The organism is Clostridium sp. 7_2_43FAA (assembly GCF_000158375.2).
Classification (GTDB): domain Bacteria; phylum Bacillota; class Clostridia; order Clostridiales; family Clostridiaceae; genus Clostridium; species Clostridium tertium.
The window spans coordinates 978498-1036168 of sequence record NZ_JH815222.1 but is presented as its reverse complement, the minus strand read 5'-3'; the positions used below and the strand labels follow the sequence as shown (position 1 = coordinate 1036168).

Below are 57671 nucleotides of genomic sequence, written 5' to 3'. Positions count from 1 at the left end.
ATTAGCTATTTTCCCCATTTCAGTATTCATTCCAATACCATCAACAAGCAAAATACCCCTCCCTTTTAATACTGTAGTTCCCATAAATCCTTGGTTTTTTCCTCTTTTTGAATCTTTAGATACTCCAACTGATTCTCCAGTTAGAAGTGATTCATCAATCATTATTCCTGATGCCTCAACAAATGTACCATCTGCTGGAATTCTATCACCAGCTTCTAAAATTACTAAATCACCTATAGTAACCTCTATTGAATTTAATACTTTCAATACTCCATCTCTAATAACTTTACAAGTTGGTGCTGCTAATTCTTTTAATGCTTCTAAGGATTTTTCTGTTCTATATTCTTGAACAAACCCCATTACTGCATTTACAACAACTATAATAAGTATTGTTATAGCATCTGCAGTATCACCCATTAATCCAGATATTATAGTTGCAGCTATTAATACCCAAACAATGAAATCATTAAATTGAGATAAAAATATTATTACAGGCGATGTTTTCTTCTTGTGTGATAATTCATTTAACCCATACGTGCTTTGTCTCTTTTCTGCCTCCTTTGTAGATAGCCCCCTAGACATTTCTCGTTCTTGTATCACCGGTTGTCCTCCTTAAATTAGTTTCTATATATTATATTTAGTAAAATCAAAGATATGATTTTTTTTAATAATTGCTATGTTAATCCAATTATTTTTTAATTTTTTATTTTTATAAGCTTGAATTATCAAGTTTAAATGTACAAATTTCTACGCATACTTTAAATAGATAGCTTTACAAATTTAAAATATAAATATAGAATATGTATATAAGTTACAATAAAGATTTAACATTTTAATAAAAACATTTAAGTTATTGATAGTATGATAATAAGATTTATTATTTCAGTAACTTATAAAAAATTTAATACTATATATGAGTTCAATTTTGCTATTTATTCTAATATGTATATTAATTTATATATACTGATACTTTTTATTATGTAGATTATAATTGAAACATATATATGTAAATTAACTAAGGAGGGTAATAATTTGAAAGATGTAATTTATGTAACTGGACATAAGAATCCAGATTCTGATTCAATATGTGCAGCTTTTTCATATGCTGAATTTAAAAATAAGACAGGCAAACTACCTGCAATACCAGTAAGACTAGGAAATGTTAGTCAAGAAACTCAATATATTCTTGATTATTTTGGAGTTGAGGCTCCTCAGTTATTAAAAACTGTAAAATTAAAAGTAGAAGATTTAGAGTTTGATAAAATAACTCCTGTGTCACCTGAAATTTCATTAAAAACTGCATGGACTATAATGAGAGATAAAAATATAAAAACTCTTCCTGTAGCTGATGAAAATGATCATTTACTTGGGGTTTTAGCTGTATCTAACTTAACTTCATGTTATATGGATATATGGGATAATAGAATTTTAGCTAAAAGTAATACCTCTTTTGAAAATATAGTAGATACACTATCTGCAAAAGAAATTTATGTTAATACTGAAAGAAAAACTTTCCCTGGAAAAATAGTTGTTTCAGCAATGAAGCCAGAAAGCATGAAAGATCATATAGAAGCTGGAGATATAGCTATAGTTGGAGATAGAGAAGAAGTTCAAGATGCTTTACTTGATCTTAATATATCTCTATTAATAATAACTGGATCTCATACTCCAACTAATAAAGTAATTGAAAAAGCTACAAAATCTAATATAAGTGTTATAACTACACCACATGATTCATTTACAGCTTCAAGACTTATAGTTCAAAGTATTCCTGTTGGATATGTTATGATTAAAGATAAATTAGTAACATTCTCAACTGATGAATTAGTTGAAGATGTAAAGAAGGTTATGATAGATACTAGATATAGAAGTTACCCTGTTATTTCTGAAAATGGTAAAGTTCTTGGTACAGTATCAAGATATCATTTAATTTCTAATTATAAAAAGAAAATTATTCAAGTTGACCATAATGAAAGAAGTCAATCTGTTGATGGACTTGAAGAAGCAGAAATTCTAGAAATAATAGATCACCACAGAGTAGCAGATATTCAAACTAGTGGTCCATTATACTTTAGAAGTGAACCTATAGGAAGTACTTCTACTATTGTTGGTAAATGCTTCTTTGAAAACGGAATAAGACCTTCAAAACAAGCTGCTGGACTTTTATGTGGGGCAATAATTTCAGATACATTACTATTTAGAAGCCCAACTTGTACTCCTCAAGACAAGAGTATTTGCTTAAAGCTTGCAGAAATAGCTGGAATAAATGTAGAAGAATTTGCTAAAGAAATGTTTAAAGCTGGTACTTCATTAAAAGGAAAAACAGTAGAACAAATCTTTAACCAAGACTTCAAACCATTTGGAATTGAAGATACAAGGGTTGGTATAGCTCAAGTAAATACAATGGATATCGAAGGATTTATGCCACTTAAAGATGAAATGTTAGCCTATATGAATACTAAAGCAAAAGAAGCTAACTTAGATATGGTATTGTTATTACTTACAGACATACTCAACGAAGGATCACAAATACTAGTTGCTGGAGATAGACCAGAAATAGTAGAAAAAGCATTCAACGTTAAATTAGAAGATAGCACTGCATTCTTAGATGGAGTACTATCAAGAAAGAAACAAGTAGTTCCACCAATAACTGCTGCAGTATCATCCCTATAATTTAGCTAGCTAAATTATTAATGAAAGAATGAAAAAGTTATGGATGAAATTTCGCTGAAATTTCTAAATATAATTAAAAAGGCTGAGAAAATCTCAGCCTTTATTTTATTCAATAATTCACTTTATCTGAATTATAACCATAATTATTTCATTTTTTCATTCTTTATTTATTTAATTAATTATGTATTATCCACTAATTACCTATTACTACTTTTCAATTGTAATTCAACTTTGCTGAATTACTTTCTTAACTCTTTCACTATTTCCCATTCTTTAATTCTTCATTAATTATTTACCTAATTCTTTCATTTTTTCACTTTTTCATTCTTCTCATTTCTATCTAGCTCTCATATTATTAATCATTCCCCACATCTCATCTGCGGTTTTTACTCCTCTTGAGCTAAGTTCGAAAGCTCTTTGTGTTAATATCATTTCTGAGAATTCAGTTGCAATATCAACATTTGATCCCTCTAATGAGCCTTGATATATATCAAAATCTGTTGTTCTTTGAACTTCTACTCCTGGTGATGGAGTAAATAAATTATCTCCTATTGATAAGAAAGCTCTATCTCCTACTGCTGTATATACTGGAATTTCAGCTACTTGTATAAAGTTTCCTTTATCTTTTATGTATACTTGTCCTTTTTTATCTACTAAAAAGTTATCTTTATTAAACACTACATTACCTTCTGAATATCCATTTAAATAATTTAATTCTAATTTATTCCCTCTGTTATCTACAAGCCTACCTCTAGAATCAATAGCTAAAGCTCCATCTCTCGTGTATGCTTCTTGTCCATTATCTGAAATAATTTTAAAATATCCTAATCCATCTATTGATAAATCAGTACTTCTTAAAGTTTCTTGAAGCATACCTTGTGAGTTATCTCTAAACCACTCTGAAGTTCTTGTACCAGTACCAATTACCGAGTCTTTATCATTAAGTGGAATTCCATTTCTATCTAAAGACTCTGTAAGTAAATCTTTAAAACCAACATCTATCTTCTTATAACCCATAGTAGTTGAGTTTGCTATATTATTTGATATTGCATCTAACTTGTCTTGATTTGCATTCATTCCTGTTTTACCAGTCCATAATGTTCTTAACATAAATTCTCCTCCTACTATTTAACTGCTCCTATTTCATTTGCAGCCTTTCCTAAAGTTTCATCAATAGTTTGTACTATTTTCTGATTAGTTTCAAAATTTCTCATTGTAGTTATCATATTAACCATTTCATTTGAAATATTTACATTAGATCCTTCTAATGCTCCTTGTGTAACCCATACTTGTGCATTATATATAGGATTTTCTCCTTTAAAATAGTTATCTCCTATCTTTTCTAAACTTCCATAATCATTAAAATCTGCAGTTGCCAAAGTATGAGTAGCTCTATTTCCTATGTAAAGATTATTATTTTGATCTAAAATAAACTTATCTCCACCAACAAATATAGGCTCAAGTGCACCTGTATTTTTATTCATTCCAAGTACCCTATCACTATTAGTATTTATTAAATATCCATCGTTTCCAACTTTAAAATTACCATCTCTTGTATATATTACTTCATTACCATTATTAGTTTGTCTTTGTATCGCAAAAAAGCCTCTTCCTTCTATTGCAAAATCAGTTTGCTTATCTGTATTTTTTATAAGACCTTGAGTAAATGCAGTATCAACGCTATCTATTTCTGCCCCTAAGCTTATGCTTCCTAATTTTTGTACTACATTATTGCCATTAACTACTTTATCTCTATTCTGTATCATAACTTCATCAAAACTTTTTATTGATAAATTATCTCCTTTAAAACCCGTTGTATTGGCATTACTCATGTTATTTGTAATATTATTTTGCCTATTTTCTAGTGATATTAATCCTGATACAGCTGTATATAGACTTCTAATCATTGCTCTCATCCCCTTTAAATAGTACTTTACATTCATCATCATAGTGCATTCCAAGACCTCTAGCCTTTTCTTCTATCTTGACACTAGAAATCTCTTTATTATAGCTATATCCAAACATAAGAATCGAAGTTAATACCATACCTATTCCTATTCCCATAAGTATTTTTCTATCTGTTAAGAAATCAAATATTATAGTTAATTTTTTAATAAACTTTTTACTAATAGTACTTCCCCCTTTCCTATGGATAGCTCTTCACATATTTTATCATCAGTTAATCCATTTTCTAAAAGTAATTTTACTTTCTCTAACTTATTGCTTTTTAAATTATCATTTGAAATACTTAAATTATTCGAAAAATTTATTTCAGATATTACATCTTCATTAAAATTATTAATAGGATAATCCTTTTGGAAACTATTATCTGAATCTTCTTTTTTTAAACTTTTTATATTTATTTTATTATCGTCTGATATCTTAGAACTCTTAATATTATTTATTGAAATTTTTAATTCCTCAATTTCTTTCTGTAAGTCTAAAACTGTTTCCGCTAAATCCTTTCGTATAGCTATTATCTCCAAATCATAATCTTTATCATTATTGGATTCTTCTCGCTCCAATATTTTATCGAATGATTTGTTTTCTTTTTTTATTGCCTTAATATTTAAAATTATAAGTATAATTCCTATTAGAATTATTAATATAGGAAGCATAACCTTTTCCCTCCTATTATGTTCAAAATAATTTACTTTTTATATATAATTAATTTTTTGCATTACTGCTCTCAAATTTCTTATTGCTCTACTATGTAACTGACAAACCCTCGATTCTGAAACCTCTAATATTTGTCCAATTTCTTTTAGTGTTAACTTCTCATAATAATATAAATTTAAAATAAGCTTGTCTTTATCTTTTAATTTTTCAATTGCTTCTGCAAGAATCTCTAATTTTTCTTTATCTTCTAAAGATTCTTCAGGAGAAATAGAATTTTTATCTTCTAAAGTTTCCATTATAGTTACATCATCATCATCTGAATAAATTATAGATTCCAAAGATATTATAGACATGTAATTAATATAGTTTTCAACTTGAGAAACCTCTTCCTCCGATATATTTAATTCCAGTGCAATTTCTTGTAAACTTGGCTCTCTCATATATCTATTTTGAAGCTTTTCAACACACTCATTATATTTAGCTAATTTATCCATAGCTCCTTTTGAAATTGGCCTACATTTTCTTATTTCATCAATCATGGCTCCTTTTATTCTTAAAGTTGCATAAGATGAAAACTTCATTCCCTTAGTTGAATCATATCTATTAATTGCATCTAAAAGCCCAACAATTCCGTAGCTCACTAAATCCTCATATTCTATATACTTAGTTTTACCGAGCATAACTCTAGAAGCCAAATATTTAACTAATGGTATATACTTTTCGACTATTTGTTCTTTATGAATTATAGGGCTTTGACATTCCATATTAATGACCTCCTCTTAAATAAGCTCTCTTTGTTTTCTCATTATTGTAAATACCGTTTTAATAATTTTTTCTCTTGTTCCATTATCTATATCATCAAAATTTATACCGCATATATATTTCTTATCTTCTGATTTATCAACTCTTATTACTTTTCCTCTTACAGATATTTTTTCATTATCATATGTTAAATTTGAAATTATAATATCTGAAACTTTAATTTCTTCTTTTATCTTAATTCGCATACCACCACCACTTAAATCAAGAAGCAATGCATGCTCATATTTTTCTTCTCCGCTAATATTTGATTTTAACTCTTCTTCCTTTATATAATTAATAACTTGTATAACATTAACCCTTACATAATCTCTTCTTTGAATCCTTGTTATATCATAAGGCTTACTTATTCTATAAAACGGTATATCTTTTTCTGTTATTCTACCTAAAACCTTATTCTTATATCCAAATACATTTCCTTTATCATCATAAAAAATTTGCTCTATTTCACTTCCATCTTTTAATGTTAAATAAATTCCATCACATACCGGAATACTTATTAGTATTTCATCATCCTTTATATCCTGAATTGAAGATTTATACATATTCTCTTCCCATAAAACATCTACTCTACAATTTATACCAAGTTCTAATTTTGCCATGACTAACCCCCTAAGAAAAAATATTAAATAATCTTTTAAATAACCCTTGAGCTCCTACCCCCATAGTTTCCTTTTTTTCGCCTATAATTTTTTCTGATATAGTTTTTATACATTTAGCTGCATCACAACTTGGATATCCTATTACAAATGGAAGCTGCTCCCTTACAGACATTATAAGCTTTCGATCTTCATATACTACTCCTAAAAAGTTTACATCTAACTTTAAAAACCTATTAACTGCCATTTTAAATTTTGAAAAAGTTTGATCTCCCTCTTTTTTTTCTAAAATCTTATTAACCACTATGCTTGCTTTATCTTTTATTTTGAAATGATCTACTGCTTTTAATAGACTATATCCATCAGTTAATGATGTTGGCTCAGGAGTAGTCACTAATATTACTTCATCAGAACATGCTATAAAAGCCAAAACACTCCTACTTATTCCTGCTCCTGTATCTATAAAAATGTAATCAAACCCCTCTAACATTTCTATCTTTTTTAAAAACAAATCCCTTTGATTTTGCTGAAGATCTTCTATATTATTAAGTCCACTTCCACCTGGCAATAGCTTAACCCCTTCTGGTCCATTAACAATAATATCTTCTATTGCTAATTTACCATTAATTAAATCTAAAACACTATTTTTAGTATATATTCCCATTAATACATCATCGTTTCCCATTCCTATATCTGCATCAAAGATTAAAACCTTTTTTCCCTTTTGTACTAATGTAATTGCTAGATTTACTACAAAGTTACTTTTTCCAACCCCACCCTTGCCAGAGGTTACTGTAATAATTCTAGCCTTTCTTTTTTGTTCATCTTGGACTTCGCCTCTTGCTAGTCTTCTTAAGCTTTCAGCTTGATCTAACATACAGTTTCCTCCCCAAGAATAAGTTTTGAAATCTCACTTTTCAGTGGGATCCTAATATCATCTGGAACATTTTGACCAGTAGTAATATATGCTATAGGCTTTTGCGCTTTCTTTATAATATTGTATATACATCCATATGAGCTAGTTTCATCAAGCTTTGTTATTATAATTTTTTCATAGCCAATTTCACTATATCCATTTATTATAGTTTGTATATCTCTATTTTTAGTTGTTCCACTTATCACCAATGCTATATGATCTGCATTTACTTTTTGCGTAAAGGCTCTAAGTTCTGATATTTGCATAGTATTTTTACTGCTTCTTCCAGTTGTATCAATTAATATTACATCACAATCTTCTAACTCACTAACTGCATTTTCCATTTCTTTTAAAGTTATAACTACTTTAAATGGAATATTCATAATTTCTGCATAAGTTTTTAATTGTTCTACAGCACCAATCCTATATGTATCTATTGTAATTAAACCAACCTTCTTTTTTTCTATTAATGCTAACCTTCCTGCAAGCTTAGCTATAGTTGTAGTTTTTCCAACTCCAGTTGGTCCTACTAAAACTACTTTACCACTTAAGCTTTCAGTACAAACTTGAATTTCATTTTCTAATAATTCCTTAAAGTATGTTTTAAATTCATCTATATTATCATATTTATCAGTTAATACTTCTTTTATTAATTCATCATCAATATCAATATCTTTTAAATATTCTAATACTATATCTTTTTCTTCTTCTTTGTTAGTATTTTTAATAACTCTATTTAACAAATCTTTTATTTCTTTTACTTCTTCTTTTATATTATCTGTATTTGTTAAGTTAATTTCTTTATTAAGCTGTTGAGATTTATCAAACTTGCTGTCCTTCCTATCATCTATTATCTTTTTAATACTATCTAGTGAATCCTTAAAGTCTATTTCATTTTTATTTTCTACATTAAATTTATTCTTTTTCTCTATCTTGTTATTTTCCAAGGCTGCTGTTACTTCAATTAATTTAGGTTTAAAATACCCCTTAATACCAGACTCTCTCACTTTTCTTTGGCTAATTATAATAGCATCTTTACCTAACTCATATCTTATTCTAGTAAGAGCTTCATTCATATTTTTAACTAAGTATTTTTTTATTAACATTACAATGATACAACTCCTTCAGTTCTTATTTCTACATCATTTGGAATTTCATTTAATGATATAACCATCACATGCGGAAATACCATTTCTATAAGCCTTCTAAATACAGGCCTTATATTAGGTGATACTAATATAACAGGTTGATTATTGTAAAAATATATTCTATCGAGAGTGTCTCTTACACAATCAAGTATTCTAGTAGTTGTATCTGGATCAACGGCTGGGAATGATCCTTGCATAGACTTTTGGGTATTGGCAGCTATTATTTCCTCTATTTGCGGGGATAAAGTAACTACTGTTATACTCCTATCCTCATCTATTACTTGGTTACAAATAGTTCTTGCTAAAGCAAATCTAACATACTCTGTTAAAAGTTCTAAATCCTTTGTAAGTCTTGAATTATCTGCTAAAGATTCCATTATTGTTACCATATCTTTTATTGGAACCTTTTCTCTTAATAAGTTTTGCAATACTTTTTGAAGTTCCCCTATTGTCATTAAATCTGGAATAAGCTCTTCTACTACCGTACTATATTTTTCTCTAGTATTGTCTACTATTAATTGAACTTCTTGTCTACCAAGTAATTCATAAGAATGTGCCTTTATAGTTTCAGTTAAATGTGTAACCATAACTGTAGTTGGATCTACAACTGTTAAACCTTTTATTTCAGCTTCTTCTCTTTGATCTTTATTTATCCATACTGCTGGCAAATTAAATGTAGGCTCAATAGTTCTTATTCCTGCTATTTGAGAATTATCTCCAGATGGATCCATACAAAGTAACATATTTGCCATAAGCTCTGATGATGCTATAACAGTGCCTCTTATTTTTATTACATATTCATTTGTTTTTAATTGAAGATTATCTCTTATTCTAATAGGTTGTACAACAACTCCCATTTCAATTGCACACTGCCTTCTAACTGAAGCAATTCTTTGAAGTAAATCTCCTCCTGTTGACTCATCAGCTAAAGGAATTAATCCATAACCTATTTCTACTTCCATAGGTTCTACAGAAATTAAACTCATTACATTTTCTGGTTCTTTTCTTTCCATTTCTGTATACTCTTCCTCTACTTTTGCAAGCTCAGCTTCTTGATTTTTCTGATCTTCTTTTATTAAAAGGTATGTAGCAACACTTCCTGTGACAGCAGCTAATAAAAATGGAAGCTTTGGCATGCCTGGTATTAAAGCTAAAAAGAACATTACTGCAGAAACTATTCCAAGTGCAACAGGGAATGCAGTAAGTTGTTTACTAAAGGTTTTACCAAAGTTATCAGAAGATCCTGATCTAGTTACCAATATACCTGATGCTGTAGATATTAATAATGCTGGTATTTGGCTAACTAGCCCATCTCCAATCGTAAGTCTTGTATATAATTCTCCAGCTTGTGCAAAACTCATGCCATTCATTACTCCAATAACAATGCCTGCTACTATATTAATTATAGTTATTATTATTCCTGCTATAGCATCTCCTTTTACAAACTTAGACGCACCATCCATAGCTCCATAAAAGTCTGCTTCTGATTGCAAATCTTGTCTTCTTTTCCTTGCCGTTACTTCATCGATTATTCCAGCATTTAAATCAGCATCTATACTCATTTGCTTACCTGGCATAGCATCTAGAGTAAATCTTGCTGATACTTCTGAAACTCTTCCTGCACCGTTAGTTATTACTACGAATTGTATAATTACTATAATTAAGAATATTATTATACCAACAACATAATTTCCACCTATAACAAACTCTCCAAAGGCTTCAATTATGCTTCCTGCATCACCTTCACTTAGTATAAGTCTTGTAGATGAAATATTAAGACCTAATCTGAAAAGTGTTGTTACAAGTAATAGTGTTGGAAACACTGATAATTGTAATACATTTGTAGTAAACATAGTTATCATTATAATTACAGCTGACAGTGTAATATTAAATGCTAATAAAATATCTAACATTAGCGGTGGTAGAGGTATTATTATCATAAGGACAATACCTAATACACCAAAGGCTACTAATACGTCTGTATTTTTCTTTAAATTAATTTTATTATTTATAAGCAACCTTATCCCATCCTTTATTATCTAGTACGTCTTTTTTCCTTATCTAATTTATATACCATAGCTAAAACTTCTGCTACAGCTTGATACATATCTTGTGGAATTTCTTTATCAATTTCTACTGATTCAAATATCATTCTTGCTAAAGGCTTGTTTTCTATTATTGGAACTTTAGACTCAATAGCTTTTTCTTTAATCTTTATTGCTATAGTATCTGCTCCCTTAGCCACAACCTTAGGAGCTTCAGTCTTCCCTTCTTCATATTTAATTGCAACAGCTAAATGAGTAGGATTCGTAATCACAACTGTTGCATCTCCAACTGATTGCATCATTCTTCTTTGTGACATTTCCCTCTGCCTTTGCTTTATTTTAGATTTAATTTGAGGATCTCCCTCCATTTGTTTGTATTCTTCCTTAATTTCTTGCTTAGTCATCCTAATATCCTTTTGAAAAAGCATATATTGAACAACATAATCTATAATTGCAATTACAACTAATAATATACATATCTTCACAAATATACCTACTATTAAAGATTTAACTTCAATTCCTAAAGTAGGTAAATATAAATTTCCAATTTGCATTATTTTATCAAAGTTATCTCTTATATATGAATACGCTATAAAAATTACTATTGCAATAAGAATTAAATTTTTTATTAGCTCAACTAGTGATTTTTTAGAAAACATATTTTTAAATCCATTAATCGGATTTAACTTCCCAAATGAAGGCTTTATAGCATCTTTCACAACTAAAAATCCAGATTGAACTAAACTTGCAGCAACTCCAGCTATCATTATAGGCAAAATAACAGGCATTATTACCATTGCTGCCTTGCTTATAATAAGAGTGTTTATTCCCTTTATACTATTTTCAGTCACTTCCATCGAACCCATATCTCCTAGAAAATAAACTACATTATCCTTCAGTGAAGACACTATAAACCCACTTAATGCAACAACAACTAATACAGTAGCTATCATTGTAATTGCAAGTCCAACATCCTTACTTCTAGCTATTTGTCCTTTTTTTCTAGAATCACTTTTTTTCTTTGGAGTAGCTTCTTCTGTTTTTTCATCTGCTCCAATTAAGAAAACTAGAGGAACAGTTGTCATTATTTTTCTAAATATATCTGGTAAGTAACTTATACTAATAACAAATAACTTTATTATAATTGGTAGTGATACTGATATTGCTAATATTCCAACCAACATTTTAACTGGCATACCAAGTATCATTACATTTATTTGTGGGACAGCCCTTGAAATAAGTCCCATACAAAGATCAGTTAATATAATTATCAATACTATTGGTATTGCAATTTTCAATCCTATTACAAAATACTTTGCTATAACTTCTATAAGTACCATCATTGTATCTGTATACATTAAACTTTTACCCATCGGTAGTATTATAAAGCTTTCTATAAGCGATTTAATAAGCATATGATGTCCATCTACTACAAAGAAAATCATTAATGCTACATAATGAAGTAAATTACCACTTATAGTCGTACTTGTTTTACTGTTTGGATCTATTGTATTAACCATACTCAATCCTATATGTACATCTATTAAACTCCCTGCCATAAGTACTACTTCAAAAGCAATATTAGAAATTAATCCAAGAACCAATCCAGTGGTAACTTCTGAAATCATATAAATAATTAAATAATAATTGCTAGTTATTGAATTTATATTTGAATAATCTATTCCTCCAAGTAATGCGAAGGAAAATATTAATGAAAACATAGCTTTTAATGTTTTCGGTGTTCCATTTGGAAAAAATATATTTGTTATAGCAAAAAAAGCTGTAACTCTTAAAAATATAAAAAACAAGGCTAAAAAGTAGGCTGTATCTATCATACTTTACCTACCCCCTAAGTAGATATTTTAATAATAAGTTCAAATATTCTTTCTGTAAAAGATACTAGTGTATGTAACATAAAGCTTGATAACATTAGTCCTACAGCTGCAATTCCTATAAGTTTTGGAACAAAGGTTAATGTTTGTTCTTGTATTTGAGTGGTTGCTTGAAAAATACTTATTATTAATCCAATTAAAATTGATACTATTAATATAGGACCTGCTACCTTTAATGACGTGTATAATGCATCTCTAACAATTCCTATTATTAAATTTTCACTCATACATATCACCTACCCTCCAAAGCTCATTATCAATGATTTAACCATTAAATACCAACCATCTACCATTACAAATAACAATAATTTAAATGGTAATGCTACCATAACAGGTGGAACCATAAACATCCCCATAGACATAAGAACACTTGCTACAACCATATCTATTATTAAGAAAGGTAAGAATAGTAAGAATCCTATTTGAAAGGCTGTTTTTAATTCACTTATTGCAAAAGCTGGTATAACAACAGTTAATGGAATATTATCTCTTGTTATTTCTTCTTTATCTAATTTTGATGTTTCAATAAATAATTCTAAATCTTTTTGTCTTGTTTGCTTTAACATAAACTCCCTTAAAGGCTTGCTTCCAGCCTCCATAGCTTCATCTTGCGTTATTGTATTTTCCATAAAAGGCTTAAATGCATTATTATTTATCTCACTATATACTGGTTGCATTATGAATATAGTTAAAAATAATGCTAGTCCAATAAGTATTTGATTTGGTATAGATTGTTGTGCTCCTAATGCACTTTTTAAAAATGAAAATACAACTATTATTCTTGTAAAAGATGTCATCATTATTATTATTGAAGGCAATAATGTTAAAATAGTTAATATTATTAATAATTTAATATTATCAACATAGTTTTGAGGAGAAGTTGATTCACCACCTACCGAAATATTAACGTTTGGTATATTTATAGGTTCAGCACTTACACTTTTATCAAAGGTGAATATTAAAGCTAATGCTATTAGCATTATAAATAAATATTTATTTTTTTTACTCATACAAATCTTCCTTTTAGTTATATTTATTCCTAAGTTTATTTACTTTGGATTTTAAACCCTTAATAGCTACTTCATATTGCTGATTAATTTTTTCTTTTTCTATTCTTTTCTCCTCTTCCAAAAGCAATATCTCCTCTTCAGATATTTCATCTATTTTTTCAGTATTATTATTAGATGAACTCATTATGTATCCCTTTTTCCCAATCTTTACTACTACTATTGAGGTATCTTTAGATATTTGAACTTTTTCTAATACTTTTATATATTTTCCTTCATTAATTTTATTAAGTCTATTTCCGCTTATTTTAAATACTAAATACATAAGTCCTAGTACTACTACAAGAGCAAATATTAACTTAATTATCATAAATATTAAATCCATCTTTTAATTCTACTTCCTTCTATTGTACTATAATATCGCTTATATATACATCTTTTATCAATCCTGATTTCAATTTTTGATTCATCCTAGTAATCATATCACCTTTTAATACAGCTTCATTTGCTGGTTCAAAACTACTAGCTTTACAAGACTTTACATAAAATATAGCCACATCTCTAAGTACAACTTTTTTATCTTCTATTTCTTTAGCTAAATCTTTATTGTTTTTATCATAACTTATTGAAAGGTTAAGCTTTACATATCTCTTTGATCCTTCATCACTTAAATTAACAAATATTTCTCCAACTTCAAAAAAAGCTTCTTCTATAACAACTGGCTGTGAGGCATTATTTTTATTCATAAAGTAATATACTCCCCCAAATGTTCCACCACCCAAAATTGCTAGAATAGCAATAATTATAATTAATTTACTACCCTTTTTCTTTTCTTGCTTACTTTCAGCCATCTTATTCTTCCTCCTTTTCAGTTGTCACAATTAAAATATCAACTCTTCTATTTTTAGCCATATTTTCATAAGTATCATTAGGTGCTACCGGATGGTACTCTCCATATCCTGCTGCACTAAATCTTGAAGGATCTTGTCCCATTACTTCTATAAAATATTTAACTACATTGACTGCTCTATCAGCAGACAATTCCCAGTTTGATGGAAATCTACTTGTATTTATGGGTCTATTATCTGTATGACCTTCAACTAATATTTGATTATCTATAGATGCTATAAGTGAATTGATTTTGTTAAGTACTTCCTTACTTTCTTCCCTTAAATCAGAACTTGAAGTTTCAAACAATACATTATCTCTTAGTTGTATTATTACTCCTCTTTTATTATCAATAATATCTACAACAGATCCTAAATTATTTTCATTAACAAATTCTTTAACATTCTTATACATTTTTTCTTGTTCTGTTAATGATTCTCCACCTTCTATATTATCTTCAGTTTCTCCTCCAATTAAAGGTACTTCCCCATTATACATGTTATATTCCATTATGCTATCACCATTTTGTCCACTCATCATTGAAGTAAAAGCATTAGATATACTTTTAGTTTTTTCCGCATCTACAGTTGCCATTGAATATAACAAAACAAAAAAAGTAAGCAATAAAGTTACAGTATCAGCATAAGTTGCCATCCATTCATCGCCTCTTAAGCCTTCAGCTTTATTCTTTTTCTTTCTAGCCATTAAATAACAACTCCTTCTCCATTTTCAATGCTGTTATTTAAATATTCTAATTTTTCCTTAGGAGGTAAGTATGTTATTAGCTTTTCCTCTACAATTCTTGGGTTTACACCTGATTGTATTGCAAGTATTCCTTCTAAAATCATTTCTCTTTCTCCAGCTTCCTTTGCACTCTTTTGCCTTAAATTAGAAGCAATAGGATTACATAAAATATTTGCTAAAAGTGAACCATAGAATGTAGTTATTAATGCTTTTCCCATACCAGATGCAATATTTGCTACATCTGTTAAATTTGCAAGCATTTGAATTAATCCAATTAAAGTTCCTAGCATACCAAATGCAGGGGCATAAGCCCCCCATGCAGCATAAATACCTGCGCCTCTTTCATGTCTATTTTCCATTTCTCCAATTTCTAATTCTAATATTTCTCTTATTGTTTCTGGTTCAATACCATCTACAACCATTTGTAATCCTTTCTTCATAAAAGGATCTTCCATTTCAGAAATATCATCTTCTAAAGATAATAGTCCTTCTCTTCTAGCTTTTTTAGAAAGGCTTCCAAACCTTATAATTATATCTTTTCCTGATGATTTATTTTCCTTAAAAGCTTGTATGAAAAGCTTTCCCATATTTTTCACTTCTTCTAATGAATATGTTATTAAAAGAGCTGATAATGATCCTCCTACAGTTATTATTACAGATGCTACGTCCCAGAAAATTTTAAGACTACTTCCAATAAGCATTCCATAAATCATTAATACTATGCTTAATATTAAACCAACTGAGGTTAATATGTCTGACTTTTTCATATAATATTGCCTCCCATTATAATCTATAAGTAACAATCTTATTTTTATATATAATTACTTTTTCTACTATCTCTTCTACGCTTTCAAGCACAATATACTTTTTACCATTAGTTAATGTTATTAAAGTTTCAGGAACCTCTTCTATTTTCTCTATATGATCGGCATTTAAAATAAACTCTTTGTTATTCATAGCTGTTACATTAATCATTTAATTCCCCTCTTCACTATAGTAAATTCACTTTAATAGATATAAAATACTTTTCCATAATTTACTTATATAGTTAGAATGCTTTGCTCAGTTTATTGAAGCAACTGAGCATGAGCAATCTATTTTGTTTTATTATCTCTTTAAGTTAATTATATCTTGAAGAATTTCATCTCCAGTAGTTATCATTTTCCCTGCTGCTTGGAAAGCTCTACTTGAAACTATCATATCTGTAAATTGTTCTGATAAGTCTACATTTGACATTTCAAGCATTCCTTGAAGATTATCTCCATAACCATTTGAATTATCATCATTTAAAGTTCCAACACCACTCTTTATAATTGCATCTCCTGAGTTAACTGATGAACTATAAAGATTTCCTCCAAGCTTAGTTAAACCTTCTGGATTCTTAAAACTTGCCATAGCTAATTGTCCAAGTGCAGCTACCCTACCATCTTCAAGTACTCCATTAATTACACCATTTTTATCTATAGTATAAGTTTTAACTCTAAGCTCTATATCTGTTCCTGGTATTCTCACCTTATCTGGAATCTTAAGAGTTTTTAATTCTCCATCATATGATTTTAAATCTTTTGTTGCATCTACAAAATTAATACTTCCATCTGAGTTCATACTTTCTATTGGAGTTCCTCCATTTGTTTCCTCTGAAACAACTCCGCCAATTTCTATTGGCTTTCCTGTTGCAGCTATTCCTTGAGCTATCCCTTTTCCTTCTAAAGCTCTAGTTAAAGCATCTTGTATATTTTTAGCTGTAATAGCATTCGTAGTTACAAAATCACCATTTATTGTAATTGTCTTTCCTTTTTCATCAATTGTAGCTGATGTCTTAGTCCCAGGGCTTATTACACCTATTTGGAACTTATAACCATTAAGTGCTGCTCCTGCATCAAATGTTAGTTCTATACCACCAACTGCAATTTTCCCTGGTGCCTTATCAACTTCTCCACCTTCAATATTATCTGAAGTTAATCCAGTGTAAGGTTTAGATGTTCCTGATATTTTAACTTTAGGCGAATCAATTTTATGAACTTTAGCTAAAGCTTCATTTATTTTATCTTCTAAATCTCTTGCTGCAACTTTCTTAGTAAAATCTCCTGTTATAACTAATTTAGGTGGATTTCCTCCTGTTGCTTCAGTATATTTTACGTTTAATGCTGGCTCATTAATATCAGTAATTTCAAATTCTAAATTGTTTAATAGTATTCCTGCTGGAAGTTCTACATTTAATCCAGCTATGTTTAATGCTTTTGGAGAGGACGCTGTAACTCCATCTTGGAATTTAATTTTATTTGTTATATCCGCTAACTTTATACTTCCTGCAACATCTAATTGAGTTTTAACTCCATTTGCTTTTAATGCACTATTTAATTTAGTTTTTAATTCTGTATTTGTAAATGAATCTGCCTTAGTAAAATCACCATTAATTATTATATTTCCATTTTCAACTACTACTGTAAGTGGTGTTCCCGCTGAACTTTCTCCTATAGAAATTGTGTAATCATTAAGTTCTCCATCAGTTTGATTAGAAAATGTAAATCCACCAACTGACAAGTTGGTTTTTGTTCCATCTTTTGCATTAACTAACTCAGCTGCTTTGTCCACTTTACCAGAAGCATCTGAAGCGCCACTTATATTTCCTAAAGTAGCCGGTGCTCCTGTAACTTTTGCTTCTTGTTTAATTCCTGCTTCTTTAAGCTTATTATTTAACTCCTCTTGTAAATCTGCTGAGTTAAATCCTTTATTTAAGAAATCAGCATTTATAACAATTTTTTTTCTACCTTTTTCAACATTAACCTCTAAAGTTTTAGGCGATATTTCACCAATTTCAAAGCTATAACCATTTAAATCACTACCTTCGCTAAGTTGTATAGTAAATCCTCCAACTGTAATAGCTTTAGGCGCTAATGCATCTGTACCACCTACAATAGCTGATGAGCCTAACCCTTCAAAAGTAATAGGTTTTCCACTAACAAACATTTGTTGTGATATTCCTGCTGATGATAATCCTTTATTTATTGCTGATTCTACTTGAGCTGGTGTTAATGCTCCTGTTGAAGAAAAATCTCCATTTACTATTATAAGTTTTTCTGCTTTATTAACATTTGCTGATGTAACAGTTCCTGGTCCAACAGATCCTAGAACTACTTTGAATCCATTTAATTGTGATCCAGGTCCAAATCTAAAATCTAATCCTGCAGTACTTACTGCATTCGGAACTTGTCCTGTTGCCTCTTGCGAACTATCATCATTTGTTAAAGAATAACCCATAACTCTAAATCCATCACCTGTTAATAAATTTCCTTGTTCATCTAATATAAATGATCCATCTCTACTATACATTATTTCGCTTCCAGAATTGCTTAATGACTGTGATGTTATATTATGTGCGCCCGCTCTATGATTTACTTCTAAAGTTCCATCATAAATTGCTGGTCCTTTACTTACCATAAAGAATCCATCACCATCAATTGCAACATCCAATTGTCTTCCTGTAGGTTGCATCATCCCTTGTGTCATAACAGAATCTATGCTTGCAAGTTGAACTCCAAGTCCAACTTGGCTAGCATTTACTCCACCTTGGTTATTAGATGGTGCCATAGCATCTGATACATTTTGACTTAGCATATCGCTAAATCTTGCTCTTGATGATTTAAATGATGTAGTACCAACATTTGATATATTATTTCCTATAACATCTAACTTAGTTTGATTAACCTTCATACCGCTTATACCGGAATACATTGATCTTAACATAAATTGACCTCCAACCATTTATTTTTTCTTGCATCTGTCATTCAACAAGAATTAAGCCTCCTAAAATAGGTCCAGCTTATAAAATTACAACACTATCTACATTTGTAAATACATTTGCCTTAGCTCTTTCTTTTTCTATTGCTGTTATTATAGTTTTATTTTCTATACTAGCTATTAAAGCTACATCTTTATATATCATTACAGAATTTTTAGAACCTTTATCTTGTGCCATTTTAAAGCCCTTTGCAATTTGGTTCATATCTACATCTGTAAAATTGATTTCTTTCAATCTCTCTGCTGCATGCTTTGATAGTGTATATTCATTGCTATCTTTATTTATAGCTTCATTTAAAATATCATTAAACTTACTTTTGTAGTTATTATTTTTCTCATTTACCCTTTCATTTTGCAACTGAAAATTACCTACAGGATAAGCTTTTCCATTTATAACTCTAAAGCTCAAAAAAAACACCTACTTTAATAATTTACTTACCTTACTCTTGATTTTCTTCTGATTTTATCTCTTCTTTACTATTTGAAGCCTTAATTATCTTATCATAAGTAAATTCTTGTATTTCATCTGAATCATGTAATTTAACTCTTACTTTAACTATACCTTGATCTTTTAATACTCCTAAAACTTCTCCAGTAATATTATTTTCGTTTGAAGCTTTCTCACTTAATTCAACATGCTTTCCTATAAACGAAGAAGCAACTAAAAATGACATATTACCATTTATATTATTAATTGATGGTAGTGAATAGTCAGGAACATCTAAAACAGTAAGTACATCTGTTATATCAAAGTCCTTATAAATATTATTTCCATTTTCATTAACTTCTACAGAAATTGTAGTTTTAGCTGATGTTGATGTTACAGATTTTACAATCCCAGTGTAAGGCTTGCCTTCACTATCAACACTTTTTAAAGTTACACCTTTGCCAACCATTGAGTTATGTGCATAACTAGACATTGTAGTATTTAAATTTGTCATTTGCTCCATTGAAGCAAACTGTGCCATTTGAGTAACATATTGAGTAGAATCGTTATTTCCCATTGGATCCATATTTGATAATTCTGCAGATAATATTGTTAAAAATGCATTTTTATCCATATCTTGTCCAGGTTTAACTATTTGTGTTCCTCTATCTGTCGCTCTCGCTCCTGTATAACTATTTATAACATTAGACACTTATTTATCCCCCTATGCCAATAAATTTACATTGCTTTCATTAAGTAAATCCTCTTTAACTTCTTCATCCTCAATAAATATAGAATTATTACTGTTTTCATTACTTTTTTGATTTCTAAAATTATCTGATGAATTTTCTTTTCCACTAAAGAAAGTAGTGTCTTCATTATATATTCCTATATTTACTTCTTGAATTTTTATATTTTGATCTACTAAGTTCTTCTTTATATCATTTAAATTAGAATTTAATAAATTATATGTTTCTTTAGAAGTTGCCTTAATTTCTGCTCTCATTATTCCTTCTTCTGAAAGAATTTTTATAGTCATTTCACCTAATTCCTTAGGATAAACTTTTACTTTTAATTCTTGCACAGAATTTTTCATCATAAACTTAACATTTTTTATTATGTCTAAATCTAATGTTTGTCTATTTACAGTAACTGGTTCTTTTATTGTTTCCACACTATTTTTATTAAACTTATCATAATAAGTTAATACTTTTGAAAATGAACCTTTATTATCACTATCTATTATCTTCGAAAGTATTATATCTTCGTCATTATTTTCATCTAAAGAATTTTGTTTTAATGAATTATTATCATTAAAATTTTTTTCTTTCGTTATATCTTTATATAATGAAGTAAAGTTATTATCTACAAAGTCATCATTTACAGCTATCCTTGAATCACTAGTACTTTTTTCTATACTATTATCTTCATTACTCACTTTTTGTAATAATAAAGTACTTAATATTTTAAGCTTGTTCTTATCTTTAATATTAGAATATATACTTTTTATAGATTCATTTGGTAATGATTCTAATAAAGAAATGATTTTATTTGATAATTCATTTTTATAATCATCTATAGTATTAGTATCAGAAAGATTTAAGTTTATATCTTCTAAAATATTATCAGTTAATTTTTTTACGTCTTTTAACAATCCCTTAATATCTATATCATCTGAGCTATTAGTTCTTAGTAACTCTAATTTTGATAAATTATTTTCTGTTTTTGTATCATCTTTTGAATTAAATAATGTTAAAAATAAATTTTGTATATTATTCAAATCAGAATCATTTAAACTAATAAAGTTATTATAACTATCATTTAAGACTTCGTTACTCAAATCTTCATTACCTAGATTCTTATTTAAAAAGCTAGATAATAATATTAATATTTCACTTAAAGCATCAATATCAGATTCATTTCCTAGGAAATACTCGTTATCAATTAGTTCTTCTAAATTATTAGATACTTCTGATAGAATATCTTCTATTTCATTTTGACTTTGAGAAATTTCTTCATTACTAATAAAAGCTTTATCATCTTTTTGTACGTATGTACTATTTATTGAATCTCTTGAAGTATCACTCTTAACTTCCTTGCTAAGATAATCTTTAAAATCTGTTTTTACTTCAGTATCATTTTTTGATACTTCTTTTTTAAATACTTCTTTCTTTGAGCTAATCTTTATATTATTCAACTTCTTGTCTAAATCAATTACAATTTTTGTATTTAGCACTCTTTACTCACCTCCTTTCAATGCTTTCTCATATATGCATATAAAGCAAGCTCATCATTAAATATTTGATCTTTTCTCTCTTCTTCCTTATAAAATTCTAATGACTTTCTTTCTTTTAATATATCAACAGTTTTTCTTTCTATTTGCTTATTTAGTAAATCTTCTCTTCTTATATCAAGTTCCTTTAACTTTATAGTTAAATCTTTTTCAGTTTCTGTAATTCCTTTATCTAAAGCAAATAAATAATTTCTTTTAATTTTTTGATAGACAATACTTTCACCTTTATTTATTCCATTATATTTTTCATAATTAAATTTAAGATTGTTTAATTTTTCTTCGGTCTTTTGTTTTTCTATTTCAGTCTTATTAAATAATCTTTTACTCTCTTCTTCTTTTTCTGTTCTTATTTCAAGAAGCTTTTCTAACCTAAATTTAAAATTTCCTGACATTTTGAGCCTTCCTTTTAATTTCTAAATATAGAAATTAGCTTATCTAAAGAAGTGTTAAAATCAGATTTTTCTTCAATTCCTTGTTTTAAATAGCTGTTTAATCTATCATTATATTGAATTGATAAGTCTATCTTCTTATTACTTCCCTTTACATAAGCACCTAAATTTATTAAATCCTCAGCATCTTTATAAGTTGCAAGTAAATCTCTTCCCATAGATGAAGCTTCCTTATGAATATCTGTAGCAATACTAGGCATAAGTCTACTAATACTATTCAAAATATCTATTGCAGGATAATGATTTTTATGTGCTAAATCTCTTGACAAAACTATATGTCCATCTAATATACCTCTTACAGCATCTGCAATTGGCTCATTAAAATCATCTCCGTCAACTAAAACTGTATAAAAAGCTGTTATAGATCCTTTGTCAGATGTACCTGGCCTTTCCATAAGTTTAGGTAATTTAGCAAATACAGATGGTGTATATCCCTTTTGAGCTGGTGGCTCTCCTATGGCTAACCCTACTTCTCTTTGTGCCATTGCAAATCTAGTTACTGAATCCATCATCAATATAACTTTCTTACCTTTATCTCTAAAGTATTCTGCTATTGCCGTTGCCGTTAATGCCCCTTTAATTCTTATTAAAGCTGGCTTATCTGATGTGGCACATACAACAATAGATTTTTTCATACCTTCCGGACCTAGATCCTTTTCTATAAACTCTAAAACTTCTCTTCCTCTTTCTCCAATTAAAGAAATCACATTAATATCTGCTTCTGCTTCCCTTGCTATCATTCCAAGTGTAGTACTTTTTCCAACACCTGATCCAGCAAAGATACCAATTCTCTGTCCTTCACCAACAGTTAAAAATCCATCTATTGCCCTTACTCCAGTTGGAAGGATTTCTGTTATTCTCCTTCTTGTTAATGGATCTGGAGGTTGATTTTCAAGAGGATATCCTTCCCCTTGAATAATTTCATCTCCTTGAAGTGGATTACCCAATCCATCAAGTATTTTACCTAACAAATCATCTGAACACCTTACCTCTAAAGGTCTTCTTTCTGGAACTACTCTACATCCTGGTGATATTCCTATAAGTTCTCCTAGTGGCATTAAAAGTACTGCATCTTCTCTAAACCCAACTACTTCACATTTAATTGGTTGGTTTTCTTGATTATATATGGTACAAAGTTCTCCAACAAAAGCCTTAACTCCTTGAACTTCTATTGTTAACCCTATTACTTGTTTAACTGTTCCTTCTAAATAATAAGTATTTACTTTTTTAATTCTTTTATTTAATAAATCAAAATCTACATTTATCATATTTTCACCTACTTATTACTTAAATAAAGCTTCTTGAAGCTTTTCTAAGCCAATATCTAATCCAATAATAGCTTTGCCTGTACTTTTCTCAACTATAGCATTTCCACTCTCCATTAAAGGATCTTCAATTATAAATATTTCTCCTTTTATGGCATATGCTTTTTTATAGTAATCTACTTTATCTTCAATTGCTTTTACATGTGCTGTATTGCATTTTATTATTATATTCTCTTCAGCCTTGGCTTCATTTAAAATATCTTCTAATAAAGGTAATATGCCTTCAGATTTCTGCAATTCTTTTCTAGCTATTATAGCTGCCATTTCGAAAGCTATATTTATAATATCTTTTTCTTTAAGCTTCAAATATTCTTTTAATTTACTATTTGCAGATTCTAATATTTTTTCTGACTTTTTTATATATCTCTTTACTTCTTCTTCTGTTTCTAACTTAGCCTTTTGCAGTCCCTCTTGGTATCCATCTTCAAAGCCATTTTCTTTTCCTTGTGCATATCCTTCTTCATAGGAAGTTTTTTCTATTTTAATAGCTGTTTTTCTACTTTCCATAAGTAATTCTTCAGCTTCTCTTTTAGCTTTTTTTAAAATGCTTGCTCCTAAGCTCTCATAACTTTTTCTAATTTCTGCTTCAATAGATTTTATATCTTGTTCTTTATTTTCTTCTAAAGTTTCTTCTCTGCTTATATAATTAGTTTCTATCTTTTTCTTTGAAACTTCTAATGCTGAATTACTTTTTATAAGATTATAAGATAATTGCATCTTCTCCACCTCTTGAAATTATTATTTCTTGAGCATCATCTAATCTTCTAATTATTGAAACGATTTTTTGTTGTGCCTTTTCAACATCCATAAGTCTAACCGGTCCTAAGAATTCCATATCTTCCTTAAGTGCCGCTGCTGCTCTCTTAGATTGATTTCTATATACAGCATTTGCCACCTCATCTGAACATCCCTTAAGCGCAAGAGCAAGTTCTTTTCCATCAACTTCTCTAAGAATTCTTTGAATAGATACATCATCAAGAGTAATGATATCTTCAAATACAAACATTGAGCTTTTAACAATATCCGCAAGTTCTGCATCTTCTCTTTCTAAGCTTTCAGTAATATTCTTTTCTGTTGTTCTATCAACTTGATTTAAAATATCTACTAAAGTTTCAACTCCACCAAGTGAAGTCATTTCACTTCTAACAACAGTACTTAATTTACTTTCAAGCACTTTTTCAATTTCTTTAATAACCATTGGAGAAGTATTACTCATTGTTGCTATTCTATAAGCAACTTCACTTTGCGTATCTTCAGGCAATTCAGCTAAAACTTGTGCAGCCTTATCTGGTTGAAGATAACATAATATTAAAGCTATTGTTTGTGGATGTTCATAACTAATTACATTTAATAATTGATGAGCATCCGCCTTTCTTGCAATAGAAAATGGTCTGTACTGCTGAGTTGCTTCTGTAACTTTACTTAAAATTTCATTTGCTCTTTGCGTACCTAAAGCCTTAGATAATAAGGTTCTTGCATATTCTATTCCACCTTCTATAATATAATCCCTAGCCTTATTCATCTCTAAAAATTCATCTAGAATAATCTGTCTTTGTTCAGAAGTAACAGATGATATATTAGCAATTTCATATGTTATTTTTTGTATTTCCGGTTCTGGAAGCTTCTTTAAAATTGCTGATGAGGCTTCTGGCCCAAGTGTTATAAACAATATAGCTGCTTTTTGTACTCCATTTAATTTCGATGTATCTCTTGCCATACTATCACCTCTCATTCTCAGCTAACCAAGATTTAACTATATCTGCTACTTGATCTGGTTTATCTGTTGCATATTTCTTAATTTCATTTTCTATATGTGCTTTTGGATTTATACTTTCAAAATTAATTGAAGGCATAACTTCAGTATTTTCATTAGATAATCTATCGTCTATAACAACATCTAATAAATTTTCTTTTTCTTCTTGATTATTTTTAGATTTCCTTCTAACTAAAATTAAAATTACTACTATTATTATAAGTCCTAATAATCCTAAAACTGAATAAATTATCATTTTATTTCTATTCTCTTTTGCTAGTAATTCATTTATAGAATCAAATTCTTTTTGTGCTTCTTCCTTTGTTATTGGATCAAATGTCATACCAACTACTGATACACTATCGCCTCTTTCAGTATTAAGTCCAATTGCATTAGCAACAGACTTTTCTATAGCTGCTTGTACATTTCCATCTATATTTCCATCAATAAAAACAGACGCAGTTAATCTCTTAACCTCCCCTGGAGCACTTATTGTTTTAGTTTCCGTTTTTCCACTTTCATAGTTAGTGTTTACTTCTTCTCTTGAAGAACCATTTCCAGTAGTTCCCTCATCTATAGTATTTCCCATATTATTATCTACAGGTCCACCACTATTTTCACCAGTATTTATTCCATTTTTTTCTTTTATAGTTTGCTGGCTAACAATAACCTTATTCGGATCTATAATTGTTTCTGTTTTTTGCTTTGAATCAAAATCTAAATCAACATTTACAGAGCTTTTAACTTTATTTTTCCCTACTACAGGTTCTAAAAGATCAATTATTGATTTTTGTATATCTTCTTCATATTTTTTTTCTAAATTAAATTGTTTTTCTATAGTTTCAGAGCTTACTTCTGTTCCATCTGAGTTATTTAAATCTTTTGTTAAAAGATTCATATTATCATCTATAACTTCAATGTTTTCCTTAGGAACATTTTCAGTACTTCCTGAAACTAATGCAACAATAGATTCCACTTGTTCTTTACCTAGTTTATTTCCTGGAAGAAGCTTTAAATAAACAGCTGCCTTTCCTGGTTCCTTATCTTCTACAAAAACTGAATCTTTTGAAGGTGTTATATGTACTCTCACAGTATCAATTTGAGGAAAGCTTTTTATAGTTTTTTCTAACTCTCCTTGCTGCATTCTTAATTTTTTTAATTTAAACTCTTCATCTGTCATTCCAAATGAATTTCCAGTATCCATAAGTTCATAACCTTTACTTCCATCAGAAAGCTCTGGTGCTAATTCAAGCCTTAACTCATCTACAGAGGCCTTTGGAACCATTATTGTTTCACCTTCAATTTTCATATCAACTTTTTTTTCTTTTAATTTATTTGTTACAAGCTGTGCATCACTTGCATCCAGATTTGAGAATAAAACCTTATATTTATTAGCCGAATTGTAAAAAAATAAAGATCCTATAGCAATAATAAATGTAACTAGTGCCGCTATTATTGCAATTCTTATTCCTTTACTAAATGACTTAAACTTCCCCCACAGCTTACTAAAGCTTTCCTTAAGCTTATCCATTAATAGCACTCCTTATCATAATTACAATTGCATTCTTGTTAATTCTTGTACTGCTTCAACAACTTTATTTCTTACTTGAATTGCTAGCTGAAGTGACATCTTAGATTCTTCCATACTTAACATCATTTCATGAACCTCAACATCTTTTCCTGAAATAAAATCATTTGTCATATTATCTGCATTAATTTGTTTTTCATTTAATTTATCTAAACTATCCTTTAAAGCGCTTTGAAAACTATTTTCCGAAGGGCTTGTCTTAATATTGTTAGCATTAATACTGCTCTCAAAAATCTTTTCACTTGGAACAAAGTTATTAACTATCATATTTTATTTCTACCTTCCCAACTCTAATGATTTAGTAAACATACTTTTTGAAGCATTTAAAGTATCCACGTTAGCTTCATAAGCTCTAGAAGCTGCTATTATATCAGCCATTTCATTAAGCAAATTAACATTTGGCATAGTAACATACCCATCTTCATTTGCATCTGGATGAGTAGGGTCATAAACACTTTTAAGTGGCGACTCATCTTCAACTATTTCAACAGCTTTTACACCATTAAGTTTATTAGCTTTATCTAAATTTTCTTGAAATACAGCTATTTTTCTTACATAAGGTTTTCCATCTTCTCCCCTAGTAGTTGTTGCATTAGTTATATTTGATGTTATTGTGTCCATTCTTAATCTTTCTGCTGAAAGACCACTTGCACTTATTCTCATAGTATTAAATATTCCCATATCTATCTACTTCCTCCTGATATAACACTCTTAGTCATATTTAACTTTGAATTTGCTTGAGTTATTAATGCATTATACATTAATGTATTTGCTGCTTGATTTACTTTTTCTAAATCCATGTCAACATTATTCCCATCAGTTCTCATACTCGTACTTTTATCTTGCTTCACACTAATTAAAGAATCATTTAATTCTCTATTTAAATGCTCTTTTTTAGTTTTCTTTAAAGAAAACTCTTGCGTTGCTTTTGTTAAATTTTCTTCAAAAGAAACATATGATTTCTTAAAATCTTTAGTATTTATATTTGCCATATTATTTGCAATTACTTTTTCTCTTAATGCAGAAGCATCTAATCCTAGTTTTATAAATTGCATTGAACTATCATTATTTATATTCATAATTCCTCTCCCTATAACAACATTCTTCACATCTCAACTTTAACTTACAAACAACTACTTTTATTTTATTTTCTTAATTAGGCTATTTATGCAAAATTCACCATATTTATATTATAGTTTAATATTAATTATTTTTCTATAATAATTTTATCAAAAATCATAATCATATTTTTACATAATCTTTGTCGATAATAATTCATTTCTTGTTTTTTTATGTTTTTTTACATATTATTGTAGTATTTTTCTATATATCGCAAAAAGTTTTTATTGAACTATAAAAAGTCAAGAAAATAGAAAATTCTTCATTTTTTTATGTCGATATTTTTTAAAACATTTGTTAAGTTTTATTTAACTTAGTATTAAATTTATTATTTTTTAAGTTTTGTTTATGTTTGTATAAAAATAGTTTTAAATTCAAGTATAGTATTGTAATTTTATAATACTTTGATATACAAGTTCTGCATAATTCTCAACTTTTATGATACTGACTCTTAACCAATACTATAATAAATTTGTTGTTAACACTAATTTTTATTAAAAATTTAAAAATATTTAGTTTTCTGCATATTTAAATAATAGATATAAATTTTCATATAAAACTCTTTTACGCAAATAAAATCAATAACTTAAAAGGGCCTCGCGAAACGCGAGCCCCTTTTAAAAAATAAAATATATGTTACAATAAAAATTTAAAATTAATATTATAACTATTTTTTATTTCATATTTTCTAATATTCTTAGTACATCCTGTGGAAACCTATTAGTTTGTTGCATTAAAGCAATCGAAGTTTCATGTAATATTGATGTTCTTGCATACTCTGCCATTTCTAATGCTATATCAGAATCCCTTATTCTACTTTCAGCATTTTCTAAATTAAATGAACTTCCACTTAAATTTTGAGCTGAAGTATCCATTCTATTTTGAATCGCCCCATATCTGCTCCTTACGGAGTTCATAGTTTCTATTGCTGAATCTACAATATTTAAATTTTTATCTAATTCATTTTTATTAGTTATATTAATATTTTTCAATGAATTTCCTTCTGAATCAATAAGCATATCTGTTGTCACATTAAATACAGGTATGTTTATCTCTTCTTTGGCATTAGCTCCTACAACATGATTTAAATACTTAGGATAATCATTATTAGTAACTTTTTCAGAATTTAATAATTTTACTCCATTAAACTCAGAATTATTTACTGTATAATCAATATGTTCCTTAAGTTGATTTATTTCTCCTTGAATTATAGACAAATCTTCATCATTTTGAACTCCGCCAGCTTGAAGCGTTAATTCTTTAATTCTAATTAAAGATTCACTAATTGTTGATAAAGATCCATCCACTGTTTGCATCATAGAAACTCCATCTTGAAGATTCCTTTCTGCCATTTGAAGCCCTCTAATTTGCATTCTAAGACCTTCACTAACGCCAAGCTTATTAGGGTTATCCTTAGCAGAATTAATTTTACTTCCTGTAGTTATTCTATCTAAAGCAATAGATTGAGTAACTAAATTTTTTTTATAATTTCTATATACATTTAAAGATTGCATATTTTGATTTAATCTCATGATATTATCTCCTAATTATAAACTTCTTGAATTAATTATCGGTAGGAAAATTAATTTCTTAATACTTTTTTAGTTGAAAGTTAATGATCCATGGGCTAGATATAATTTGATAAATTGAATATAACTTCTTTACACTTTCTATTTATGTATATTTATTAATTCATAATATTTACTCAAGATTCTTAAAATAATAAAATTAAGCTTATTCCTATATGTATGATGAAACATTACTTAGGGGTATTAAACGTAAAAATAATTCTATTTATATTTTCCTAGAATAACTTTATATACTTTGAGCTTTTCTAAAAAAGAAAATATTATTATAAAAACCACTTAGAAAATACTTTTGCTATTAAAATAAACATTAAATATAAAAAGGATAATAAGAAAACTATAATTCTTAATAGATCTTATTTGAGAGTAGTAGATAAACTTAGAATATTAAAATTTTAAATAGTACAAAAAAAAAGATTTCACAAACTGTGAAATCTTTTTTATATTTTCAATTATCTTAATAATTGAAGAACTCCTTGAGGTTGTTGATTTGCTTGAGCAAGCATAGCTTGTGCAGCTTGAGAAAGAATGTTATTCTTTGAGAAGTTCATCATTTCTTTAGCCATATCAACATCTCTAACTCTGCTTTCTGCGGCTGTTAAGTTTTCTGAAGAAGTATTTAAATTATTTATTGTATGCTCTAATCTATTTTGCCATGCTCCTAATTGTGAACGTTGAGCTGAAACTTCTTTTATAGCTTGATCTATAACCTTAATATTTTCATCAAAACCAGCTCCTGCTGAAGTCACATTTACTTTTGATAAGTCTGTAACTCTTCCTGATGCTCCTTTTCCAAGAGCATCTGCACTCATATTATTTATACTAATATCTAAAGTTGTAGCAGAGTTAGCTCCTATTTGGAAAGATGTATTATTTCCAGTAGTAGTTATATTTTTAGCACTTATAGTATCTCCACCAACACCATTACTTAAATTTACGTCTGCTGAAAATGACATTTTTAAACCTATTTTGTCAAAATCTAGAGTTTGACCCGCTTTTATAGCTTCTGGATCTATAGCTATTTTTTGAGTTGTTGTACCATCAGATACAGAAATTGAATTTTTTCCATCTAAAGTAAACGTAAGAGTACTACCTGTTTTAACACCACCTGCATCAACAGATATTCCTGCTGCTTTTAAATTATCCATAGTAACACTTCCATCTGCAGCTTTAACTCCTAATTTACCAGTTAATAAAGTTTTAGTATTAAATTCTGTTTTTTCAGCAACTCTAGTTATTTCAGCATTAAGTTGCGTAATTTCTTTTTGGATTTCTGATAAGTCATCATCATTATTAGTACCATTGTTAGCTTGTACTGCTAATTCTCTTATTCTTTGAGCCATAGAATGTGTTTCAGTTAACGCTCCTTCAGCAGTTTGAATTAATGAAATACCATCCTGAGCATTTCTTGAAGCTTGATCTAAACCTCTAATTTGTCCTCTCATTTTTTCAGAAATAGCTAATCCTGCCGCATCATCTCCAGCTCTATTTATTCTTAAACCTGAAGATAGCTTTTCCATAGATTTTCCTGAATTAACTGTATTTCCTGTCATATTTCTATGTGCGTTTAACGCATTCATATTGTGATTGATTATCATAATAAAATTCCTCCTTGATTTTTAAATTGACATCCTTGTCATTATATTTATGAACTCCTACCACTTAAGGTGGAGAAATTCTCTATATAGAGTTTTAATTTGCTTAAGCTTATATTATATATATCGTATTAAAATTTTTAACTTTATAGCTTTTTTTAAATTTTTTAAATTTTTACACTAAAGAAATTATTTATTTTCCTATTTTTTTCATAAGCATTGTTAGCACTTTTTAACTTATGCAGAGATCTTATTTCCTCTTTCACTTGATTTTTTTCTTTTTCAATAGCTGATTTCAACTTTTTATCAAGATTTATTAAATCTTGATAAAAAAACATTTCTTTGATTTCTTCTTTGTTATTTCCATAACTGCACAGTTTTTTAACTATTTCTTCTCTCTCTTCCATAAGCTTTATAACTTCTTCATCTTTATTTATATTTTCTATAATTTTTTTTGTTATATTCTTATAATCATCTAATATTTTTTGTATCATACTTTAACTTAATCCTAACTGCTGCATTAAATAACTTTGCTGTGAATTATACTTGTTCATTATAGTTTCTAAATTTGCATATTTAGTATATAAAGCTTGTTCTCTTCTTGCAAAATCTTTTTCCATATCAAGCATTTTTTGCTCATACTTTTCAATAGATTTAGTTAATTCATTGTTGTAAGATGTCGAAGAACCTTCAATCCCTGCTTTCTTAAGTAAAGAAGCTACAACCGTTACTGTTTCATTATATAAAACATCCTTTAATCTTTGCATTATTCCAGATTTGGAATATTTAGTATACTCTGAAAGACTATCCTCTTTAGGCTTTGATTTAATGAACAAATTCATTACTTCTTCTGAACTTTCTTCTAGTGCCTTAGTTAATTTTGTTTCATCTATAGTAAAAGTACCATTTTTAACTCCTTGATAATCTGCAACAGGAGAAATTCCTATTTTCTCTAAATTTAGTCCTGATCCATCTACTAAAGATCTCATAGCTTGTTTTAAACTATTCGATATTCTGGTTAAATCGTTATCTCTACTAAGCTGTCCTTTTTCAACTTTTTCATTCCATAATTTCATTTCATCTTCAGACATTTCCTTCTTTTGCTCTGCGGTTAAAGGGTCAAAATCTCTATTTCGTTTCTCAGTTGTAAGTTTATTTAATTTTTCTATTAAAGTATTATAATCATTAATAAACTTAACTAAATTATCCTTTATATCTGTAACATCTTGTTTACCATTAACTGTTATAGATGTATTCTCTGGTATTTCACCATTAAATTTGAAAGTTATACCGTCTAAAGTAACAGTATTAGATGTTCCAGTATGCTTATAAACTCCACTCTTACTATCTTTAAATGTAATATCTGCATCTCTACCTTCTGTTATATCACTAGATCCATCAACTATAGATAAGTTTATTTCATATTTAGAGCTATTTTTTTTAGCTTTTAATACCAATTCATTTCCATTTAATTCAGCATTAATATCTATATTTTTTTCACTTATCACTTTATTTATATGTCCCAGCAATTCATTCTTTTTTTCATCACTACTAATATCTGTAAAGCTTGATAAATCTATATAGTTTCCATTTATGAATATTTTTTTACCCTTTACTTCCTCTAGATTCACGCTGTTAGTAGCTGGTTTGCCATTAACTCCTGGATCAAAGCTTCCACTATTATCATTTACAACAACTTGCGGATCATTAACTTCCCCCAAAACAGTACTCTTAAATATAACTTCGCCACTTTCAGAAATATCAACAGATAAGTTATAATCCAGTAATTCAGTATCTAGAACTTTTTTTAACTTTTCACTATCTACTCCAGATCCATCATCTTTTTGTATATCCTTACCACTTATTTTTATATCAACTTTTCCATTTTCCGTTTGCAGTGAGATTGTATTTGTATAACTAATTTTAAAGTTTTTTGTTGTAAATCCTTTTATAGTGGCATAAGTTGCATCAGTTCCTGATACTTTATTTTCTACTACTTTTTCCGTTCCCCCAATAGTAAAACCACCATTTTTACCTAATACAGTAGATTCAAATATAAAACCTTTGGCATTTCCAGATTCACTTCCTGCAAAATCACTATATCTTACAGATACATTTATTCCGGCTTCTTTTAATTCTTTATTTAAATTTAAAGCTCTATCTTTTTCTGTATCTCCTTTTAATATAAATTCCTTACCATTTATACTTATTTTATCATCCTTATTTATTCCAGTTGATAAAACTATTTTAGCAGCCTTTGCAGTAGTTCCTGTTATAGTATAACTTCCTGGTTTTGCATCACTCCCCCCAGTAACTGTCACTACATTTTCATTAGAAGAAGTAAATTTAGTAGTTGCCCAATTTTTACTCAATAATATGCTATCACTTTTTGTTACATCAAAATATTTATTATAAAACTCCCTTGAATCTTTAATAACTTCTCTATAAAGTTTTTGTTTTATTTCTAAAATTTCTTTATCTTGACCTTTTCTATCTATCTTTATTCTATAAGGCTTCATGGAATCTTTAACTATTTGATCCATATCCAAGCCTGTTGCTAAACCTGTTATTCTCACTTAAACACCCCCGACATATAATTAATAATTATTGAAAATTATCAATTTCTCCCTAATTTCTTCATTACTTCATTACTTCATTTTCTTAGATATTTCGTATGCTTCATGCCATATATTTCTCACATCTTCAATAACTGGCATAAGCTCGTCCATCATCACTACATCTTTTTTTAGGTTTATTTCAAATAATCTTGTTTTTATAAATTCATATACTTGATATATTTGTTTTGCCCACTCACCTGCATTTTGATCTAAGCTTATCATTAGTTCTGTAAATATATCTTGAACTTTAATTAGATTTTCATGACTTTTTTTAATATCTTCACTAACTAAAGCTTCTCTTGCTATCTTTGCAAATTTTACAGCTCCATCTACTAACATTAATAGTAATTGTTCTTTTGATGCGTAGTTTACGCTATTATTTTTATACACATTTAATGCATTATTGCCATACATTTTATTGTTTCCTCCTACTTTTTAACATCTAAAAAGGTGCCATAACCTATTGCATGTAAATTTTCTTCTTTTTCACCATGAAGACTTATAGTGGGCTTTTCTAATTTTGTAGCATCTACAGTAAATTTACTTTGCTCCATTTGCTTTCTTTCTTCTTTTACATATTCATTAAAAAACTTTTTCTTTTGCTTTTCACTATCTTTATTAATACTTATGTTAGACTTTCTATGAACCTTACCATCTTTTGTTTTTTCATAAACTTTTTTTCTAAGATCTGTATCAATTTTATTTAGTAAGAAATTCATAGCATCTCCCCCTATTAAGCTTTTTTATCTATTGCAACACCAACTAGCTCCATCATTTTGGCTACTAAGTCTAGTATTTTCTTAGGTGGACACTCCATAATAACTTCTTTCGTATCTTCACTTATTATTTTTACCATTACATCTCCAAGCTTTTCATGAATAGAATATTCTGCATAGGTATGCTCATCTTTTAAAAACTCATTTAACTTATCTATTGCCTTTATTACATCTTCTTTTTTATAATCTTTACCTTTAGCGCTTACAGCTTCTACTACATCCTTGTTTTCTGCTATTTGCTTAATTTCTGGATTTTTAACTGTACTTAGGTTAACTTGTCCTCCTTGACTTGCAACCTTCATTTCCATTTTTAAAACACCACCTTATTTTTTCCCTAACATTTTTAATAGTTCTATATTCATTTTTGTTGCTTCTTTGTTTTCATTTTGAACTTCTTCATAAAGCTCTTTTCTTAAAATAGTCATTTCTTTAGGTGCTTTTATTGCTAGTTTTACACTGCCATCTTCTATTTTTGAAATAGATATTTCTATATCATCACCTATTAAAATAGACTCTCCTTTTTTTCTTGTTATAACTAACAAATTTAACACACCTTCCTTACTTGAATACTTTTTCTTTTATGTTATATACTTCTTTATCTGAAATATATTGTTCCCCTTTTCTATTTTTTATATTTATTACTAAAGGCGCTTTTAAATTTGCTGTTATTTCTTCTGCTTTAGAGTTTAATGTCACAATTGAATATAACATTACATCTTCTGAATCTTCTAGGTTTAAATTTTTTATTACTTCATTATTTAGTTTTATTTCGTACTTATCATTTATAAAAAATGGAGAAATAATTATAAAACCTAATTCTTTATCTTCTATCGATTGTAAAATATTAAATGGACTTTCATTTCCAACTTCTTTTATTATATATTTTTTCAAATTATCGAATCCTGGAATTCCTTTTTCAAAATATATTATTTCATTTTCTTCATATATCATTTTCCCATGTATTGGTGATATTAACTCCATATTATATCTTCTCCTATCTTAGGAAATCTAAAAGTGACGGTTGTATTATTTTTGCACTTACTTGAAGTGAAGCCATATATACACTTTGTGCAACTGTTGCTTCTATATTTTTTTCAGCAAAATCTATATCTTCTGTTTGTGATAAGATATCTTTTAAATTGAAGTTTTGTTCTTCATTTTGATCTCCAGCTGATTCCATTCTATTTTGCTTTGCTCCAACCTCTGCTCTTATCTTTAAAAGATTAGCTATAGTTTCGTCCATAGTTTTTAGATTTTCATTTGTTACTTTTCCACTAACACTCGCATCTTCTGAACCTATATTATCTGTTATTTCTTTTAATAAGCCCATAACATTAACATCTGATCCATTTTTATCTTTAAATAATAACAAATCAGTAGCACATACATTGTAATCCATCGTTACTCCTTGAGATACTTCTACAGTAAGTTTCTTATTTATCATACCTATTTGATTTTGTACTGATTCATCTAAATTATCTAATTCTAAAACTTCTCCATCATTTCCACTAAGGTGAATAGAGTTATTTCCAGTAACTATATCTTTATTAGTTCCTATTGGTTTTGTATTTCCTTTAGTGCCACCAAAAATGTATTTACCATCAAAACTACTATTTAATATTTGAGCTATTTCATTTACTTTTTCGTTCATTTCATCTTTTATTGCTTTTTTCTCATCACTTCCGTATGCAGCATTACCAGCTGAAACCATTAGTTCTCTAAATCTTTGGAAGCTGTTACCTAATTGCTCTAGAGCAGTATCTGTAGTATCTAACCAATTTGTAGTATCTTTTATATTTTCATTATATTGAGTATTAGCTCCTATATCTCTATGTAATTGCATACTTCTTGCAACCTTGAAAGGATTATCAGAAGGTCTTCTAATTTCCTTTCCTGAAGTAAGCTGATCATTTAGTTTTTTCATATAACCTTGATTTCTACCAAGATCTCTTAAAAAGCTTTTACTCATCATTTGATTAGTAATTCTCATTTACTTCCTCCTCCTATCTCTTTAGTCCATTTATTATAACCTCTAAAAGTTCATCTACTGTTGATATTATTTTTGCATTTGCATTATAAGCATGTTGAAACTGCACAAGGTTTGCCATTTCTTCATCTAATGATACTCCTGAAACTGAAGCTCTACTTTCTTCTATGCTATATAATAAATCTTCTTGGTTTGTTACCATTCTTTGAGCTTCCTGTGCTTGCACACCTAATCTATCAATTGTATCCTTAAAGTAAGAATCCATTTTCATTCCTGATGTACTATTTTCAATTTTCAATCCATTATTTATAAGTGAATTTCCACCTTTATTCTTGTCAAACATGTCTTTTCTAGATATTACTGTTTCATTTATATCTTGAATTCTTATTAATGAATCCCTAAGCTGTGCTATTGCTAATGCTCTTGATCCGTCACTATCCCCATCCATATTATTTTCATGCGTATATGGGAATAAATCATCATGAGTCTTAGTTTTTATTTTCATTACATCTTCTAATATTTCTTTATTTACAGATATATTCTTAGCAGTAATTCCTACTTCTCCTACTAAGGTTTCATCTAAATTGCTTAAAATACCATTACTTTTATATTTAGCAACATCTTTATTAACAAAGAATGGCATAAAGTCTTTTTCTGCTCCAGAAATATTATTTAATGGGTCTTCAATACCACTATGTATAGCATTTACTGAAAAAGCTATCGATTTTGCTAATTTATTTAATTGATTCATATAATCTTCTATATCTTTTTGCACTGACACTAAGCCATTAACATTACCATTTTCAGGTTTAAACATCATAAGTTCTGAATAACTTATAACATCTCCATTTTTTATAGGATATCCGTCACCTCTGGCTGCCTGTCCAGACTTATCAGCCCATATTATTCTATTATCTTTAATTTCTTTAGCTTGCTCTGCTGTTATTCCTGTTACTTTTAAGGTTTGTCTATTAGATTCACTGTCCATATTACCATTTTTATAATATGTAACGATATACGTCTTTCCAGAGAAATCACTTGAATCTAACTCAACATCTGTTATATATGAAAATCTTGCAACATCTCCATTGGGACTTGAATTTACTAAAAGCGGTGCTTTCATACTTCCTGTTTCTGTTGGTTTTAAATCTATTCCATTGAACTCTCGTTTATCTACTTGTATTCCGAACTTATAACTTAATTGATCTAACAATAAATCTCTTTTATCCATTAAGTCATTTGGTGTATTTCCAGAAACAGTTACACTAATTATTTCTTGATTTACTCTATCTAATTGCTCTAAAATACTATTTACCTCTGTAACAGAACTTTTTAACATATCTTGAGCATTAACTTGTAAGCTTTCAAGTTTTGTATATGTTGCATTTAAAGCATCTGTCAAAGCTGCTGTTTGCTGAGCTACTACAGTTCTTGCATTAGAGCTATTAGGTTGCTTTGATAACTCTTGAAATGAATCAAAGAATTTTCCCATTAAAGTTGATATACCAGTTTCTGATGGTTCATTAAAAACGCTTTCTACTTCATATAGAAAATTATTTCTTATATCATATTTCCCTAAAACAGCACTTTCGCCTCTTACTTGATAATCTAAGAAATTATCTCTTACTCTTTCTATTGCTCGAATTTGTGCACCTGTTCCAAGTTGCCCTGCTTGTACAGATGAACCCATTGATGTTCCACCAAATGGTCTACTTGTTTCTATTTTTGCTCTTTGCCTTGAATATCCAACAGTATTAGAATTTGCAATATTATGAGATGTTACATCTATACTTTTTTGTTGTACATTCATTCCTCTTTTTGCTATATTAAATGTTGAAAATAATCCTGACATTTATTCACCTCCAGCTTCCTATTATCTTTTTATGCTTCCATAAGAGTTATAGGTTGGTATATCCCTTTTAGGATTTATTAAATTCAAAAGTTTATTTGTAAAACTTAGTTGTTGCTTTATTAACAAATCATTTGTATCTTTTTGAAGAATCATTTCATTCAATAGATTTTGTATCCTTCTATATTCATTTTCTAATTCTTCATCTTTAGAATTTAATATAACTTCTTTTATGGACTGATTACCTAATAATCGTCTTCTGCTTACTTCAATTTCAGCTACATCTTTATTTTTTTGTTTTATATCTTCTACTATTGATTCCATTCCAAATATATCTTTAGCTATAATTAATTTATATTGTTTATCTAATAGAATTAATAACTCCTTTAACTCTTTTTCTTCATCATAAAGTATATCTCTTAAATTATTTATCATACTATTCTTTTCCTCTCATAGCATCTAACATACTTTTAGCAATAAGGTTTGTATCATAAGTATATGTTCCGTTGTAAATGCTATTTTTAACTTCTAAAACCTTTTTTCTATTATCAAAGTCTTTATTATCTATTGAATAATCCTTCAATATTTTTGCAGCTTCTGATAATTCAATTCTGTCATAGTTTTCTTTTTTTTCTAACCTTTCAATTTTATTAGAAGTTACTTTATTATAATAGTTAATTCCATTTGTATAACCTATACCTTTAATATTCATAATTTCCTCCTAATAACACTTCTTATATTTATTTATCGGAATTGTTATTTATAAGTTTAGACGTTAATTTAAAAATGTTAAATCTATATTTTATATGTATATTTAATACGACCTTAAGTATTTTAACAATATTACTTTATTTATATTTTAATTATCTTAAAATAAATAAAATGGAACCTATATATAAACTCTTTTAAGTTTCTATTATATAAGTTCCATTTTTATATAAATTTCATTTTAAAATACTTAATTTTATGTATTATTTTAGTGTTCTTATTCTGTCAGCTCCACTTACAATACTTGTTATTCTGACTCCAAAGTTTTCATCAACAACAACAACTTCTCCATAAGCTATCTTCTTACCATTTATTAATACCTCTACTGGTTCTTCTGCAAGTTTATCTAGCTCTATTAAAGATCCTGTACTTAAATCTAATATGTCCTTAATACTCTTTTTAGTTCTTCCTAAAACAACTGAAACCTCTAATGGAACATCAAGTATTAAATCAATATTTCTATGTGATTCTCCAACAACACCTTGTGACAAAGGCTCAAAAGTGGCTCCATGAACTTCTACAGGTTTTTCCACAATATTTTTAACTGCTCTTTCTTCTACAGTATTAATAATAGGCTTTTCCTCTATGTTATATTCTTCCTTATAAATATCTGAAGAATCATAACTATCATCTATTTCATTTGCAACTTCTTGATCTTCACCCATCATTATTGAAACTATTTTTTTCGCAGTATTTATTGGCAATATTTGCATCATATTTGATTGAAGTAATCCTTCTATAGTTAAATCAAAACAAACTTCAACTATAGGCTCGTCTTCTGGAATAGTTTCTGATATATTTTCATTCATATCCTTCCAAATCTTTGATTTAGGAGGTGATATATTGACTTCTCTCGCAAACATAGTTGCCATAGAAGTTGCTGCCGAGCCTATCATTTGATTCATTGCTTCTTGAACTGCACTGACTTCAATTTCAGATAACTCAGATGTATTAACTTGTCCATCTCCACCCATCATAAGATTAGCAATTACAGCTGCATCTGTAGTTTGCATTATTAATATATTTCTTCCAGTTATTCCAGAAACATATTCAACATCTAATATTATATTAGGATACTCAAATCCATCCTTTATTTCTTTTAATGTTGTAACCTTAACTTTAGGTGTTGTTATGTTCACCTGTTTATTTATAAGTTGATAAAGAGCTGTTGAAGCTGATCCCATGGAAATATTCCCTATTTCACCTAACAGATCCTTCTCTATTTCTGATATTAACTCTGGTTTTACACTATCTGCACCGCCATTTAACAATGAATCTATTTCTTCTTGAGACAAAAACCCATTACTCATTCTCAATCACATCCTTATCTAAAATATCTAAAAGTTGTATTCCCATATTTTTACCTACAATTCCTGGCTTAGCTATAAAGCATTCTTCATTTTCCACAAAAACTCTTACAGGATCACTGTATTGAGAATTTAATACTAGAACATCTCCATTAACTAACTCTAAAAAATCATCGACAGTTATCTCTGTTTTTCCAAGTTCAACATGCATATTCACTTTTACAGGGTCTAACCCCTTTTTAAGCTTTTCTCTTGCTTCATCTTCAAGTTCTGATTCATCAGTCTTAAACCAATATTGAACAACAAGCTTATCTAATACTTTTTCAACACTTAAATAAGGAATACATAAATTCATATATGTTGTACTTTTACCTAGCTCTACCAAAAAGCTAAGCAAAGCAACTGGTTCATTTGGCGCTAAAGTTTGATTAGCTGATGGATTAGTTTCAAGACCTTCAAATTCTGGCTTTACTTCTAATATCCCATCCCAAGCTAAAATTAAAGACTTAATCATTTCTGAAGTTATATTCGCTAAAATATTTTTATCTATTTCTGAAAATTCTTTTGCTTTTTCATCTCTATCGCCTGTTCCACCTAAAAGTATATCTAGTATTTGAAATGAAAATTGTGGATTCATTTCAAGCAATATATTTCCTTGTAGTGGTGGCATCTTAAATATAGTAAGTATAGTGGGATTCGCAATAGAGTGAACAAATTCTTCATATGTTATCTGCTCCACACTTTGGATATCTACTTTAACATGCTTTCTAAGTTGACCTGAAAGGTAATTACTTATTATTCTTGCAAAAGCGTCATGAACCATTTCTAAAGTCCTTATGTGATCCTTAGAAAACTTCTGAGGACTTCTGAAGTCATATTTTTTTATTTTTTGTTTTTCTTCTTTTTCTTTTAACTGTTCTGGTTCAACATCTCCTGTAGATAGGGCAGAAAGAAGAGCATCTATTTCGCTCTGACTTAAAACCTCTGCCATTTCTCTCCCTCATTTCCTAGTAATTTAGTAGCTTTTCTATATCTATAACTGTTAGTAATTTTTCTTCTAACTCAATTACTCCTTTTATATAAGCTTCAGTATTATGTGTTTCTAATCTTTGTAGCTTATCTTCATCTATATCTATTACTTCTTCAACTTCATCTACAGATATACCTATTTCTTCTTCATCAACCTTTAATATAATTATGTTATTTTGTTGTCTTTTTGATTCTATATTAAGTAATAGATTAACATCAACTAAAGATTTTATGCTACCTCTTAGATTTATTAAACCTTTTATATAATCTGGAGCTTTTGGCACTCTTGTTATAGTCATCATATCATTGATACTTAATATTTTATCTGTCTCTACTGCAAAATGTTCTTCTCCTAATTTAAATATTACAAATTGCATCTAACTTGCCTCCTAAATAGTTTTAACCAACTACCTTTCTTATTGCTTCTAATACTCTATCTGCTTGGAATGGCTTTACAATGAAGTCTTTTGCACCAGACTTAATTGCATCCATAACCATTGATTGTTGTCCCATAGCTGAACACATTATTATCTTTGCTTCTGGATCGAATGATCTTATTTCCTTTACTGCTTCAATTCCATCCATATCCGGCATAGTTATATCCATTGTAACAACATCTGGATTTTCTTTTTTATATAAATTTACTGCTTCTATACCATTACAGGCTTCTCCTACTACTTCAAATCCATTTTTTTGTAGTATATCCTTTATCATCATTCTCATAAAAGCTGCATCATCCACTATTAAAACTTTTGTCATTTTAATCCCTCCAAATTATCTTATTCCTAATGATTCTAAAATTTTTTCCAATGATCCTGGAGCTGGAACAAAATAAAAATGACCTTCTATTTTGTTATCCCCTTCTCCCATAAATAATGTTTCTATATCTAAAACATACTCTTCGTACTGTCCTGTTTCAACAAATGTTGAAATAAGTATTGCACTTAGCATATCATTAGCTACTGCCGGTACAGAGGCTGTTGCCTTTAGCCCTGTAAAATTTGCAATTGCATTCATAAAAGATGAGGATATAATATTTCCAATCTCACCTATAACTGAAATACCCATTTCAGTAAAAGTTTTTTCATCTTTATAAGTCATTTTTGATATCATATTTAATGCTACGTCTTCTTCAAATATATAAAGAACACTTCCTGGAATATCATCAAGCACTTTAACCAATACAGCTACAACTTCATTTTCTTTATAATTATTAAATAACTCATCAAATTCTATTATGTTCATATTAGGAACTGACATATCAATCTTAGTTCCAAGTAACATTGATAAAGCTGTTGCTGAATTTCCTGCTCCTATATTAGAAACTTCCCTTAATGCATCCAATTGAAATGAAGTTAAATTCTTGTACTCCATAAAAATCCTCCCTTCTAAATCAATGCCGCCACATCGAGAATTAATGTTACTAATCCATTTCCAAGTATTGTAGCTCCAATATATTCTTTTAAGGATTTTAAAGTTTTTCCTAAAGGCTTTATCACTATTTCCTGTTGACCGAATAATGAATCAACAAGTAATCCTACAGTTTTTTCTCCAACCTTTACTATAATAATAAACTTCTTTTTACTTTCTTTATTTTCTATTCCAAGTCTATCATTTAATCTTATAAGAGGTATAATACTATCTCTATATACTATTACTTCCTCTCCATTTGTCTTTTTAACATTCTCTTCTTTATAATCTATAACTCTATCTATAAATCCTAATGATATAGCAAGAGTTTCATTGCCTACCTTAACTAAAAGAGCTTGTATTATTTGAAGTGTTAAAGGTAATTTTATAATAAAGCTTGATCCTTTTCCTTCTTCACTAACAACATCTACAGTACCACCCAGTGATGAAATTTTTGTCTTAACAACATCCATTCCAACACCTCTGCCTGATATATCCGTAACTACAGTATTTGTACTAAACCCTTGAGCAAATATTAAGTTTCTAATATCATTATCACTTAATCCATCTGTATTAATTCCTACTTTTTCAGCTTTAGCCTTTACTTTTTCAAGATTTATACCTGCTCCATCATCAGTAACCTTTATCAAAGCCTTAGTTCCTTCTTGATAAGCAACTAACCTTATTGTTCCAACTGGATTTTTTCCCTTTGCAATTCTTTCTTCTTTAGTTTCTATACCATGATCTGCAGCATTTCTTAAAAGATGTATTAAGGGTTCTCCAATTTCGTCTATAACAGTTCTATCTAATTCTGTTTCAGAACCTTCAATAATGAAATTTATCTCTTTTTTAAGTTCTACAGATAAATCTCTTATCATTCTAGGGAATCTATTAAACACTACTTCTAAAGGAAGCATTCTTATTTTCATAACTAAATCTTGTAGATCTGATGTAGTCCTCTCAACTTGCTCCAATGTTTCTATAAGCTCCTGAGACTTATCATCAATTACAATTTGCTCTAATCTAGTCCTATATATAACAAGCTCTGATACCATGTTCATAAGCTTATCTATTCTTTGTAAATCAACTCTAACTGATTGATGAGCTTTCTTATTATTATCTTTTTTCTTATCTTGCTTTTCTATTTTATTACTTGATATATTATCCTTTATATGAATCTTCTCTAGTTCACTTACTATTTCATCTTGTACTGTAGATTCTTCATTTGGATGAACATCTTCTATAGAAGCATAAGATGTTACTACTTTTCTTACTTCTGAAATATTATTTGTTATCTCTTCAATTTCTTCTTTTGATTTAGTTGTTATTAAAACAAATATTAATTCTGTATCAAACTGTTCATTTTCTATATCTTCTGTAGAAGGAAAAGATTTTAATATTTCCCCTTGTGTTTCAAGTTCTTGAACAATTAAAAATGCTCTTGCAGATTTTAATAATGTATCCTCTCTTAATGTTATTTCAACATTAACTCCATTAAATCCATTTTGTTTTGCTTGCCTTAAAACTGATAAATCATATTCATTTAATGCTATATTAATAGAATCTTTTGATACTTCATTACCTTTGTTAGTATCATGTTCTTCTGTCATTTCCTCTTGTTTATTTATTGATATCTTTTCATTGCCAACGTTCTCCAAAGACTTCATTATATTTTCTATTTCAACTTCTTCGTCATTTCCTTCTTCTATATTGCTAACCATTCTTTCTAAAGTATCTAAACATTCAAATAAAACTGTAACAACATTTCTACTAACTTGTAACTTGCCTTCTCTAAACTTTGATAGCACGTCTTCCATCTTATGAGTTAACTCAGCTATATTACTAAATCCCATAGTTGCAGCCATACCCTTTATCGTATGTGCTACCCTAAATATTTCATTAACTTTATCTATATTATCTGGTTCTTGCTCTAAATCTAATAAAGCTTCGTTTAAGGTTTGTAAGTTATCCATTGACTCTTCTAAAAACATTCCCATATATTGAGATACGTCCATTTTATTCACCCCTTATACTCTTTTATAAATAAAAGTAGAAACTTTTTCTAATCCATACTCTTTATAATTATAAATACTTTCTGTGGCTCCAACAAATAGTAGTCCACCTTTTTTTAAAGAATTTGAAAAATTTTTAAATATCTCTTTTTTAACATCATTTTTAAAATATATTATTACATTTCTACATACTATCAAATCAAAATCTTTTTCATAATTATCTAAAATCAAATCATGCTTTTTAAATCTAACCATAGATTTTATCTTATTATTTATAATGTACTTATCTTTCTCTAATTTAAAATACTTTTTCCTATAATCTTCATCTATATTTTTCATTTCTGCTTGTACATATTCTCCAAGACTTGCTCTTTTCAATATAGTACTATCTATATCAGTTGCAACTATATTATTTCTCCCCATTGGATTTATCTCATTTAACATCATTGCAATACTATAAGGCTCGCATCCTATAGAACAAGCAGCACTCCAAACTTTTAACTTATTATTATTTAAAAGATAAGATTTCAAAGCTTTTTCTAGTTCTTTGAACAATTCTGGATTTCTAAAAAATTCTGTAACATTTATAGTTATAAAATCTAAAAATCTCTGCCTTTCTTTATTATCAGATTGCAAAAGCTTTTTATAATCCTCTAATGATTTTATATCTATTCTTGACATTAAGCTTCCAATTCTTCTATTTAATTGTTCTTGCTTATATGCGTTTAAATTAATATTGAACTCTCTATATATCCAATTGTGAAATTCTGTAAAGTCCATATATATCCTCCTAAGTTGCATTAACTAAGCTTCTTATCTTTGCTGCAATATTATTTAAAGAAAGCACATAATCTACGCATCCTGTTTCATAAGATACTTTTGGCATCCCATAAATAACAGAACTTTCTTCATCTTGTGATATAGTTATTCCTTTATTCATTTTTACAACTACAGTTCCTTCTGCTCCATCTTTTCCCATACCTGTTAACACAACAGATATTACTCTACTACCATATATAGTAGATGCTGATATAAATAATTTATCTACAGCAGGTCTCACTCCCCATATTGGATCTTCAGTATTAAGCTTTAAAATACCTGACTTTTGGACTACCATATGAAATCCACCTGGAGCAATATATATTTTATTTTTCTCTATCTTCATTCCATCTTCAGCTTCTAAAACATTTAATGAGCATTTCTTATTTAATCTTTCAGCAAATGTTTTTGTAAATCCACTTGGCATATGTTGAACAACTAAAACAGATACATTTAAATCTGTTGTTAATTCTGTAATCACTCTTTCTATTGCCTTTGGCCCACCTGTTGATGCTCCTATTAAAATTATATCTCGTCTATTCTTTATGTCATTATGTATCAATAGTGCATACACCCCCTATAGTCTTCTTAGACTATTTCCAATACTCTTAATTGTAACTGCACCATCTTCACTTTCTAAAATCATAGTTCTTCCTTTGTTTCCTCCTATATCCTCTCCAATTATAGGAATAGATAATTTTGTTATAGCTTCAATTACAGCAGTACTATTTCTTTTCCCTACATCACTAATAATCTTTTTATCTGGGAAATTAAACATTGATGCTCCCCCTGCAATCTTAGCTACAATATTATCTTTTCTACATCCAAGAGATAACATTTTTTCTAGTAAACTTTGAACTCCTAAATCTGCATATTTAAAAGGATTTAATATATTCTTGAATTGTGTGCTATCTGGTAACATTATGTGAACAAGTCCTGCAATTTTTTTTTCTTTATCATATAAGGCTATTCCAACACATGATCCAAGTCCCATAGTTATTAGTTTATCTGGGGCAGATACAATAGCTCCATCAGCTATTCCAACTCTAACCTCTTTTTTATCTTCCAATTCTGTCACCCCTGAAAAATACTCTCTTCTTCTTCTACTGTTAATATTTTTTCTAAATCTAACATTATAATTATACTATTATTTTTCTTTATTAATCCTTTTATATATTTCTTTGATATTAAAGTTGAAAGACTCTCTGGATTATTTATTTCCTCATCAAATATACTTAGAACTTCACTGACACTATCTACCGATATTCCAAATTTCCCTGTATCTCTTTTTACAACTATTATTTTCTTATCTAAACTATTTTCCAATTTTAATTTGAATTTATTTAGAAGATTTATAATAGGTAAAACTCCATTTTCATAGTTAATTACACCATCTAAAAAATTTGGTGAATCTGGCAAAATTGTCGGTTCCTCATACCCTAAAATTCTCTCTACTTCCATTATATCAGTAGCATAGAATTCATTACCCAGTTTGAAAACTAAAATTTTTATCTCGTTCATTCCCATTCTTTTCCTCCTATAGAAGTAATTTATCTACAATTAAACTACCATCTTTATCCATATATACATGTACATTTTTAGATGGCTTTTCCAAGATATATTTTTTATTTCCTATAATAAAAATAGTGTTGTGATATGCAACATTTACATTTATTTCTCCTTTTTTATCTACCTCTAACTTTGTAAATACTCCTGAATCACTTCCTACTATTGAAGCATTAATTAAATTTTCTGCCTTCAAGTGCCCTCCTCTACAGACAGAAGAGTTAAGATAAAAATTAATATTACCAGATGAATTCAATTTGCTAGTAAATAAACCTTTTCCTATTATATTTATATCTCCTGTAACACTTATTTGGGATTCTTGAGCGTACTCTATTGTTAAATCTGATGTTGTTATAACATCCTTTTCTAGCTCTTCTAACTCCTTATCCACCTCATAAATTATATCTTCTATCTCATTAATATCTTTTATGGTGCTAGGAGCAGCCCCTATAAGTTTTGCCTTAACTAACTTTACAACAACAGAATTATAACAATTATCTTGCATAGCATTTGAAATTATATTTATACATTTTTTAGGAATATTTTTAAATTTTGTTTCAATAAGCGATTTAATTATCATTCCATCTGTTATATTTTTTTTAATTAAATTATTATCTTTTAAATACATAGAGTTTTTCAATAAAGATTCTAAATCATCCTTAATTTCTTTTAATGTTTTAACTCGCTTTTCTTTAATTAAATTTGCTCCCCCAACTTCAACTATAGAATTAACTACATTTCCCATAATTTTAGATGTATCTTTTGCATCTACAAATGCATTAAATACTCCATCCTTTACAGCAAGGCTACCGCCAGCAGTAACTTTCATACCTTCAGTTATCTTACCATTTATTTGTACATTTGATGGGAACTTAATATTTCCTGTTGAAATTGTGACATCATCATTTAATATATATATAGGTTCAACACTAATAGTATTTTTACTAAAACATGGTCTTCCAGCAATAGTTGAAATTATTAAATTATCTTTTATTTTACATCCTTGTCCAGCTGAAAAATTACTTTTTTTCTTTGCCTTCCCTGGTATTCGTTGTGAAAAAACATTTTTCCCATCAACACCATTCTCTCCCTTTATAATCTCGGCTAAAACTTCGTTAGCTTTAACACTTGTTATAGAATTAAAGTCTCTATAATCAACTTTTTCTGTATTTTCATCTATTTCTAATTTGTTATTTGACTTAAAAAACATCTTTATTTGATCTTCAATAGGAGGTTTTGCCTGCACTCCATGTGCAATCAATTTATTTTCAATATCTTTATTTGACACTATATACCTTAAAGCATCACTATCTATACCATAAGATATGCCCTTATCTTTTAATTCAGTAACTACCTCAGACTCTGTTATTATTGGTGGATCTATTCCTTCTTCAATGTCTACATCTAGTGATAGGATATTACCTTCCTTTGAGTCTTTTAAATAATAAACTAATTCCTTCTTATATGTAATTGAAATATATGCTTCTGTTTTATCATCATTAAATGTTATTTTAATAAGACGTTGTCCTTTTTCTTTAAACTCTTTAAACTCTATAACATCTTCCTCTTTTACACTAGACTGCTTAGCTACCTTTTCTCCATTTATATATAACTCCCCATTTAAAGGTGGCGAAATGGTTGCATATTCTCCATTTCCAACTGGATTCTTAACTATTATTCTTTTATCCCTAACATAAACACTTCCATCAATGTTATTGATTTTATCATAATTTTCTTCCATACCCCAGTCCCCTTTACATAAATATGGTAATTAAATTACCATTTTAATCATAACATAATTTAAAATATTTTTGAATATACACAAATCTTTTTAAAAATGCAAAAAAATCTATTATTTTATCTAAATTTATTAATGTATATTTTTATTTCTTCATCAAAGCTTTTAATTAATTTTTGCATAATTTTATTTTCAACATTAAAGTTAATTTTATCCACTTTAGAAATTGGCAATATTTTAGGTGATGTGCCAGATATAAATATTGCATCAATATTTTCTAATTGTTCAAAACTTATCTTTTTTTCTTCAAAACTTATTCCTAAGCTTTTAGCTAATAATATAATTCTACCTCTTGTTACTCCTGGTAAAACATCCTCTAATGGAGAGGTATATAATGTATCTTCTTTAATCATAAATATATTTGACTTGCTTCCTTCAGTTATAAATCCATTTGAGTTTACAAGTATTGCTTCAAAAGCATTTGCTTTATTAATTTCATCAGTTACTTTTTGCCTAAAATTACTATCAATCACCTTTGCATTAGGATTTGTTCTTTCTCCATGATAAAGTATAGTTTCTACTCCATTTTTATACATATCTTCGCTTGGATAACTATGTTTAATACTAAAAACCTTCATAGTATCACTTTCTATATCAAATGTAAGTTTAATATTTCCACACTCTACATTATTTGCTTCAATTAAGCTCACTAGATAATCTTTTATTTTATCATATTTATAAGAAAATGTTTTTCCCATCAACCTAAAAGATGATTCCAATCTCTTAATATGGTCTTCATAAAACAATGGAACTCTATCTATAACTCTTATAACTTCATATATGATTCTACCTTTTTCTGTTGAATCACTCGTATAATTATCTATCCCTTCTAAATGTCCATCTTCTAAATAATATTTTGAAATAGCTTCCATAAGTAATTCCTCCCTTTATTTCCATCTTAATACTTCAAAACTATTTTTCTTTTTATAATTTATTAAATATGCATTTCCAACTAAATCTAATAACGGCTTATCTGATAAGGAATCAGAAAACATATAAGAGTTTTTAAAATCAACTTTAATCTTTTCCTTCTTTAGCACTTCTTTAAGCCTTCTTACTTTTTCTTCACCCTTACAATTTTCACCTTCCATTTTTCTTATAAACTTGCCACTATCTATAGTAAATTTCGTTCCTATAACCATATCTACTTCTTTTATAGCGTAAAATTCTCTTAAATAAAATTCTGGAGATGCAGATATTAAATATACTTTATATCCTTGACTTTTTAGATCTTTCATCATTTTTATAGCATCTTTATATAATATATTCTCTAAAACATCGCTATAGAAATCTTTGACTAATATAGCTAAATCATTTTCATCTATTCCATCTATAAATTTAAGAAAACTCTCCTTTACTCTCTTTTCATCATAAACCTTTATAGAATACATAATTCCACTATACAAAGCTCTTGGAAGAAATTTAATATTTCCTATATCTCTTTTAATAACATATTTATATAATTGCATTAAAGTTTCTTTTTTAGTTATAGTATAGTCTACATCAAATATTGCTAATTTCTCCATTATCATTCCTCCTAAGCTAATTCATTATTAATTATATACTATAATTTGCTATAATTAAACAAATTAGTAGCTGAATTGCTTAAATATAAAATAATATTATCTTTATTATTTTACACAAAAAAAATATTACTACATCTTTAGCGTAGTAATATTTTTACTTTTTATCTATTAAACTAATTTTCTCAAATATTTTTCTAATCTATTTAATCCTTCTTCAATTATTTCCATAGATGTTGCATAAGATAATCTTATATAATTATCTAGTCCAAAAGCAATTCCTGGTATTACTGCAACATTTTCTTCATTTAATAAACTTTTTGAAAAATCTAAAGATGAATTAATTATCTCACCATTAATCTTTTTACCAAAATAATTTTCTATACATACCATTATATAAAAAGCACCTTTAGGTCTTATAATTGACAATCCATGAATCTTATTGATTCTATCAATCATATAATTTCTTCTTTTTTCAAATTCTTTTATCATTATCTTTATACTATCTTGCGGGCCATTTAACGCCTCAATTGCAGCATATTGAGATATAGAGTTTATATTTGATGTAACATGGCTTTGAACACTACTCATTAACTTAGCAATTTCCTTGCTAGATGCTGAATACCCTATTCTCCAACCTGTCATTGCATATGCCTTTGATAATCCATTAATCACTATAGTTCTTTCATAAGAATCTTTTGATATAGATGCTATGCTAATATGCTTTTCATTATCATATATCAATTTTTCATATATTTCATCTGATATTATTATTAAATCATATTCTTTAGCTAGCTCTGCAATTTCAGTTAGTTCTTCTCTTGTATATATACTTCCTGTTGGATTATTAGGACTATTTACTAATATAGCTTTGGTTTTACTTGTAATTAAATTTCTAAGCTCTTTTACCGAATATTTATAATCATTTTCCTTATTAGTATTTATAAATACCGGTACCCCTCCAGCTAACTTTACTAACTCTGGATAACTTACCCAATAAGGAGTTGGTATTATTACTTCATCACCTTCGTTCAATATAGCTAAAAAGGTATTTGCTAAACTTTGCTTAGCTCCTGTAGATACTACTATTTGATCTGTATCATAATTTAATTCATTATCTTTTTTAAATTTATCACAAATAGATTTTCTTAAATCTAAAATACCACTTGTAGGCGTATATTTTGTTTTTCCATCTTTCATAGCTTTTATAGCAGCTTCTATTATATTTTCCGGAGTATTAAAATCTGGTTCTCCTGCCCCAAAACTTACTACATCAACTCCTGATTCTTTTAATTCTTTTGCTTTTGCTGTAATTTCCAGTGTTATTGATGGATTAATTTTCATTGCTTTATTAGATAAATCCATTTTGATACCCCCATTTACTTTTTAAAATTTATCAACTTATTTAGTAAAGCTTCATTTATCCCATAGCTTCCTATTAAATTCTCATTATAACATTCTTTACCATGATAATCGCTTCCACCAGTTATGAATAATTTATATTTCTTACATATATTATAAAAATTATTAGTTTGTTCTCTACTATGGCTAGGATGATATACTTCTACACCTCTTAGCCCATAAAATTTAAGATCCTTAATTATATTTTCTATTGCTAATCCTTTATATATTTGACCTGGGTGAGCTAAAACTGCAATTCCGCCTGAATTATTTATAACTTTTATAGCATCTTTATAATTTAGCTTGAAACCTTTAACATATGCAGGCTTTCCCTTAACTAAAAAGTTAGTAAAAGCAGCTTTATAACTATCAAAGTATCCTTTTTTAACCATAGCATTAGCAACATGACTTCTTCCAATCACTGTAGAATCTAAATCAATAGCCAGCTCATCTAAAGTTAAATGGATATCATTCTTATTTAACTTAAAAAGAATTTCTTCTATTCTTTCTATTCTTGCTTTATTTAATCTATTTACAGTTTCATTTAAATTTTTATCTTTTATATCAATAAAATATCCTAATATATGAATTTCTAAATCATCATATTCAGTACTTAGCTCTATTCCAGATATAATATTTATATCTTTATAATCATTTTTAATTATATATTGTGAAGCTATTGAGTCATGATCTGTTATAGAAATACTTTTCACACCTAGACTTTTTGCTTTATCTACAATTTCTTCTGGTGTCATACTACCATCTGAATAACTTGAATGAATATGTAAATCTGCATAGTTCATTTTAACACCTTATTTCTTAAGTATATATTAAAAATATATCATTATTAATATAAAATGACAATTAAAAAGTAAACATATATAAATTTACTTATTCCACAAATTTACTCTAAATCAAAGTAAAATTAATATGCTCACTTGAAAACCATAGATAAGGAAACTGTGAATTCAACTTTTGGTTATAAAGTATAGCATTATGCTTATTTGTTTTAATAAAATAATATTTATATTTTTATCAAAATAAAAGAAGTGCCAAACTTGACACTTCTTTTATTATTATTCTGCTAAATCTTCACTATAGAACTTTGATACTCTATCAAATTCTTCTTCTTCTGGAATTATTAATTCCCCATCTTCATTTGATCTAAATAAGTAAACTGAATCTTCATTTGGATCTTGAGCTAAGATATACTCATTTTCTTCAAATTCAAAAGCATCTATAATTGGACATGAAATAACATTTCCATTATCATCTTCTAAGTCTACAACAAAGTGTTCGTGATGATCTTCTCCACAACCACATCCTTCATGATGTTCATGATCATGATCGTGACCGCATCCACATTCCTTTTCTTCTTCGTTGCATCCACATTTCTTTTCGTTATCCATTAAACTAATCCTCCTTCAATAGATTATGATTCTATTTAATTCTACCCTTAATTAACAAAAATTAAAAGGAAAATATTAAATTATTTTTATTTTTTATTAAGAGTAGAAAAAAATGAGGAGCTTTATAGCTCCTCATCTATAAAAATTATTGTTGTTCTGCTAATCTCTTATAGTTTGCTAATCTTTCCATAGCATCCTTTTCTGTCTTTTCGAATAAAGCTTCAGCAGCTTCTGGGAATGCCTTAGCAAGTGATGCGTATCTTACTTCACCCATTAAGAATTCTCTGAAATCAGCTTTTGGTTCTTTAGAATCTAATGAGAATGGATTCTTAGTTCCAACTAAGCTTGGGTTATATCTATATAATCCCCAATATCCGCATTCAACAGCTTTTTTAGCTTCATCTTGGCTATTAGCCATACCACTCTTAATACCATGGCTTATACATGGAGCATAAGCAATGATTAATGATGGACCATCATATGCTTCAGCTTCAGCTATTGCTTTAAGAGTTTGGTTCTTGTCAGCTCCCATAGAAATTTGAGCTACATATACATATCCATATGTCATAGCCATCATTCCTAGGTCTTTCTTTTTAGTTCTCTTTCCTGATGCAGCAAACTTAGCTATTGCAGCAGTTGGAGTAGATTTTGAAGATTGTCCACCAGTATTTGAGTAGATTTCTGTATCAAATACAAGAACATTTACGTCTTCTCCTGAAGCAAGAACGTGGTCTAATCCACCGTATCCGATGTCATATGCCCATCCGTCTCCTCCGAATATCCATTGAGATCTCTTAACTAGGAATTCCTTATCCTTTAATACTTCTCTTGCATAATCAGCATCAACATTTCCTAAAGTAGCAATCACTCTATCTGCTCTATCTCTAGTTCCTTCTCCACTGTTCATGTGATCTAACCAGTCTTGAAGTACTGCTTTAACATCTTCTGAAGTTTCTACTTCTAGACCCTTCTTCATATTGTCAGCTATTCTTTCTCTTATAGCCTTAACTCCTAAGAACATACCTAATCCAAATTCAGCATTATCTTCGAATAATGAGTTAGCCCAAGCTGGACCATGTCCTTCATTATTTACTGTATATGGAGTTGCAGGAACTGATCCACCCCAAATTGATGAACATCCAGTAGCATTAGCTATCATCATTCTATCACCAAATAATTGAGTTACAAGCTTAGCATATGGAGTTTCTCCACAACCAGCACAAGCTCCTGAGAACTCAAATAATGGTTGCTCGAATTGGCTACCCTTAACTGTATTCTTGTTCATTGGGTTCTTCTTAGGTGCAACTTCTTTAACTGCATAATCCCAAGCTTCAATTTGATCTTCTTGAGTATCCATTGGTTTCATTATTAATGCTTTACCAGGTGCTGGACAAACTTGAGCACAGTTTCCACAGCCTGTACAATCTAATGGAGTAACTCCAATTGTATAGAATGTTGGCTCTTCTGTCTTTAATGCCTTTGCAGGAACAATCTTTAATGATTCTGGTGCATTTTCTTTTTCATTTTCATTTAATAAGAATGGTCTTATAACAGCATGTGGACATACATATGCACATTGGTTACATTGGATACATTTATCTTGTTGCCATTCTGGAACATTGATAGCTATACCTCTCTTTTCATATGCAGCAGTACCTGCCATGAATGTACCATCTTCCATTCCTTCAAATGCTGAAACTGGAAGGTCAAATCCTTTTTGAGCATTGATTGGTTCTACTATGTTCTTGATGAAAGCTGGAATGTCATTTTTTTCTTCCTTAACTTCTTCAACAGCATCTTTCCAATCTGCTGGAACTTCTATTTTAACTATAGATTCAACACCTTTATCTATAGCAGCATAGTTCATATTAACAACTTTTTCACCTTTTTTACCGTATGACTTAACTACAGCGTCTTTTAAGTATTTAACAGCATCTTCAACTGGAATGATGTTAGCAATCTTAAAGAATGCAGCTTGCATTATCATGTTGATTCTTCCACCAAGACCAATTTCTTGTGCTATCTTAACAGCATTTAAAGTATAGAAATCAATGTTGTTTTCTGCTATGAATCTCTTCATTGCTGCTGGTAACTTTTCATTAACTTCTTCCGGAGTCCAGATTGTATTTAATAAGAACTTACCATTTTTCTTTAATCCTTCTAATACGTCATATTTATAAACGTAAGCTTGGTTGTGACATGCTACGAAATCAGCTTTGTCAACTAAATATGGTGACTTAATTTGTTTCTTACCAAATCTTAAGTGTGATACTGTTATACCACCAGACTTCTTTGAATCATAAGAGAAATATCCTTGAGCATACATGTCTGTATGGTCTCCAATGATCTTAATAGCACTCTTATTAGCACCAACTGTACCATCTGATCCTAATCCCCAGAACTTACATGCTTTAGTTCCTTCTGGAGTAGCATCGATGTCACCAACTGCTTCTAATGAAGTGTTAGTTACGTCATCAACAATTCCAATTGTAAATCCATCTTTTGGATTTTCTGATAATAAGTTAGCATATACAGAAGCTATATGTGATGGATTTGGATCTTTTGAACCTAGTCCATATCTTCCTCCAACTATAACTGGAGCATTTTCTCTTCCATAGAATGCACTCTTAACGTCTAAGTATAATGGTTCTCCAATTGAACCTGGTTCTTTAGTTCTATCTAGAACAGCTATAGATTTTACTGTAGCTGGTATTACCTTTAGTAATCTTTCTGTAGAGAATGGTCTGTAAAGTCTTACTTTAACAACCCCAACTTTTTCTCCTTTTGCATTTAAGTAATCAACAGTTTCTTCAGCAACGTCAGTTGATGAACCCATTGTAATTATTATTCTATCTGCATCTGGAGCTCCATAATAATCAAAGCAGTGATATTCTCTTCCTGTTAACTTAGTTATTTCAGCCATGTAGCTTTCTACAACTTCTGGAATATCTTCATAGAATCTATTTACTGATTCTCTAGTTTGGAAGTATATATCAGGATTTTGTGCAGTACCTCTAGTTACTGGATGATTTGGATTTAAAGCTCTCTTTCTGAAAGCATCTAAAGCATCATGATCAACTAACTTAGCTAATTCATCATATTCTAAAACTTCTATTTTTTGAATTTCGTGTGAAGTTCTGAATCCATCAAAGAAGTTCATAAATGGTATTCTTGTTTTTATTGAAGTTAAGTGAGCTACTGCTGATAAATCCATAACTTCTTGAACTGATCCTTCTGCAAGCATTGCAAAACCAGTTTGTCTTGCAGCCATAACATCTTGATGGTCTCCAAATATACTTAATGAAGAAGTTGCTAAAGCTCTTGCTGATACGTGGAATACTGTTGGAAGCATTTCCCCTGCAATCTTGTACATATTTGGGATCATTAATAATAAACCTTGTGATGCTGTATATGTTGTTGTTAAAGCACCAGCTTGTAAAGATCCATGAACTGCACCAGCTGCTCCTGCTTCTGATTGCATTTCCATAACCTTAACAGGTTGTCCAAATATGTTCTTTCTTCCTTGTGCTACCCATTCATCAACGTGCTCAGCCATTGGTGATGATGGTGTAATTGGGAAAATAGCAGCTACTTCTGTGAACGCATATGATATATGAGCCGCAGCCGTATTACCATCCATAGTTTTCATTTTTCTCATCGTGTTTGACCTCTCTTCCTTATATATAAAATTTTATAAATATGCTAAATACAGAAATTTAATACTGTATTCAATAGAAATTAATTATTGGTAAGAAAAGATTCAATCGCTTAATTACGTCTCCGTACCTAACCCCTAAGGTACTTTCCTGAGTCTTTACCCCCTCAAAGAATTTATTTAGTTAATTTCTCACCAAGTTCTTTTGCCTTTAACAATTCTTCTTCGCTTGGTGATTCTTTAACGGCGATGTGTCCTACAACATTAAAGTCGTAATCATTCATACGTTGAACCCAGTCAACCATGAATTTTCCATCATCCCATCCATATGACCCAAATAATACTATCTTCTTTTGTTTGTTCGGTAATAATTTGAATTGGTTTATAAATGGTTCCATCTCATGTTGTTCAATTCTATTATTATCCATTGATGGGCTTCCAAAAGCAACTGCATCAGC

General features: G+C 28.9%; 62 protein-coding genes and 1 pseudogene (2 of these 63 cut by a window edge). 1 reads left to right on the top strand and 62 read right to left on the bottom strand.

Going from position 1 to position 57671, the window contains the following annotated elements; translation table 11 throughout:
* A protein-coding gene (locus CSBG_RS06480; protein WP_008678095.1) for a calcium-translocating P-type ATPase, SERCA-type crosses the window boundary here: on the bottom strand, positions 1-600 show its 5' end (the start). The gene continues 1950 nt to the left of window position 1, outside the view; the window shows 600 of its 2550 coding nt (coding positions 1-600); the start codon lies at positions 598-600; the stop codon falls past the left edge of the window.
* A 432-nt stretch (positions 601-1032) separates the two neighbouring features.
* Between CSBG_RS06480 and CSBG_RS06475 the strand changes: the two genes are divergently transcribed.
* Positions 1033-2673, top strand: a complete 1641-nt coding sequence (locus tag CSBG_RS06475) for a putative manganese-dependent inorganic diphosphatase (protein WP_008678094.1) — start codon at positions 1033-1035, stop codon at positions 2671-2673.
* A 336-nt stretch (positions 2674-3009) separates the two neighbouring features.
* Here the strand turns inward: CSBG_RS06475 and CSBG_RS06470 are convergent, their stop codons facing one another.
* The 61 genes and pseudogenes from CSBG_RS06470 to CSBG_RS06180 all read right to left on the bottom strand — a co-directional run.
* Complete coding sequence (locus CSBG_RS06470) at positions 3010-3783, bottom strand: flagellar hook-basal body complex protein (protein ID WP_008678092.1); 774 nt, start codon at positions 3781-3783, stop codon at positions 3010-3012.
* A gap of 14 nt (positions 3784-3797) precedes the next feature.
* Positions 3798-4580 (bottom strand): flagellar hook-basal body complex protein, encoded by a 783-nt coding sequence (locus CSBG_RS06465; protein WP_035285105.1) that lies wholly within the window; start codon positions 4578-4580, stop codon positions 3798-3800.
* Positions 4573-4737 (bottom strand): hypothetical protein, encoded by a 165-nt coding sequence (locus tag CSBG_RS18210; protein ID WP_156804377.1) that lies wholly within the window; start codon positions 4735-4737, stop codon positions 4573-4575. The genes CSBG_RS06465 and CSBG_RS18210 overlap by 8 nt, the downstream gene beginning before the upstream one ends.
* A 38-nt stretch (positions 4738-4775) precedes the next feature.
* Complete coding sequence (locus CSBG_RS06460) at positions 4776-5291, bottom strand: hypothetical protein (RefSeq protein ID WP_008678086.1); 516 nt, start codon at positions 5289-5291, stop codon at positions 4776-4778.
* A 39-nt stretch (positions 5292-5330) separates the two neighbouring features.
* Entirely contained in the window at positions 5331-6056 is a 726-nt protein-coding gene (locus CSBG_RS06455; protein WP_008678084.1) for a FliA/WhiG family RNA polymerase sigma factor, read from the bottom strand.
* 15 nt (positions 6057-6071) lie between these two features.
* Positions 6072-6713, bottom strand: a complete 642-nt coding sequence (locus CSBG_RS06450) for a flagellar brake domain-containing protein (protein ID WP_008678082.1) — start codon at positions 6711-6713, stop codon at positions 6072-6074.
* 10 nt (positions 6714-6723) lie between these two features.
* Entirely contained in the window at positions 6724-7587 is an 864-nt protein-coding gene (locus tag CSBG_RS06445; RefSeq protein WP_008678080.1) for a MinD/ParA family protein, read from the bottom strand.
* Entirely contained in the window at positions 7581-8732 is a 1152-nt protein-coding gene (gene flhF / locus CSBG_RS06440; protein ID WP_008678078.1) for a flagellar biosynthesis protein FlhF, read from the bottom strand. Before flhF ends, CSBG_RS06445 begins: the two co-directional genes overlap by 7 nt.
* Positions 8732-10792, bottom strand: coding sequence for a flagellar biosynthesis protein FlhA (gene flhA, locus CSBG_RS06435; protein WP_008678076.1), 2061 nt, complete (start codon positions 10790-10792; stop codon positions 8732-8734). The genes flhF and flhA overlap by 1 nt, the downstream gene beginning before the upstream one ends.
* A 17-nt stretch (positions 10793-10809) precedes the next feature.
* Positions 10810-12654: a fused FliR family export protein/FlhB family type III secretion system protein gene (locus CSBG_RS06430; RefSeq protein ID WP_008678074.1), complete on the bottom strand. Its 1845-nt coding sequence runs from the start codon at positions 12652-12654 to the stop codon at positions 10810-10812.
* A gap of 14 nt (positions 12655-12668) precedes the next feature.
* Entirely contained in the window at positions 12669-12938 is a 270-nt protein-coding gene (gene fliQ, locus CSBG_RS06425; protein ID WP_035285706.1) for a flagellar biosynthesis protein FliQ, read from the bottom strand.
* Between the two features lie 9 nt (positions 12939-12947).
* The gene (fliP, locus tag CSBG_RS06420; protein ID WP_008678069.1) at positions 12948-13721 is read right to left on the bottom strand and encodes a flagellar type III secretion system pore protein FliP; all 774 of its coding nucleotides are present in this window, start codon (positions 13719-13721) and stop codon (positions 12948-12950) included.
* Positions 13722-13734: 13 nt separating this feature from the next.
* Complete coding sequence (locus tag CSBG_RS06415) at positions 13735-14103, bottom strand: flagellar biosynthetic protein FliO (RefSeq protein ID WP_035285104.1); 369 nt, start codon at positions 14101-14103, stop codon at positions 13735-13737.
* A 19-nt stretch (positions 14104-14122) separates the two neighbouring features.
* Positions 14123-14569: a flagellar basal body-associated FliL family protein gene (locus CSBG_RS06410; protein ID WP_008678065.1), complete on the bottom strand. Its 447-nt coding sequence runs from the start codon at positions 14567-14569 to the stop codon at positions 14123-14125.
* 1 nt (position 14570) lies between these two features.
* Positions 14571-15311 (bottom strand): OmpA family protein, encoded by a 741-nt coding sequence (locus tag CSBG_RS06405; RefSeq protein WP_008678063.1) that lies wholly within the window; start codon positions 15309-15311, stop codon positions 14571-14573.
* The gene (locus CSBG_RS06400; protein ID WP_008678061.1) at positions 15311-16117 is read right to left on the bottom strand and encodes a motility protein A; all 807 of its coding nucleotides are present in this window, start codon (positions 16115-16117) and stop codon (positions 15311-15313) included. Before CSBG_RS06400 ends, CSBG_RS06405 begins: the two co-directional genes overlap by 1 nt.
* 16 nt (positions 16118-16133) lie before the next feature.
* Positions 16134-16325 (bottom strand): flagellar FlbD family protein, encoded by a 192-nt coding sequence (locus CSBG_RS06395; protein WP_008678059.1) that lies wholly within the window; start codon positions 16323-16325, stop codon positions 16134-16136.
* Positions 16326-16457: 132 nt separating this feature from the next.
* Positions 16458-18320 carry a flagellar hook-basal body complex protein gene (locus tag CSBG_RS06390; RefSeq protein WP_242825286.1) on the bottom strand — a complete coding sequence of 621 codons (1863 nt, stop codon included), beginning with the start codon at positions 18318-18320 and terminating at the stop codon, positions 16458-16460.
* Positions 18321-18572: 252 nt separating this feature from the next.
* A pseudogene (locus CSBG_RS18700) lies at positions 18573-19085 on the bottom strand (flagellar hook-basal body complex protein); the annotation flags it as partial.
* 88 nt (positions 19086-19173) lie between these two features.
* Positions 19174-19560 (bottom strand): TIGR02530 family flagellar biosynthesis protein, encoded by a 387-nt coding sequence (locus tag CSBG_RS06385; protein WP_008678056.1) that lies wholly within the window; start codon positions 19558-19560, stop codon positions 19174-19176.
* Positions 19561-19591: 31 nt separating this feature from the next.
* On the bottom strand, positions 19592-20290 hold the full coding sequence (locus tag CSBG_RS06380; protein WP_008678054.1) for a flagellar hook capping FlgD N-terminal domain-containing protein: 699 nt from the start codon (positions 20288-20290) through the stop codon (positions 19592-19594).
* Positions 20291-20302: 12 nt separating this feature from the next.
* Positions 20303-21814, bottom strand: coding sequence for a flagellar hook-length control protein FliK (locus tag CSBG_RS06375; protein ID WP_008678051.1), 1512 nt, complete (start codon positions 21812-21814; stop codon positions 20303-20305).
* A 17-nt stretch (positions 21815-21831) separates the two neighbouring features.
* Positions 21832-22263: a flagellar export protein FliJ gene (gene fliJ, locus CSBG_RS06370; protein ID WP_008678049.1), complete on the bottom strand. Its 432-nt coding sequence runs from the start codon at positions 22261-22263 to the stop codon at positions 21832-21834.
* Positions 22264-22277: 14 nt separating this feature from the next.
* The gene (fliI, locus tag CSBG_RS06365) at positions 22278-23588 is read right to left on the bottom strand and encodes a flagellar protein export ATPase FliI (protein ID WP_008678048.1); all 1311 of its coding nucleotides are present in this window, start codon (positions 23586-23588) and stop codon (positions 22278-22280) included.
* Positions 23589-23603: 15 nt separating this feature from the next.
* Positions 23604-24362, bottom strand: coding sequence for a FliH/SctL family protein (locus tag CSBG_RS06360; protein WP_008678046.1), 759 nt, complete (start codon positions 24360-24362; stop codon positions 23604-23606).
* The gene (gene fliG, locus CSBG_RS06355) at positions 24346-25362 is read right to left on the bottom strand and encodes a flagellar motor switch protein FliG (RefSeq protein WP_008678045.1); all 1017 of its coding nucleotides are present in this window, start codon (positions 25360-25362) and stop codon (positions 24346-24348) included. The genes CSBG_RS06360 and fliG overlap by 17 nt, the downstream gene beginning before the upstream one ends.
* 4 nt (positions 25363-25366) lie before the next feature.
* Complete coding sequence (gene fliF, locus CSBG_RS06350; RefSeq protein WP_008678044.1) at positions 25367-26929, bottom strand: flagellar basal-body MS-ring/collar protein FliF; 1563 nt, start codon at positions 26927-26929, stop codon at positions 25367-25369.
* A gap of 21 nt (positions 26930-26950) precedes the next feature.
* A complete protein-coding gene (fliE, locus tag CSBG_RS06345; protein ID WP_008678043.1) occupies positions 26951-27253 on the bottom strand; it encodes a flagellar hook-basal body complex protein FliE in 303 nt (100 codons plus the stop codon).
* A 9-nt stretch (positions 27254-27262) separates the two neighbouring features.
* On the bottom strand, positions 27263-27667 hold the full coding sequence (flgC, locus tag CSBG_RS06340; protein ID WP_008678042.1) for a flagellar basal body rod protein FlgC: 405 nt from the start codon (positions 27665-27667) through the stop codon (positions 27263-27265).
* Positions 27668-27669: 2 nt separating this feature from the next.
* Entirely contained in the window at positions 27670-28065 is a 396-nt protein-coding gene (gene flgB, locus CSBG_RS06335) for a flagellar basal body rod protein FlgB (protein WP_008678041.1), read from the bottom strand.
* A gap of 714 nt (positions 28066-28779) precedes the next feature.
* Positions 28780-29637 carry a flagellin gene (locus CSBG_RS06330; protein WP_008678040.1) on the bottom strand — a complete coding sequence of 286 codons (858 nt, stop codon included), beginning with the start codon at positions 29635-29637 and terminating at the stop codon, positions 28780-28782.
* 506 nt (positions 29638-30143) lie between these two features.
* Positions 30144-31289 (bottom strand): flagellin, encoded by a 1146-nt coding sequence (locus tag CSBG_RS06325; RefSeq protein ID WP_008678039.1) that lies wholly within the window; start codon positions 31287-31289, stop codon positions 30144-30146.
* 164 nt (positions 31290-31453) lie between these two features.
* A complete protein-coding gene (fliT, locus tag CSBG_RS06320) occupies positions 31454-31780 on the bottom strand; it encodes a flagellar protein FliT (RefSeq protein WP_008678038.1) in 327 nt (108 codons plus the stop codon).
* 3 nt (positions 31781-31783) lie between these two features.
* Positions 31784-33862 (bottom strand): flagellar filament capping protein FliD, encoded by a 2079-nt coding sequence (gene fliD, locus CSBG_RS06315; RefSeq protein ID WP_008678036.1) that lies wholly within the window; start codon positions 33860-33862, stop codon positions 31784-31786.
* A gap of 72 nt (positions 33863-33934) precedes the next feature.
* Positions 33935-34318 (bottom strand): flagellar export chaperone FliS, encoded by a 384-nt coding sequence (gene fliS, locus CSBG_RS06310; RefSeq protein ID WP_008678034.1) that lies wholly within the window; start codon positions 34316-34318, stop codon positions 33935-33937.
* A gap of 14 nt (positions 34319-34332) precedes the next feature.
* A complete protein-coding gene (locus tag CSBG_RS06305; protein WP_008678032.1) occupies positions 34333-34623 on the bottom strand; it encodes a hypothetical protein in 291 nt (96 codons plus the stop codon).
* Between the two features lie 14 nt (positions 34624-34637).
* Positions 34638-34988 carry a flagellar protein FlaG gene (locus tag CSBG_RS06300; RefSeq protein WP_008678031.1) on the bottom strand — a complete coding sequence of 117 codons (351 nt, stop codon included), beginning with the start codon at positions 34986-34988 and terminating at the stop codon, positions 34638-34640.
* A 15-nt stretch (positions 34989-35003) separates the two neighbouring features.
* Entirely contained in the window at positions 35004-35222 is a 219-nt protein-coding gene (gene csrA, locus CSBG_RS06295; protein ID WP_035285103.1) for a carbon storage regulator CsrA, read from the bottom strand.
* A 16-nt stretch (positions 35223-35238) separates the two neighbouring features.
* Positions 35239-35661, bottom strand: coding sequence for a flagellar assembly protein FliW (fliW, locus tag CSBG_RS06290; RefSeq protein ID WP_008678027.1), 423 nt, complete (start codon positions 35659-35661; stop codon positions 35239-35241).
* A 13-nt stretch (positions 35662-35674) separates the two neighbouring features.
* Positions 35675-36670 (bottom strand): flagellar hook-associated protein FlgL, encoded by a 996-nt coding sequence (flgL, locus tag CSBG_RS06285; RefSeq protein WP_008678025.1) that lies wholly within the window; start codon positions 36668-36670, stop codon positions 35675-35677.
* Between the two features lie 13 nt (positions 36671-36683).
* On the bottom strand, positions 36684-38519 hold the full coding sequence (flgK, locus tag CSBG_RS06280; RefSeq protein ID WP_008678024.1) for a flagellar hook-associated protein FlgK: 1836 nt from the start codon (positions 38517-38519) through the stop codon (positions 36684-36686).
* Between the two features lie 21 nt (positions 38520-38540).
* A complete protein-coding gene (gene flgN, locus CSBG_RS06275; protein WP_008678021.1) occupies positions 38541-38951 on the bottom strand; it encodes a flagellar export chaperone FlgN in 411 nt (136 codons plus the stop codon).
* A 1-nt stretch (position 38952) separates the two neighbouring features.
* On the bottom strand, positions 38953-39228 hold the full coding sequence (locus tag CSBG_RS06270) for a flagellar biosynthesis anti-sigma factor FlgM (protein WP_008678019.1): 276 nt from the start codon (positions 39226-39228) through the stop codon (positions 38953-38955).
* Between the two features lie 259 nt (positions 39229-39487).
* Positions 39488-40594 carry a flagellar motor switch phosphatase FliY gene (fliY, locus tag CSBG_RS06265; RefSeq protein WP_008678018.1) on the bottom strand — a complete coding sequence of 369 codons (1107 nt, stop codon included), beginning with the start codon at positions 40592-40594 and terminating at the stop codon, positions 39488-39490.
* The gene (gene fliM, locus CSBG_RS06260) at positions 40587-41582 is read right to left on the bottom strand and encodes a flagellar motor switch protein FliM (RefSeq protein ID WP_008678016.1); all 996 of its coding nucleotides are present in this window, start codon (positions 41580-41582) and stop codon (positions 40587-40589) included. The genes fliY and fliM overlap by 8 nt, the downstream gene beginning before the upstream one ends.
* Positions 41583-41598: 16 nt before the next feature.
* Positions 41599-41997: a chemotaxis protein CheW gene (locus CSBG_RS06255; RefSeq protein ID WP_008678014.1), complete on the bottom strand. Its 399-nt coding sequence runs from the start codon at positions 41995-41997 to the stop codon at positions 41599-41601.
* A 22-nt stretch (positions 41998-42019) separates the two neighbouring features.
* Positions 42020-42379 carry a response regulator gene (locus tag CSBG_RS06250; RefSeq protein ID WP_008678013.1) on the bottom strand — a complete coding sequence of 120 codons (360 nt, stop codon included), beginning with the start codon at positions 42377-42379 and terminating at the stop codon, positions 42020-42022.
* 15 nt (positions 42380-42394) lie between these two features.
* Complete coding sequence (locus tag CSBG_RS06245) at positions 42395-42994, bottom strand: chemotaxis protein CheC (RefSeq protein WP_008678011.1); 600 nt, start codon at positions 42992-42994, stop codon at positions 42395-42397.
* 14 nt (positions 42995-43008) lie between these two features.
* Positions 43009-45045, bottom strand: coding sequence for a chemotaxis protein CheA (locus CSBG_RS06240; protein WP_008678009.1), 2037 nt, complete (start codon positions 45043-45045; stop codon positions 43009-43011).
* A 12-nt stretch (positions 45046-45057) separates the two neighbouring features.
* Positions 45058-45822, bottom strand: a complete 765-nt coding sequence (locus CSBG_RS06235) for a protein-glutamate O-methyltransferase CheR (RefSeq protein WP_008678007.1) — start codon at positions 45820-45822, stop codon at positions 45058-45060.
* A 10-nt stretch (positions 45823-45832) separates the two neighbouring features.
* Positions 45833-46423: a CheB methylesterase domain-containing protein gene (locus CSBG_RS06230; RefSeq protein ID WP_008678005.1), complete on the bottom strand. Its 591-nt coding sequence runs from the start codon at positions 46421-46423 to the stop codon at positions 45833-45835.
* A 15-nt stretch (positions 46424-46438) separates the two neighbouring features.
* Complete coding sequence (locus CSBG_RS06225; protein ID WP_035285102.1) at positions 46439-46930, bottom strand: chemotaxis protein CheD; 492 nt, start codon at positions 46928-46930, stop codon at positions 46439-46441.
* A gap of 5 nt (positions 46931-46935) precedes the next feature.
* Positions 46936-47388 (bottom strand): chemotaxis protein CheW, encoded by a 453-nt coding sequence (locus CSBG_RS06220; protein WP_008678001.1) that lies wholly within the window; start codon positions 47386-47388, stop codon positions 46936-46938.
* 10 nt (positions 47389-47398) lie between these two features.
* Positions 47399-49168 (bottom strand): FapA family protein, encoded by a 1770-nt coding sequence (locus tag CSBG_RS06215; RefSeq protein ID WP_008677998.1) that lies wholly within the window; start codon positions 49166-49168, stop codon positions 47399-47401.
* A 116-nt stretch (positions 49169-49284) separates the two neighbouring features.
* The gene (locus tag CSBG_RS06210; RefSeq protein ID WP_008677996.1) at positions 49285-50097 is read right to left on the bottom strand and encodes an aminotransferase class IV; all 813 of its coding nucleotides are present in this window, start codon (positions 50095-50097) and stop codon (positions 49285-49287) included.
* Between the two features lie 15 nt (positions 50098-50112).
* Positions 50113-50751 carry an HAD-IB family hydrolase gene (locus CSBG_RS06205; protein WP_008677995.1) on the bottom strand — a complete coding sequence of 213 codons (639 nt, stop codon included), beginning with the start codon at positions 50749-50751 and terminating at the stop codon, positions 50113-50115.
* 168 nt (positions 50752-50919) lie between these two features.
* Positions 50920-52113 (bottom strand): pyridoxal phosphate-dependent aminotransferase, encoded by a 1194-nt coding sequence (locus CSBG_RS06200; RefSeq protein WP_008677994.1) that lies wholly within the window; start codon positions 52111-52113, stop codon positions 50920-50922.
* A 14-nt stretch (positions 52114-52127) separates the two neighbouring features.
* Entirely contained in the window at positions 52128-52952 is an 825-nt protein-coding gene (locus CSBG_RS06195; protein WP_008677993.1) for a PHP domain-containing protein, read from the bottom strand.
* A 273-nt stretch (positions 52953-53225) separates the two neighbouring features.
* The gene (locus CSBG_RS06190) at positions 53226-53558 is read right to left on the bottom strand and encodes a DUF1292 domain-containing protein (protein WP_008677992.1); all 333 of its coding nucleotides are present in this window, start codon (positions 53556-53558) and stop codon (positions 53226-53228) included.
* A 145-nt stretch (positions 53559-53703) separates the two neighbouring features.
* Entirely contained in the window at positions 53704-57216 is a 3513-nt protein-coding gene (gene nifJ / locus CSBG_RS06185; protein ID WP_008677991.1) for a pyruvate:ferredoxin (flavodoxin) oxidoreductase, read from the bottom strand.
* 173 nt (positions 57217-57389) lie between these two features.
* Positions 57390-57671: the 3' portion of a flavodoxin gene (locus CSBG_RS06180; RefSeq protein WP_008677990.1), read on the bottom strand. It continues 144 nt past the right edge of the window; 282 of the gene's 426 nt are visible here — the last part of the coding sequence; its start codon lies off the right edge, out of view — the gene reads right to left on this strand; the stop codon is at positions 57390-57392.

What these genes read in the sequence shown, in the direction of transcription:
- CSBG_RS06470 (WP_008678092.1), bottom strand. Translation starts at nt 3,783, where the DNA reads ATGTTAAGAACATTATGGACTGGTAAAACAGGAATGAATGCAAATCAA.
- CSBG_RS06465 (WP_035285105.1), bottom strand. Translation starts at nt 4,580, where the DNA reads ATGATTAGAAGTCTATATACAGCTGTATCAGGATTAATATCACTAGAA.
- CSBG_RS18210 (WP_156804377.1), bottom strand. Translation starts at nt 4,737, where the DNA reads ATGGGAATAGGAATAGGTATGGTATTAACTTCGATTCTTATGTTTGGA.
- CSBG_RS06460 (WP_008678086.1), bottom strand. Translation starts at nt 5,291, where the DNA reads ATGCTTCCTATATTAATAATTCTAATAGGAATTATACTTATAATTTTA.
- CSBG_RS06455 (WP_008678084.1), bottom strand. Translation starts at nt 6,056, where the DNA reads ATGGAATGTCAAAGCCCTATAATTCATAAAGAACAAATAGTCGAAAAG.
- CSBG_RS06450 (WP_008678082.1), bottom strand. Translation starts at nt 6,713, where the DNA reads ATGGCAAAATTAGAACTTGGTATAAATTGTAGAGTAGATGTTTTATGG.
- CSBG_RS06445 (WP_008678080.1), bottom strand. Translation starts at nt 7,587, where the DNA reads ATGTTAGATCAAGCTGAAAGCTTAAGAAGACTAGCAAGAGGCGAAGTC.
- flhF (WP_008678078.1), bottom strand. Translation starts at nt 8,732, where the DNA reads ATGTTAATAAAAAAATACTTAGTTAAAAATATGAATGAAGCTCTTACT.
- CSBG_RS06430 (WP_008678074.1), bottom strand. Translation starts at nt 12,654, where the DNA reads ATGATAGATACAGCCTACTTTTTAGCCTTGTTTTTTATATTTTTAAGA.
- fliQ (WP_035285706.1), bottom strand. Translation starts at nt 12,938, where the DNA reads ATGAGTGAAAATTTAATAATAGGAATTGTTAGAGATGCATTATACACG.
- fliP (WP_008678069.1), bottom strand. Translation starts at nt 13,721, where the DNA reads ATGAGTAAAAAAAATAAATATTTATTTATAATGCTAATAGCATTAGCT.
- CSBG_RS06415 (WP_035285104.1), bottom strand. Translation starts at nt 14,103, where the DNA reads ATGGATTTAATATTTATGATAATTAAGTTAATATTTGCTCTTGTAGTA.
- CSBG_RS06410 (WP_008678065.1), bottom strand. Translation starts at nt 14,569, where the DNA reads ATGGCTGAAAGTAAGCAAGAAAAGAAAAAGGGTAGTAAATTAATTATA.
- CSBG_RS06405 (WP_008678063.1), bottom strand. Translation starts at nt 15,311, where the DNA reads ATGGCTAGAAAGAAAAAGAATAAAGCTGAAGGCTTAAGAGGCGATGAA.
- CSBG_RS06400 (WP_008678061.1), bottom strand. Translation starts at nt 16,117, where the DNA reads ATGAAAAAGTCAGACATATTAACCTCAGTTGGTTTAATATTAAGCATA.
- CSBG_RS06395 (WP_008678059.1), bottom strand. Translation starts at nt 16,325, where the DNA reads ATGATTAATGTAACAGCTATGAATAACAAAGAGTTTATTTTAAATGCC.
- CSBG_RS06390 (WP_242825286.1), bottom strand. Translation starts at nt 18,320, where the DNA reads ATGTTTGTTAGTGGAAAACCTATTACTTTTGAAGGGTTAGGCTCATCA.
- fliJ (WP_008678049.1), bottom strand. Translation starts at nt 22,263, where the DNA reads ATGTCAGGAAATTTTAAATTTAGGTTAGAAAAGCTTCTTGAAATAAGA.
- fliI (WP_008678048.1), bottom strand. Translation starts at nt 23,588, where the DNA reads ATGATAAATGTAGATTTTGATTTATTAAATAAAAGAATTAAAAAAGTA.
- CSBG_RS06360 (WP_008678046.1), bottom strand. Translation starts at nt 24,362, where the DNA reads ATGCAATTATCTTATAATCTTATAAAAAGTAATTCAGCATTAGAAGTT.
- fliG (WP_008678045.1), bottom strand. Translation starts at nt 25,362, where the DNA reads ATGGCAAGAGATACATCGAAATTAAATGGAGTACAAAAAGCAGCTATA.
- fliF (WP_008678044.1), bottom strand. Translation starts at nt 26,929, where the DNA reads ATGGATAAGCTTAAGGAAAGCTTTAGTAAGCTGTGGGGGAAGTTTAAG.
- fliE (WP_008678043.1), bottom strand. Translation starts at nt 27,253, where the DNA reads ATGATAGTTAATAACTTTGTTCCAAGTGAAAAGATTTTTGAGAGCAGT.
- flgC (WP_008678042.1), bottom strand. Translation starts at nt 27,667, where the DNA reads ATGGGAATATTTAATACTATGAGAATAAGTGCAAGTGGTCTTTCAGCA.
- flgB (WP_008678041.1), bottom strand. Translation starts at nt 28,065, where the DNA reads ATGAATATAAATAATGATAGTTCAATGCAATTTATAAAACTAGGATTA.
- CSBG_RS06330 (WP_008678040.1), bottom strand. Translation starts at nt 29,637, where the DNA reads ATGAGATTAAATCAAAATATGCAATCTTTAAATGTATATAGAAATTAT.
- CSBG_RS06325 (WP_008678039.1), bottom strand. Translation starts at nt 31,289, where the DNA reads ATGATAATCAATCACAATATGAATGCGTTAAACGCACATAGAAATATG.
- fliT (WP_008678038.1), bottom strand. Translation starts at nt 31,780, where the DNA reads ATGATACAAAAAATATTAGATGATTATAAGAATATAACAAAAAAAATT.
- fliS (WP_008678034.1), bottom strand. Translation starts at nt 34,318, where the DNA reads ATGTATGGCAATAATGCATTAAATGTGTATAAAAATAATAGCGTAAAC.
- CSBG_RS06305 (WP_008678032.1), bottom strand. Translation starts at nt 34,623, where the DNA reads ATGAATTTCTTACTAAATAAAATTGATACAGATCTTAGAAAAAAAGTT.
- CSBG_RS06300 (WP_008678031.1), bottom strand. Translation starts at nt 34,988, where the DNA reads ATGGAAATGAAGGTTGCAAGTCAAGGAGGACAAGTTAACCTAAGTACA.
- fliW (WP_008678027.1), bottom strand. Translation starts at nt 35,661, where the DNA reads ATGGAGTTAATATCACCAATACATGGGAAAATGATATATGAAGAAAAT.
- flgL (WP_008678025.1), bottom strand. Translation starts at nt 36,670, where the DNA reads ATGAGAATTACTAATCAAATGATGAGTAAAAGCTTTTTAAGAGATCTT.
- flgK (WP_008678024.1), bottom strand. Translation starts at nt 38,519, where the DNA reads ATGTCAGGATTATTTTCAACATTTAATATAGCAAAAAGAGGAATGAAT.
- flgN (WP_008678021.1), bottom strand. Translation starts at nt 38,951, where the DNA reads ATGATAAATAATTTAAGAGATATACTTTATGATGAAGAAAAAGAGTTA.
- CSBG_RS06270 (WP_008678019.1), bottom strand. Translation starts at nt 39,228, where the DNA reads ATGAATATTAAAGGTATAGGTTATACAAATGGAATTAACTATTATAAT.
- fliY (WP_008678018.1), bottom strand. Translation starts at nt 40,594, where the DNA reads ATGAGTAATGGGTTTTTGTCTCAAGAAGAAATAGATTCATTGTTAAAT.
- fliM (WP_008678016.1), bottom strand. Translation starts at nt 41,582, where the DNA reads ATGGCAGAGGTTTTAAGTCAGAGCGAAATAGATGCTCTTCTTTCTGCC.
- CSBG_RS06255 (WP_008678014.1), bottom strand. Translation starts at nt 41,997, where the DNA reads ATGCAATTTGTAATATTTAAATTAGGAGAAGAACATTTTGCAGTAGAG.
- CSBG_RS06250 (WP_008678013.1), bottom strand. Translation starts at nt 42,379, where the DNA reads ATGACAAAAGTTTTAATAGTGGATGATGCAGCTTTTATGAGAATGATG.
- CSBG_RS06245 (WP_008678011.1), bottom strand. Translation starts at nt 42,994, where the DNA reads ATGGAGTACAAGAATTTAACTTCATTTCAATTGGATGCATTAAGGGAA.
- CSBG_RS06240 (WP_008678009.1), bottom strand. Translation starts at nt 45,045, where the DNA reads ATGGACGTATCTCAATATATGGGAATGTTTTTAGAAGAGTCAATGGAT.
- CSBG_RS06235 (WP_008678007.1), bottom strand. Translation starts at nt 45,822, where the DNA reads ATGGACTTTACAGAATTTCACAATTGGATATATAGAGAGTTCAATATT.
- CSBG_RS06220 (WP_008678001.1), bottom strand. Translation starts at nt 47,388, where the DNA reads ATGGGAATGAACGAGATAAAAATTTTAGTTTTCAAACTGGGTAATGAA.
- CSBG_RS06215 (WP_008677998.1), bottom strand. Translation starts at nt 49,168, where the DNA reads ATGGAAGAAAATTATGATAAAATCAATAACATTGATGGAAGTGTTTAT.
- CSBG_RS06210 (WP_008677996.1), bottom strand. Translation starts at nt 50,097, where the DNA reads ATGGAAGCTATTTCAAAATATTATTTAGAAGATGGACATTTAGAAGGG.
- CSBG_RS06205 (WP_008677995.1), bottom strand. Translation starts at nt 50,751, where the DNA reads ATGGAGAAATTAGCAATATTTGATGTAGACTATACTATAACTAAAAAA.
- CSBG_RS06200 (WP_008677994.1), bottom strand. Translation starts at nt 52,113, where the DNA reads ATGGATTTATCTAATAAAGCAATGAAAATTAATCCATCAATAACACTG.
- CSBG_RS06195 (WP_008677993.1), bottom strand. Translation starts at nt 52,952, where the DNA reads ATGAACTATGCAGATTTACATATTCATTCAAGTTATTCAGATGGTAGT.
- CSBG_RS06190 (WP_008677992.1), bottom strand. Translation starts at nt 53,558, where the DNA reads ATGGATAACGAAAAGAAATGTGGATGCAACGAAGAAGAAAAGGAATGT.
- nifJ (WP_008677991.1), bottom strand. Translation starts at nt 57,216, where the DNA reads ATGAGAAAAATGAAAACTATGGATGGTAATACGGCTGCGGCTCATATA.